This is a genomic window from Cytobacillus sp. Hm23, from assembly GCF_051842895.1.
Classification (GTDB): domain Bacteria; phylum Bacillota; class Bacilli; order Bacillales; family SM2101; genus Nanhaiella.
In genome coordinates this window covers 1-56,088 of record NZ_JBPXRQ010000035.1, presented here as the reverse complement: position 1 = coordinate 56,088, position 56,088 = coordinate 1, and the positions used below count along the sequence as shown (strand labels likewise).

Below are 56,088 nucleotides of genomic sequence, written 5' to 3'. Positions count from 1 at the left end.
TTGTCTTCATTAATTAGTCTTAACTTGGCATTAGAGTCACCGAAGGTGGCTTAATAGCTTGTTTTGTACTCTATTTAAGATAAGGGATGCTCCATCAAATTGTGTAACAATTAGTTGGAGAGGTTCACAAGGCTTTTAAGCTTATAAGAGACTCTATTGTTTTTACAAATAAGCGCCTCATTTTAATTGATAAGCAAGGAGTAACAGGGAAGAAAACAGAATTTCATTCAATTCCATACAAAAGTGTAAGTCATTTTAGTGTGGAAACAGCTGGCACATTCGATATCGATTCAGAATTGAAAATATGGATATCAGGTTCAAGCCAACCAATTTCAAAACAATTTAAAAAAGACAAAAACATTTATGATATTCAAAATTCTTTAGCCACATATGTTATGAAATAACTAACATAAAAGTAAATGAGGGGCTCAAATTTATAGAGCTTCTTTTTTACGACTAAAGAAGTAGGGGTTTTTAAGACTAATTTCTATCGATACAGCAGTTGTTCATTGCTATAATTAGTAATAACTTGTTATTGGATTACTATTTAGCTAATCATTTTGAGGGGATGAGGTGAATCAACATTGACAAATGAACAGCGAATTCAAGAATTACATACACTTAAAACAATTGCTGAAACGTTAAATCAAGCTAATGATTTGTATCTCATGTTGGCTGATGTTTTAAAAGAACTCCTTCAAGTAACGGGCCTTGATACTGGATGGATATTCTTTATAGATGAGAAAGAAAATTTTCAGCTCGTTGCAGATTATAATCTTCCACCTGGTTTGGTATGGAAGAAGAAGAAGCCAATGTGTGAAGGTGGGTGCTGGTGCTTAGATCGTTATAATGATGGACGGCTTCAAAGAGCCGCAAATATTATTAATTGTAAACGAATTGAAGATGCGATTGAATATGACTGGGGTGACACAGAAGGCATTACTCATCATGCTACTGTACCGTTACGAGCAGGTGAGGAAAAATTTGGGTTGCTTAATATCGCTTCCCCATACAAAACTCATTTTACAGATGAAGAACTAGCTTTACTAGAAGCTGTTGCTTATCAAATAGGCTCAGCAATTAAACGTATTAAGCTTGTTGAAAAAGAGCAGCAAGTTGCACTTATTGATGAACGGAACCGTCTAGCACGAGATTTACATGATTCAGTTAATCAACTTCTTTTTTCTTTACAATTAACTGCTCGAGGAACAAAGGAAATGACAGATGATCTGAAAGTGCAAGAAATGCTTACATATATGCAGGAAGTATCGCATGAAGCATTACAGGAAATGCGTGCTTTAATTTGGCAATTGCGGCCACAAGGATTAGAAAATGGTATTGGCAGCGCATTATGTGATTATGGTAAGGTACTAGGTTTAACGGTTTGTATTGATGTAAAAGGGATAATAGATTTACCGAATCATGTTGAAGAATGTTTATGGAGGATCGGCCAAGAAGCTTTAAATAATATAAAGAAACATGCAGGCACAAAAAACGCTACAATTGAATTAGAAATATCGAAAAAACAGGTAAAGCTAATGATTATTGATAAAGGTTGTGGTTTTCAATATAATCCGGGCGTAGAGATGCCTTCTCTAGGACTGGCAGGCATGAAGGAACGTATTGAGATGCAAAATGGGAGCTTAGGCATTCAAAGTAAGATTGGCAAAGGCACCAAGGTTGAAGTGACCGTACCCTTGTAGCTATCTAATGGCTCGCTATGTTGAGAATTTTATTTCGGTAGACTGGCGTATAATTCGATAAATGAATGTAGTATTAAAATCTATTAAAAAAATTTAATAAGGGGGAGAGGAAATGTCAATTAGAGTACTTATAGCTGACGATCACCATGTTGTACGGAGAGGGTTATTATTTTTTCTTAAAACACAAAGTGACATCGAAGTTGTTGCTGAGGCAACAAATGGTCAAGAAGCGGTTAATCTTACACAAGAACATCAACCAGATGTTGTCGTTATGGATTTAATTATGCCAATTATGGATGGGATTGAGGCGACTAAAGCAATTAAAGATAAATATCCGAAAATAGCGATATTAATGCTTACAAGCTTCTCTGATCAAGATCATGTAATTCCGGCTCTACGCGCAGGTGCAAATGGTTATCAATTGAAAGATGTTGAACCTGATGAGCTAGTAAATTCAATAAGGGCTGTATATCGTGGAGAGAGTCAGTTACATCCAAAAGTGACTTCTCATGTGATGTCCCATGTTCAAAGTGGTGGTCAAGAAGAAGAGAATTTGATTGACCAATTAACAAATCGTGAGAAGGAAGTTCTCTCGGAAATAGCTAATGGGAAAAGTAATAAAGAAATAGCAGCAAGCTTGTACATCACTGAAAAAACGGTCAAAACACATGTTTCAAACATTTTAGCAAAGCTTGAGTTAAGCGATCGGACACAGGCGGCGCTGTATGCAGTGAAGCGTGGTATTTGATACCACCTAATTGTATAGACAAGCTTCGTCTGGTCACAATTTTATAAGACTATAGTCGTAGAATGATTTGTATTTAGTCAGTCAATATGTGTAGAGAATGTTCATTAAAAACACTGATTTAATCTTTTGAAGTGCTAGTTATACTATATATAATACCAGGCTCTTTTCATAACTTTGTGGCTTTAGTTTCTACACTAGGCATCATTCTATAGCCGAAAAGATGCCATGATATATGTGCCTATTTTTAAGTACAAAAAACAACAATTTATGCGAAAAACAGCTTTATAAAAACAACAACACAAAAATGTCTAAAAATAACAAACGAAGGAGAATAATTTTATGAATATTGTAGTTATTAATGGAAGTCCAAGAAAATCGGGTAGAACAGGGGTTGCAGCAAGGTTTATATCAAAGGAATATAAAGCACAGTTAATTGATCTAAGCGATGGTACTTTGCCACTATATAACGGTGAAAGTGAGCAGGACACAATAGATGCAGTACAACAACTTAAAAACACTATAAAAAATGCAGATGGAATCGTGTTAAGCTCACCTGAATACCACAGTGCGATGAGTGGCGCCTTAAAAAATGCGCTAGACTTTTTAGGTGGAGAATACTTCCGTCATAAACCAGTTGCTTTATTAGCGGTTGCCGGAGGCGGAAAAGGTGGTATGAATGCATTAACTAATATGAGAACGACTGCCCGCGGGGTATACGCAAATGTGATTCCTAAACAGCTTGTATTAGACCCAATTTACTTTGATCTAGAAAATGATGCGCTTACCGATGAAGGTAGCCAATTAGTTGATGGGTTAATGACTGAACTACAGTTATATGTAAAAGCGTATGGGCAAGTGAATTCATTTTAATAAATTGTTAAAAAAGCATTAATCATGATGTGGGTATACCGAGAACTAACATCTGTTCTTTCCATACGATTAAACCGAAAGGAGGGACTGAATGAGCACACTTTTTCAAGATCAACGTTTATATAAAATCTTATCAGCTAACATATTTTCTTCTATTGGTACCGGAGTGACAATGATTGCCATTCCTTGGCTATTAGTAACAGAAAAAGGTGGAGCAGTCATATTAGGTTTTGCAACAATTTGTATGACCATTGCCCAATTTATACTAGCCCCATATATCGGATATATGATTGATAAGCTCTCAAGAAAAGAGATTTTAATTGTCGGTGAAGTGATTGGTTCAATCATAATCAGTTTATTTGCTATATATGGAATTGTGAGTGGCAATGATTATGACCTATGGATGTTAATTGTATTATTTGCTATGGGTGGGCTTTATTATTCATTGTTTTATCCTACAATGTTTGCCTTTAATCAAGAAATCTTTACTAAAGAGCAATATAAATCATTAAATGGAGTCATGGAAATTCAAGGTCAGTTGTCAACGGTAATTGCTGGCGGGGTTGCTACAATACTTATTAGTAGAGTGGATTTGTCGTTAATTTTATTACTTGATGCAATGACTTATGGTGGTGCAGCTCTAATGTTTTATTTAATACCATACAAAAGGGCTCAAAAGTCTGGTCAAAGTAATGACTCTCTATTGTATAAGCTTGCAGAAGGATATCATTATATGAAGAAATCTCCTATGTTGTTCTTGTTCTTTCTTGCATCATTTATGCCCTTCATCGGTGTTATGGTATCAAATTATTTGAATCCAATATATATAGCAAATGTCTTAGAAGCTGACGCGTCAGCATATGGAACATCGGGAATGATATATGGAGTTGGTGCAATTGTTGCTGGAATTTTCATACCTTTATTCGCAAAGAAAATAGGTAATGAACGATCTATCGTAACTACTGTATGTATATATTCGATAGCAATTACTATGTTAGCTATTTTTCCATACTTATGGGTGTTTTATATAGTGAAACTATTTACTGCCTTTGGGAATGCGGGTACTCGAGTAGCAAGGAACTCTTTACTTATGGAGTTAATTCCAAATGACAAAATTGGTCGTGTGGATAGTTTGTTCCGTGTAATAGGTTTAGGTATAAGAATTGTCCTGCTTATTGTTTTTACTAGCGTAATTTCAGATACATCAGCAATCATACCATTTGGGATACTATCTGTACTATTACTAGTCGCAGCTATGACTGTTATCCTCACGTATGTTATTGTTTTTGACAGTCGAAGCCGATTAAAAAAATCATCAGAATATATGTAATAAATACAAAGGGTAGAGCTCAAAATATGGCTCAACCCTTTTGTTATTATAATTAATTTTTCACCAATATTCTTCAATATCCTCTTGACTAGATGTAATCGCATGATCAACATATCTAAGAAGGGAGTACAGATTATTCTCAACAGCTGTATAATCTTTTGAAAAATTATAAGCATGTAGGAAGTGTTCAATTTTTTTTGATAAAAATTGATCCTTTGTTCGTACCATCAAAATTAACAAGTTATCCCACTGCGAGCGATGTGTATAGTATAACGCTCTATCGTAATCAACGATGTTCATTGAGATCACCCTCCTATTCGGAGTTATCATTAGTATGTTTTACTTAATGAAAAAATTTCGCTGTAAATGTTGGACGATAATATAAAAAGAAGGGTGAAACTCAATTCCCATCATTTATCTGACAAAAATTATATAAGTAGTGGCAAAAATAAATATGATAAAGTGTGGAAAAGAGGATATCACAGAAGATGGTGCGATAGTTTTCCTTTTTGGAAAAGTTAATTTCCTCCATACAGTTTTAATGAGGTTCGTTATTTTTTGAATACGTTCTATCTAACCGATTTCGATTCGTTATTTTAAGTAATTTTTATTTTTAAATGGTGAGCTTTCATCATTTCGTCATAACACTCATACATTGTTGGTAAGAAGAGACAGGGGGAGTGAATGGCAAATGAATGAAGGTGCACGTAAAGAATTGGAATATGCCATTGATGAAATTACAGAAATTGCAGAGGGGTTCGGCTTAGATTTTTATCCAATGCGGTATGAAATTTGTCCTGCAGATATTATATATACTTTTGGAGCATATGGGATGCCAACTCGTTTTTCACATTGGAGCTTCGGAAAGCAATTTTATAAAATGAAAATTCATTATGACTTAGGGTTAAGTAAAATATATGAATTAGTTATCAATTCAGATCCGTGTTATGCTTTTTTACTTGATACAAATTCACTCATTCAAAATAAATTGATCGTTGCCCACGTATTAGCGCATTGCGACTTTTTCAAAAATAATGTCCGTTTTAGTAATACAAAAAGAGATATGGTAGAGAGTATGGCTGCCACAGCTGATAGGGTTAAATATTACGAATTAATTCATGGAAGGAAAGAAATAGAAAAATTTCTTGATGCCGTTCTTTCTATACAAGAACATATCGATCCATCACTCATGCGTCCTAAGCTAGCATGGCATTATGATAACGATAATCTAGAGGACAATATCCAGAAGCAACGAACACCATATGATGATCTATGGACTTTGGATGAAAAGGACAAAAATAAGCCGCTTAATAACAAAAAGAAGAAAAAATTTCCTCCAAGCCCTGAAAAAGATATTATGCTTTTTATAGAAGAATACAGCCGAGAGCTAGAAGATTGGCAACGAGATATTTTAACGATGATGCGAGAGGAAATGCTATACTTTTGGCCACAATTAGAGACCAAAATCATGAACGAAGGCTGGGCATCATTTTGGCATCAGCGGATACTAAGGGAGTTAGATTTGTCGAGTGATGAATCAATTGAATTTGCAAAATTAAACGCGGGTGTTGTTCAGCCTTCGAGAACGAGCATCAATCCATATTATCTAGGGCTGAAAATATTTGAAGACATTGAGGAACGGTATAACAACCCTACAGAAGAAATGATTGAGCACGGTGCCCAACCACAGTCAGGACGTGAAAAAATGTTTGAAGTAAGAGAAATAGAATCAGATATATCTTTTTTACGGAATTATTTAACGAAGGATCTTGTTTTCCGCGAAGATATGTATTTGTTTCAGAAACAAGGTAAAGATTATAAAATCGTTGATAAAGATTGGGAAAATGTACGTGACCAACTTATTAATATGCGAGTAAACGGAGGATTTCCGTACATTACCGTTAATGATGGAGACTATATGAAAAATGGAGAGCTATACTTAAAGCATTGGTATGAAGGAATCGAACTTGATTTAAAATATTTAGAGAAAGTACTTCCTTTTATTTATCAGCTATGGGGTAGAGCAGTTCATATAGAGACAGTCATCGAAAATAAAAACATTTTATTTACTTATGAAGGAAAAAATGTCCACCGAAAGTATATGTAATAAGGTTAAGCATAATTAAGAGCATGATGGGTCGGATCATCTATACTTGAATCTATATTCCCTACTCAGGGGTCAAAGCGGAGGGTCGGACCCTTACGTATAAAGTATGTAACGGTTCACATAAGTGTCATAAATAGTAAGTTTTTCAATGGATAACATATAGTAAGATATAGCGTAAGGAGTTATTTTTTTTTACTTAGTTTGTGAATAATATCACAAACTTTCGAATAGTATTGTTCAACTATTGGGATTTTGAAATGGAGGCGATATGAAATGGGAAATTGTAACTGTAACCATAATCATGAAACGATGAAAGCAGCAGTAGTAAAAGAATTTAAGAAGGAGTTATCGGTAGAATGTGTTGAAAAACCGAAGGCTTCTAACGGACAAATATTAGTGAAAATAAAAGCTTGTGGTGTGTGCCATACTGATTTACACGCAGCTCATGGTGATTGGAAAGTAAAGCCTAAGCTACCATTGATCCCTGGTCATGAAGGAGTGGGAGAGGTTGTAGAGGTTGGCGAAGGTGTTACACACCTCAAAGTTGGAGATAGAGTAGGTGTACCTTGGTTATATTCAGCTTGTGGACAATGTGAATATTGCTTAACTGGAAGAGAAACCTTATGTCTTAACCAGCATAATGCAGGATATTCTATCGATGGTGGATATGCAGAATATTGTTTAGCAGCTGCTGATTATGTAGTTAAGGTACCAGAAAATTTAGGCTACGTAGAAGCTGCACCAATTTTTTGTGCCGGTGTGACAACATATAAGGCGTTAAAAGTTAGTGAAGCTAAGCCAGGTGATTGGGTTGCTATCTATGGTGTAGGTGGATTAGGACATGTAGCTGTACAATATGCTAAAGCAATGGGATTCAAAGTCGTGGCTGTAGATACATTTAGTGAAAAATTAAATCTTGCTAAAGAGCTTGGAGCAGATGATACTGTTAACCCACTTGATGAAGATTCTGCAGAATACATCCAAAGGGAGTTCGGTGGCGTTCAAGCATCGATTTGTACAGCAGTTTCAAAAAAAGCATTTGATGAAGCTTATCGTGCAGTAAAACGCGGTGGAAAATGTGTTGCAGTCGGACTACCTCCTGAAATGATCGAAATACCAATATTTGATACAGTTTTAAATGCTGTTAGTGTAGTGGGATCGATTGTTGGAACTAGAAAGGATTTACAAGAGGCTTTACAATTTGCTGCAGATGGAAAAGTGAAAACAACGGTGACGAAAGCTAAGTTAGAAGATATTAACGACATATTTGCTGATCTTGAAGCGGGCAAAATTAACGGACGAGTTGTTATGGAAATATAAAAAGGCTCTTTTCATAAACTTTGTTGCTATTGTTATCCAATTAGTACCAAAAAAAGTGGTTTAACACGGTTAGTCATTGTTGTACAAAAGAAAAGATGCCACGAACTATAGTTGTGTACGTGTTTTGTTCTTAGTACGAAAAGCAACAATTAATGTGAAAACAACCTATAAAAAAGAAGAAGAAAGCTCAAAAGCAACAATTGCTTTTGAGCTTTTCTATATTTATAAGGTTCCTTCAGCTGAATCAACGGTATGTTTTAATAACATTGATATAGTTACAGGTCCAACTCCTCCTGGGACTGGAGTGATTGCACTAGCATATTTTAAACAGCTATCATAATCTGCATCACCAACATTTCCTTTGTTGTAACCTGCATCAAGCACGACAGCACCTTCTTTAAGCCATTCTCCTTTAATAAAATTAGGTTTGCCAACTGCAGCAACGACAATATCTGCTTGTTTAATAATGTCTGCTAAATTTTGTGTTTTTGAATGACATGTCGTTACAGTTGCATTCCTGTTAAGCAGCATCATTGACACTGGTTTTCCTAAAATAGGGCTTCGTCCAATAACAACTGCATGTTTACCTTCAATTGGCAAGGAATAATAATCGATAATTTCTAAAATAGCTGCAGGTGTACACGAAGGATATTTTCCAAAGCCGAACGATGTTTGTCCAAAACCGAGACTAGTGACACCATCTACATCTTTTTCAATATCAATTGCTTCAAAGGCAGCCCGTTCATCTATATGGCTTGGCACTGGGTGCTGTAATAAGATGCCATGTGTAGAAGGATCATTATTAAGCTCCTGAATGATTTGTAATAGTTCTTCAGTTTGAGTTTCTTTTGGTAGATGAATGCGTTTTGAGAAAATGCCTAACCGGTCGCACGCATTCCCTTTCATTTTTACATAAGTGGCAGAAGAAGGATCATCTCCAACTAAAATTGTAGCTAAACAAGGATTAACGCCTCGCTCTTTTAATGCAGATACACGCATTGTTAAGCTGTCTTTTACAGAATTGGCAACCTTAGTTCCATCTAAAATCAATTTTTCTTCCAACTTTATCCCTCCTATATTATATACAAAGAGGCTGGAGAAAACGTAATAGTGCTTAATAGTCTAATATTTTCATGTATTCCTGTTTAATGAGAAGAGCCTAATTTGTTTTAATGTATGGTTCCTACATTCATATCAATAAAAACTCCTAGACTAAATTTGGCACATACGCTGATCCAGATGCCTCTGCCCAGACGACACGGCAATTTCTTTTACAGCTCCCTCGTGGTTCATTCCACAATTGTCGTCAGTAACTGTAAAAAATAACGGCTCTTTTTTCGTAAACTTTGTTGCTAATGTAATTAAATTCAACAGTATGTTGAGGATATCATGCAGCTTTCTACAAAATTACAAGAAGTATAGATGCCATGTACGCTCGTTCGTATACTGTATTTTCTTTGTTAGAGAAGCAACAGTCAATGCAAAATATGATAGACCATGTTTATTGTATAATAAATCACGAACAATATCTACAAAATAACCTAGTAATGTTCAGTTTTTTATGTATAACTAAAATAATTGTCACATTTCACGAACCCACTGTGATATTTTGTTAGTCAAGTCTTGAGAAGTGTCTGCATTTGTATGGGATTTGAGTGAAGAATTAAGTATGCTTTTAAGCGTTTCAGCGTCCAGTTCATAATCAACTTTGAAAGACCACTCAATAATTGGAATGGCGATAATAGAATACTCTTCTTTTTTATTTTCGTATAAGTATATTTTTTCTTGTTGATTATTGATTATAGCTTTCCGAATTTTCATCTTCATCATCCTTATTATCCATAATGTTTTAGTAAATAGTAGCCTGCTTTATATACTAATTTGTTGTTGCTTTCATTGTGCACAACAGAAGCAGCTTTTCCATACATTTATTTTTGATGAAATTATATGATTTGTAAAGTCTGTATTAATGAATTTCATAAAAAACGAAATAAATGAAGGCGTTTTCATTTATGTGAATAGGTGTGGCATTTTTGTGAAATAAATGTGAAGTTTTATTTTGAAATTGTCAAAAAGTATGTTGTAGTGATGTTAATTAATGTGAGATTTATCACATTTTTCAATTATTTAAAATGGTACTTTTATTATGATAGTAATGTTTTTAAGATCTTTGCTCAAGGAGGGGGGATCATTCTGAAAGGTATGAATCTGCTAAAGACATTAATAGGTGGTCTAGCTGCTTACGAATTACTTTCACTTATGAAAGGTGGAAACAAAACTGTTCTTCGTCCTCCTGGAGCAGCTGAAGAAGATGAATTTCTAGCACTATGTGTACGTTGTGGAAAGTGTAATCAAGCATGTCCGTATGACAGCATTAAGATGGGTACTGAGGCGCATGGTTTCGGATTAGGTACACCATTTATTGAAGCTAGAGAAAATCCTTGTAGATTATGTGAAGATTTCCCTTGTATTGAGGTTTGTCCTACAACTGCCTTATTTGGAATTAACAAAGTTGAAGACGTTCAAATGGGAACAGCAATCATTGATCCTGAACATTGTATCGCTTATGAGGGGATGCGTTGTGAAGTATGTTATCGCGAATGTCCGCTTATTGATGAAGCGATTAAATTAGATATTTACTTAAAACCCGGTGACGATATTCATGCAGTGTTCGCCCCAATCATTGATGTCGATAAATGTGTAGGATGTGGGATTTGTGAACAAAGATGTGTTGTTGACAATCCTGTTGCAATTCGTGTGAAGCCACGAGAAGTAAGAGGATTGTTTTAGCTTTTATAAAAAGAAACAGAATTTGTAATGGGGGAGGAGTTATTTAATGGAGTTAACACGCAGATCTTTATTAAAAGCAACTGCAGTTTCCGCAACATTAGCAGTTGCAGGCTGTAAAAAGGATGAAGCGACAACACCAGTAGAACCGCAAAATGATCCTGTCGTACAGGAAATGGCTAACGTTGAACCTGATGAATGGAAATCAACGGTATGTCGCTTCTGTGGGACTGGTTGTGGAGTACTCGTTGGTGTAAAAGATGGTAAAGTTGTTGCCACAAAAGGTGATCCTGACAACCGCTCTAGTCGTGGCTTAAATTGTATTAAAGGGTATTACGTAGGAAAGATTCTTTTTGGCAAAGATCGCTTAACGAAGCCATTAATTAGAGAAGACAAAAGTAAAAAAGGGACGATGGAAGGTTTTCGAGAGGCATCTTGGGAAGAAGCTTTAGATTTAGTTGCAAATAAATTAAAAGAGAATCACGCTAAAGACCCTAAATCTATTGCCTTTTGGGGATCAGGTCAACAGACGATCACTGAAGGGTATGCATCAGTGAAGTTATGGAAAATAGGATTGTTAAATAATAATATTGATCCAAATGCACGTCTTTGTATGGCAAGTGCAGTTGCTGGATTTATGAAGACATTCCAATCAGATGAACCAATGGGATCTTATCGTGATTTAGATGAAGCTGATGTTTTTGTCACATGGGGAGCAAATATGGCAGAGATGCACCCAGTTCTATATTCTCGTCTAACTGCAAGAAAATTAAGTGGTACGAATGTCAAACATTATGACTTAACAACGAGACCATCCCGTACATCTGAAACTGCGGAATCCGTACTTGTCTTTAGACCGCAAACGGATTTAGCTATTGCGAATGCTATCGCCAACTATCTCATAGTCAATGATGCGTATGACAAGAAGTTTGTTGAAGAACATTGTCAGTTCAAAGCAGGTACCGAAAACCTTGGTCACACATTCGATGACAATTATGAAGCTACAGAGGTTGGAAAGGTTGCAGGGAAAGACTGGAATATAACATTTGAAGAATATAAACAAATGGTGAGTGAATACACGCTTGAAAAGGCCGAAGAATTGTCTGGTGTTCCAGCTGAACAGATTGAAGAATTAGCAAAAGAGTTCGCTGATCCGAATAAAAAAATCATGTCACTTTGGACGATGGGAATGAACCAGCATACAAGAGGGACTTGGATTAACAATTTAGTATACAACCTTCATCTTATGACTGGTAAAATAAGTAAACCTGGTAACGGTCCATTTTCATTAACGGGCCAACCAAGTGCGTGTGGGACAGCTCGGGAGGTTGGTGTATTCGCGCATCGTCTACCAGCTGACTTAGAGGTGAAAAAACCGGAACATAGACAATTTAGTGAATTGATTTGGAATCTTCCAAAAGGATACTTAGATCCGATTGAAACACCAGGTTATCATACGGTCAAAATGTTCCGAGAATTGGGTAACGGAAATGTTAAGTTTATGTGGAGTATGTCAAACAACTGGGGACAAACGATGCCTAAGCTCAACCGCTTCAGAGGGAATGATCCTGACGGAAAAGGTGTCAAGGATGGATTTATCGTCGTATCTGAAGTTTATCCGACTCGTTCAACTGAGATGGCAGATGTTGTTTTTCCAGCATCCATGTGGGTGGAGAGAGAAGGACAATTTGGTAATGCTGAAAGGCGTAGTAATGTTTTTGAAAAATGTACCGAACCGCCAGGTGAGGCAAAATGGGATTTATGGGCAATTGTTCAAGTAGCAAAACGTGTGCTTGAAGGTAAAAAAATAGGTGATAAAGATGCCTTTGATGTTATATTCGGCAATATTTGGGATTATGACAAAAATGATTTACTTGAGGACCAGCATGAAGTAAACAAAATACTTTGGGAAGAGTACCGAATGTTCTCTAATCCACATACGCATGAAAATCCTGAAGTACAGGAGCTCGGCAAGCAATTAAAGACTAAAGCAAAACAGTTAGCACCATATGAAGAGTACTTTAAGCAACACGGTATTTGCTGGCCTGTTCGTGAAGTGAATGGCGAATGGCTCGAAACAAATTGGCGTTATTCGTATGGAAAACAAGAGGATGGTTTTGACCAATACAATATTGAGGAATTTGGTCAACCAGGAAGATATAAAGACATTGATTTTTATAAATCTACTGATCATAGACCTACGATTTTCTTCCGTCCATTTGAGGATGCATCTGAGATTCCAGATAAAGAGTATCCGTTTTGGTTATGCACTGGTCGCGTGTTGGAGCATTGGCACAGCGGTTCGATGACGAGACGTGTTCCAGAATTACACCGAGCAGTACCTGAAGCATTTTGTGAAATTCACCCTGAGGATGCAGAAGCATTGGGCATAAAAACAGGTGATATGGTCAAAGTTATTACACGTCGTGGTGAAGTGAAAGTGAAAGCTACAACAAAAGGGCGTGGAAATCCACCTAAAGGTCTTATCTACGTACCATTCTTTGCGGAAGAAACATTAATTAATTTAGCAACACTAGACACATATTGTCCGATTTCTAAACAACCCGACTATAAAAAATGTGCAGTTAAGATTGAAAAGGCTTAGGGGGTGAGCACATGAAAAAAAGAAATTTGTTATTATTTGTAATTTCTGTATTAGTCTTTAGTCTTATTGGTTGTTCAAATGATACTGCAGATCCGGTGCAGCAAACAGAACCAGAAGTAACTGAAGAACCTGTTGTTGAGACGGTCACATTACCACAATTATCATCTGATGACAGAGAAGATGCTGCTTCGATGGTATTACAAGGGGCACCACCAATGCAACCAGATGACCATATTGACAGATGGAACCCTGAGTTACGATATGAAAGCTGTACTGCATGTCATGGAAATGAAGCAACAGGTGCGCCTACACCGCCTGCCGACCATTATGTAGATGACAAAATAGGCAATCCAATCTATAGAGATAACTGTATTCAGTGCCATGCTACACAAAACGATACAAAACCTGCTTTTAACCAACCATAAATGAAAAATATTATATCAATACAACGAGGTAAAGGTGGTTGTAAGTTTCTAAAGAAAAACTTTGCTGTCTACGAAAAAACAACAATACAGACAAAATATATCATGAAAAATATGTCATAAGTAGTACAACAGGCCTCACAATTTCAATATGCTGTACAAGAGTAAAAATTAATCAGCATATAGATTTTATCTAATGTGAGGTCAGTTTTATTTATTTTTCATCAAGATGTATGTGTAAAGGGGGAGATTTTATGGTGATTTCTGGCATCCTTATTGAGACGATTATAGGAAAAGCAACGGAAGCTGCAACCGAACTTGAAAAAATTTCTGGAGTAGAGGTACATCATATTGAAGCTGAATCAAAGGTAATAATTACTCTAGAGGCAGATACGATTAATGATAGCTACGAAACATCGAAGTTATTTGAGGGAATTGAGGGTGTACTTACGGTATGTCTTGTGTATACAAATTTTGAGGGGCAACAAATCTCTGAGGCAGATGTTATACAATGACTGAGAAAATGACTAGGCGCAGTTTCTTTTCACTTAACATCAGTTCTACAATCGGCTTTATAGGGAATTTTATCGCACCACAAATAGAACAAGAGAGAGATTTTATTCGACCTCCAGGTGCAGAAAGTGAATTAGCCTTTTTAACTTCGTGTACTCGTTGTGGTATCTGTAAAGATGTATGTCCAGAAAATACGATTTCTCTTTTTTCAATGAAACACGGAGCAAAGCTTACCAACACTCCCTATCTTGATCCTAATGATATTGCATGTACTTTTTGTGAAAAGTGTATTGATCATTGCCCTACAAGCGCGTTAAGTAAAGATGGCTTGATGCAAAACCCTGCCATAGGCAAAGCTGAAATCAAACAACAAAATTGTTTGGCTTTTCGTGAAGTGATGTGTGATTACTGTGTGAGATCATGTCCTATTGAGGGGGCATTAAAGATAATAGATGGGAAACCTAAAGTTGATGATAAACTTTGTAATGGATGTGGGCTGTGTGTTTCTAGCTGTATTCAACAGTACAAAGGGATATTTGTGAATACTATATAAGCTTATTTTGGAGGGGTCACGTATGTTATCGAATATTGGTGTACCAGGTCTTATCCTCATTCTCATCCTTGCTCTTGTCATATTTGGACCTAACAAGCTTCCAGAATTGGGGAGAGCAGTTGGGTCAACATTAAAAGAATTTAAAAAAGCAACAAAAGAATTAGTTGATGATACAGGCAAAGAAGTGATAGAAGCAAAGCAGGTTATTAAGGAAAGCACAGAGTCAGTAAAGCAATAACTTTTTCAATGCTTAAGATAGCTCTGTTAATTTTCTAAAAAAATTGTTGTTTTCTAAGTTAACAATAATTTACTTACAACTAGAGTTCGGGTGTATTTTCTTCTTTAAAGTGGTGTCAACCGTATAAAAACTCAATAAAGTTAATGATAAGAGCAAAATATATAATGAGAACAAGGAACCTCATGTGAGGATGAAATGGATGAGATTGAAAAGAAAATCATATCATAAATGGACAGTTGTACGAAGGTTCGTGCAGTTTGGAATTTTATTGTTGTTTCTTTCTCCATTGTTTTTCGTAGACATTGAGGGTGAAAACTTCTTTTTCGGTTCATTATCATCCTCTAGTTTTTTTGGAATTATTTTATCAGATCCTTTTGCTACACTACAAGTAATGCTTGCTTCAAAAACCTTTCATTTAACTTTTATCGGTAGTGCGTTAATTATTTTGCTGTTTTATGTACTGATCCGTGGGAGAGTATTTTGTAGTTGGGTATGTCCAGTCAATACGATGTTAGATTTCATTGATAAAATCAGGGGAATTGTCCAGTTGCCTGATAAACACATGGATAGGCATTTAAAGGTATACTTTGCTGGACTTATACTACTATTATCATTCGTAATTAGTGTGCCAGTATTTGAGGTTTTCTCACCAATCGGATTTACGATGCGAAACATGTTATTCACTGGTGGAGTTGGTTTTTGGCTATTGCTTTTTATCATGTTATTTGACTTGCTCATTTCAAAAAGAGGCTGGTGTCGATATATTTGTCCTCTTGGAGGCTTCTATCAAGCCATTGGTAGAGTTGGAATGTTTCGAGTGAAATTTGACCATGATTTATGTACTGGCTGTGATCGTTGTAGACAAGTTTGCTTCGCTGATCCAGATATCTTAGAACCTGCAATTAATCGTGAAGAGCTATACGTGTCTGCAGGTGATTGTAGCCTTTGTGGCATGTGTGTTGATCACTGTCCAACAAACGCCTTAATAATAGCGATGCGAAAAAACGATAATCTCAAAAACGAGTATTGGAATGATGAACGGATGAAAGCATAAAAATACTATGTTGTTGAAAGGTATTTATCAACAACATAGTATTTTTCTTATCATTGCAAAAAATCTTTAGCAGTTCTTTCACTTCTTTTTCGGGATGGTAACCGTAATGTTAGTTCCTTCATTTATTTTACTTTGAATGTTGAGCGTGCCGTGATGAAGATCAATAATTTTTTGAGATATTGCAAGTCCAAGCCCTGTTCCTTCTTTGTTAGCATTTGTTTGATAAAACATTTTCGTAATGTTAGATATTTCTTCTTCCTCAATACCGTTGCCTTCGTCCATTACAGTAACGATTACATTATTATTCGTTTCAGTACATGTAATAGTAATGCTACTGTTTTGTGGAGAATATTTAATTGCATTATCCAGTAAATTAATGAGCACTTGCTTCATACGATTCGGGTCAATCTCACTTAATACTTGGATATCTGAGGTTTCGAAGATAATTGATATATGTTTGTTTAAGGCCTTTGCTTTCATTTGAGAAGTTACATCATTAATTAGGCTTGAAAGGTCTATAGTTGAAAGGTTTAATCTAATCGAATCTCTGTTATATGCAGAGAAATCTAACAAGTCTTCTACTAAGCCTATTAATCGATCTGTTTCCTTTTGAATTATTGATAGTCCAAGAGTTGTCTCTTCTTTATTTGCTAAGTCCCCAGAGATCATTGTTTCACTCCACCCTTTAATACTTGTAAGGGGTGTGCGAATTTCGTGGGATACTGAAGATATAAATTCGTTTTTCATTTTATCATTTTTCGTTAATTCTTCAGCCATATAATTAAAGGTCTTTGCTAGTGTACCAATTTCATCAATGTAAGATTCTTCTATTCTACTTTCAAAATTACCTTTCGCAATTTTTTTTGTTGCGCCCGTTAATTCATAGATTGGCTTAGCAATGGAGTTGGCTAAAGTATAACTAATAAGAAAGGTTGCAATCATAACGACAGCACCTATACTGATCGATATCCAATAGATATTTTGAACTGCCCTGTCTACATCTTCTAAGGAAGTAATATAGCGAATCACAGCGTAAGGTTCGCCTTCATCTATGAGGGGAGTAGAAACAGCGAGCAGTCTTTCATTTGCTACATCGTTATTCATATACCAAGAAATTGTTTTGCCCCTTAATGCCTCTTGTACATCTTTTGTTTTAATAAGCGATTCAATTCCAAAGCCACTCGATGTAGTTAAAACTCTTCCTTCTTCGTTAATGACTTGTAAATCTGCTCCTTCATGTATGAGGTTATCTCGAATAATGGACAAGTTCTGATCCAAATTCTGTTTTGTAATGTTCATTTGTCTATTAGCTAAGGAAGCTGAAATTTCTGCATGGTTAATTAATGATTTCTCTATCCCATCATAATAATAAAAATGAATGATACCGATAAAAATACCTTCAAATAGCGCTACTGTTAATAAAATAACGAGCGTATAATGTATAACAATGCGTCTCTTAATTCCAGTAATCATATTTCTTTATCGCTCCACTGGTATCCGTATCCCCAAACTGTGGATATAAGAGTAGGGTGAGAAGGGTCTTTTTCGATTTTTTGTCGCAATCTACGAATATTTACATCAACTATTTTTGTATCACCTGGATAATCAAGCCCCCATACTTCATCAAGTAAATCATTGCGATTAAAAGGCTGTTCTTTGTTCTCGATAAGTAGCTTTAATAAAGCAAATTCGGTCGGTGTTAAGTCTATAAGTTGATCTCCTTTTTTAACTTGCTTTTTCTGAGGGAAAAGTTCAATAAATAAATTATTATTAACATTGTTATGTTCCGAAATTTTCTTAGTTAACATGTTAACCCTTCTAATTAACGATTTAATTCGAGCTAATAGTTCTTTCGGACTGAATGGTTTATTGACATAATCATCAGCTCCAGTGATTAAACCTTGTACACGGTCAACTTCTTGAACTTTTGCTGTTAGCATAATAATACCAACACTTTCGTTTTGTGCTCTAATATGTTTACAAACCTCAAACCCGTCCATCCCAGGTAACATAATATCTAATAAAATAATAGAAATTTCTGGATGTTCACGAGCGATTGAAAGGCCTTCTTCACCGTTATCTGCTTCAAGAACATGATATCCTTCTCGTTTTAAATTAATTGTTATAAAGCTCCGAATACTTTCTTCATCTTCTATTACTAATATTGTATACATATGTCCACCCTCCAATCTCTTTCTGAAGTTAATAGTGAATTAGCTTAAAATGCTTCTGGAGTGTTTTATCAAAAAATGACGTATAAAAAACTCTCGTTTTTGTTCGAGCGAGCATGAATTCTTCTTTGGCTTGTTGTGCCTCAGATATAGGTGAAATAGTAATATCAAATAACTTTTCTCCATTACTTGCTTTAATAAAGGTGATGCGAGAGCTTATATCACCTTGTAATAATGTAAAATCACTATCCCATTCTGAAGGTATTTCAAAATAAAACCCATTTTCATAGTTATAATACCTTTCATTAACGAGGGATAGAGAGGTAAGGCCATCCCATTCAAAATATGTGGTGATATAAGGAATCATCCGATAATGTATGTCCTCGTAAAAAGCTGGAACTCGCTCCTCGGCTATTTCCAAAATGCCGTCATGATTAGTGTCCTCACTATTTATCATATTAAATTTGTAGAATCTATATTGATCATTAAATGCTTGTTGAAGTGTGTTATTTTCTACTGTGATGATCTCAGTACTGTAACTATTAGGACCAAGCGAATAATCAAGTAACACGCCTTTTTTTGAATCAGTCACAAAGCCATTAATAACATTGTAAAATCCTAGTGTGGAATTTAATCTTAATTCATCAAGCACTATAGGTTGGTTATTCTGAAAGTTATATAGGGACAATACTGGGACAACATAAGGATTGGTAGATTCTAGTTCATATTTTACTACTATAAAATCTAATTGGTTATCCTGGTCTAGATCATCAATAACATATGTGTATAGTGGTGTATTAAGGATTTCTTTTAGCATACCCTCGTTATATTGAAATATGGACATTTGTTTTTCACTGTAGCCATTTTCACTAGTAGTACTGATAATTACTTCAGGGTGTCCATTATTTGTTAAGTCAAAAAATGTTAATTCTTCAATATATTGACCGTTAAGCTCAATTTGATCAACTACTGCCCAATCGTTGTTATTCTGTTTAAGTATTAAGCCAATTAATGTTTCAGGTTGTTCTTTTTCTGTATAAAAAACTACACCTTCGTCATATTTATCGTCGTCAAGGTCGATTAAGGTGATTGTATTATTACTTTGCGTCTGCAATGGAGTAATTAATGTTGCATCGATAGGTAATAGCGTATCGATCGTGTTTTTTAAACTAGCTCTTTTCTTATCTAGTTGAGGTGGTTTCATTAGTTCGACGTTTGATTGAATAATATTACAGCCAGTTAGAAGAATAACACTAAATAAGAACGAAGCATAATAAATCTTTTTCATTAAGGAATCCTCCTTAAATAATTGTTAATATTCCTTCAAATAAACTTTGTTATTTTTAGTTAAGGACTGTTTTCGCATTATTTTGTTATTTTACTTCCTAAGAAATTGTCACGTACATAACGAGAGTTCGTGGCAGCTTTCCCGTAAAACGATGACAATCGAATAAAACCACTTCTTGCGGTTCTATTTCGTTAACAATCGAAAAGAGCCTAAGTTAATTAATGAAGAACATTTAAAGGAATTGAATTCATATCCCTATTTTGAGGTCAGTTCAATTACTTTTTTAGTACTCCATTACTTCGATAGTACATTAAAGTGTTGTAGAAGCGTTTCATCATCAAAGTTAGTATAATAAACTCTAGTATTTGTTCTTGCAATTTCTATTTTATTTGGTAACTCCTCTGCATCGGATATTGGAGAAATGAAAATATCGAACAAAGGTTCATTTTCATTGATAGTAATAAAAGTAATTTGACTATCGTCGTCTGATAGATGCAATGTATAATTTTGTTCCCAGTCTGTTGGGATGTCAAAGTAGAAGCCATTACTATAGCTATAAAACCTTTCATTAATAAATATTAAGCCTGTTTTTCCATCCCACTGATAGAACCTAGTAATATAAGGAATCGTTGCATATGAATTATTCTCATATCCGGCTGGTATTCTAAGTGTTCCTATTTCCATTATGCCATCATTATTTATATCCCCACTCTCGACGTGATAATCTTTCCACAAGGGATCAGGCTCTGTATAACTCCTTTGTAAATTGTTACGTAACGATTGGTTTTCAACAGTAATGATATTTGTAGAAGCAGAGCGGCTTCCAAGTCCAACATCAAGTAAAATTCCTTTTTGGGTAGGCGTAACAAGACCACTGACAACATTGTAGTATGATCCTTCAAAAGGAAGTGAAATACTGTCAAAAGAGACAAAGTGTTCATCTTCATAATGGTATAAAGTGAGTACTGATGAAATGTCTTCATCGTGATAGATCGTAACGAAGTCTACGATACCATCTTGATCTAAATCATCAATGACAATATTAGCTAGCTTGTCAGTATATATATTCATCATTTTTCCATTGTTTAATTTGAAAAGGTTATATTCCTTTTCTCTCGAGAAACGTGGGTATTCAACGGAAGAGCCTATAATCATCTCCGAAAATCCATCGTTAGTAATATCTGCAAAATCTAAATTCGTTAAATAAACACCATTAAATTTGATTTTATCTAAAACTTCCCAACCCTCATCCGTCTCCTTAAATATTAAGCTTATTAAGTGTTGTTTATCTTGTTCTGTTTGATAAATGACCACAGCTTCATCATTGCCATCTTTATCAAAATCTACGAGAGTGATCGTATTAAAATCTCCACTTTCTGTCGTACTAATCAATGTATCACCTTCACTTAATAATGAATCAACATAGCTTTTTAAACTTGCCTTTTTACTATCTAATTGAGGTGGCTTCATTAATTCGACATTTGGCTGAATAATATCACATCCAGTTAGCAAAATAGCACTAAATAAGAACGATAGAAAAAACTTTTTCATGAAGGAATCCTCCTGAATATATAAATAGTTTCCCAAAAGTTCTACGTATTATTTTCAAAGATTCCGCTTTTGCTTTGGTAATTGTTATTTATGCTAAATAATTATCACTACTTTTATAGAGAAAAACAATTAGGAAACAATTACAGAACTATTCCAACGGTATTATATCGGAAAACTGCGAACGAAGGGTAACAAAATAGTAACAAATTGTTGAATGTGATTATTGGAAGTCGTAGATATGAGTTTATGATGTTTATTAAGCTTCCTGGACTCAACATAGAAAGAATGAATGATATGATGTATATTATGTTGTTTGACAATTATTTTGTCTAAGGAGAGAGGAAGATGAATAAAGCATCACAAATGTATTGGGATGAATTTTGCAAGTCCCAAGGTCATGATGAGCAAAAATCAGTAAGTGCATGGCAATTTGGAGATAATCCAGACCATCTAGCTCAATTGGTGATAGATGGTATAAAAACAGCGACATGCTCTGGATTAATATTTTATGAAATTGAAAACGAGCCACTACCTGCTGTTGAAGATTATAGTATTGTATTAAATAGTAAGGCTCTTTTCGTAAACTTTGTTCCTTCTTTTACTTATATTTGAGTAGTTGATGTGTATGATATGTTTCTTATATTCTTTAGCGATGAAAAGATGCCACGAACGTTAGTTATAATCGTGCTCAGCTTTTGTTACGAACAACAACAATTCATGCGAAAACAGCACATAGTAAAGACGAACCTGTAGCAATTATTAAAACAATAGAAGTGAAAATTATGCCAATGAATGAGGTTTCGGAGGATTTTGCTGTTGCAGAAGGCGAAGGGGATAGAACTTACCAATATTGGAAAGATGCCCACGTGAAATTCTTCTCTAATGAATTAAATAATTTAGGGATTGAATTTTCAGAGGATATGATCGTTGTATGTGAGCACTTTAAATTAATCGATGTAAAAAACAATTGATTTAACGCTTGGAATTTACTCCAAGCGTTATTGAATATTTCAGATCTGTTATATGTTATTTAGTTTTTTTAAAAAGGCTCCGTAAACTTGGTTGCTTTTTTTACTACAGAATTTTGAGAACTTAATAATTTTACAAGTAAAAAAGATGTCCCTAACGTTAGATATTTACGTGTTTATATCAAAGAACGAAAAGCAACAGCCTAATCAAATATAGTTAATCCGAAGGATGAATTTTAGATAACTTTTGAACTTTTCCATAAGTTATCGTTCTCCATATCCATTCAAACGGTCCAAATTGAAATCGACGAAGCCAAATGTAGCTAAAAATGATTTGGATCGGAAAGATAATAATGGTTACGATAAGACCTTGCCATAAGGTGATTTTCCCATATAACCCAAAGCCAAAGAATAGAATGAAACAAATTATTGTTTGACAAAGGTAGTTGGTCAGTGCCATTTGACCTGCATAACGCAGCGGCTGTAATAACTCTTGCCATAATTCACTTTCTAGCAATAGTATAATTGTCACAATATAAAAAATAGAGAGTACCATTCCGCTAAAGCTTACAAAAAAGTAGTTCTGCGCACTAAACATAAAAGTTACTGATTCATGCTGGCTGTACAGATAAATGATCATAGCTAATGATGGAATACTAAGCAGCAAGGTGATGAGCTGAGTTCTTTTAAGCTGTTTTTTCAACGTTGATACTCTTCGGAATAAATCGATTTTACCAGCGAACAAGCCGAGTAAAAATGTCCCTAATATGTCTGGTAAGATTAGTGGAAGATTACCTAATAGCAATGGTACCTCGTTGGATATTCTCCAATTCATTAATTGAACATAAGACATTGTTTGAAAGGCATGCTTTTTTTCAATCCCCTCTGCCATTGTCTCTTGAACAATTTCTTCATTTAAATTTACATCTGTGAATGATTCAGATATTTGGGCAAATAACGCTGAAACACCTATAAGAAACTGAAATGAAAGAAGAAGGACGAAAGCCCAAATTAATATTGTTTTTGCTTTTCTACGATAAAATAGTAGTAGAAGAAAGCCTGCAATCGCGTATGAATGTAGTATATCTCCATGCCAGAAAAAGAGGATGTGAAGTACTCCAAATAGCAAAAGTGCTAATAATCTTTTTGAAAATAACCAATTAACGTTTGCACCCCTTGCTTCGGCACGAGTCATAAAAATATAAAATCCTAGCCCAAATAGAAAAGAAAAAATAGTATAAAATTTTGTTTGAACGAATAAATCAAATAATAGCCTTATCGTTTTATCGATTCCTGTATATGTCATAAACTCACTGCCAGAAAAAGAAGGCATATTTACTAAGAATATACCAAACAGTGCAAAACCCCTAATAATGTCTAATGATACGATTCTTTCTTTTCCTAAAGCAGATACGCTATTCATGTTAATTCCTCCTTATGTAGACATGATGTAATACAATTATATAGTATTAATTAGAAAATTGTTACAAATAATGAAACTAAAGCTAGTTATAAAACGTATTATAATAGACCTATAATAAATAGGAGGGGATATTATGGAAGTTGCTTTGCAAATTAAACAACTTACGAAAGACATAGGCAATAAGAGAATTATAGATGGTTTGACATTTGAGGTTTATCAAGGCGAAGTATTTGGTTTTCTTGGTCCCAACGGTGCAGGAAAAACAACGACTATACGAATGCTTGTCGGTTTGATGTCTATCACTTCAGGTGAGGTTCATATTAAAGGAATAAACCTAAAAAAGAACTTTGAAGAAGCACTTAGTCAAGTAGGTGGAATTGTTGAAAATCCTGAAATGTATAAGTATTTATCAGGTTATCAAAATTTAGTTCATTACTCACGGATGATTAAGGGTATAACAAAGGAACGAATTGACGAAGTTGTTCGTTTAGTTGGACTCGAAAACAGAATAAAAAATAAAGTGAAAACCTATTCTCTCGGCATGCGCCAACGTCTAGGGTTAGCACAAGCATTGTTACATAAACCATCGTTGCTAATACTAGATGAACCTACAAATGGGCTTGATCCTGCAGGAATTCGTGAAGTAAGAGATTATTTACGTAAATTAGCGAGAGAAGAAGGATTAGCGGTGATTGTCTCAAGTCATTTGCTATCAGAAATGGAGCTGATGTGTGATCGAATTGCGATCATACAGCATGGTAAGTTGATCGGAGTTCAGCAGGTGAATGAATTTGTGAACGAGGGGGAAAAACTGAGTGTGTCGTTTTCAGTTGACTCTATCGATCAAGCACAAGCAACGATTGACGCAGAATTCCCGACTATTAAATCTCATATTCAACACGATAGAGTAGAAGTTGAAATTGACAGAGAAAGTATACCTGAGCTCGTTGCAAGCCTTGTACATAAGCAAGTGAAAATATATGAAATTGAACAAAAATCAAAATCTCTTGAAGATAGATTTTTAGAAGTGACTGGAGGGAATGTCATTGACTAATATGCTCTCACTTATTAGAAATGAAAATATGAAAATATATCGTCGTATATCTACATGGATATTGCTGGGCATATTAATTACATTTGTAACCATTTTTGGAGTAGCCTTAAAAGTAAATACCCCTGAAGGAATTACTATGTGGACATTCATTGAAGAATCAAGTGGTTTAACAGCAATCATTACATTGTTTACTGTTATAATTGCAGGTGGAATTGTTGCTACAGAATTCACACAAGGTACGATTAAGCTACTTCTCATTCGTCCTGTTAGTAGAACAAAAATACTGCTATCTAAATATTTGTCGACGATGTTTTTTGCTTTAACGACACTCATGCTATTATTTGTTACCGCCTTTTTATTAGGTGGATTATTATTTGGATTTGAAAGCTTTACAGATCCATATATTGCTCCTGAAAGTACACTAGAAAAATCTATGTTCGGGCATGTATTAAGCTTATACGGTTTAAATTTTGTGGACGTTGTGATGATGTCAACATTTGCGTTTATGATATCTACTGTGTTTAGAAGTAGCTCATTATCAATAGGGCTTGCTATATTCTTAATGTTTGCTGGTACTACAGCTGTCATGCTTTTAATAGGTATTGGATATGAAGAATGGGCGAAGTATTTATTATTTGCCCATACAGACCTTTCCCAACATATTAACAACCGTCCATTAATAGAAGGGACGACAATGAGGTTTTCAATTAGCGTCCTAATAGTATATTTTGCTACCTTTGTTGGGCTATCTTGGGTCGTCTTTAACAAAAGAGATGTAGCTGCATAGTACTTGGCTGTCCAATATGTTTTTATATGTGAAGCATCCAAAGGAAAATTGACCTTTGGATGCTTCTTCGATGATAGAGAGAAGTAGTGCTTAAGTAATTAATTCCGTAAAAAAATAATATAGTTGTTACAAACATAATATTTGCATAAAAATGATAGTAACCGTATTCCACACAACGCCCAGCTTGTAGAACAACTTATTAAGGAAATTATGGAATTGAAGATAGCTATTAAGTAAAAGGGCAGGATCATTTAGAAACAAGGAGTGATTAAAATTAGAAATACTTCAAAATTATTAGGAATAGTAGGAGGTTTCTCCAGCATAATTTTATGGATTATATTTAACTATTATAATCCTTACTCAAACCTAAAAGATACTGAACCGATGGTAATTACATTTATAATGTTGTTCCTTCCTGCTTGTCTAGCAATTATAGCTTCTATCAAATTTAAAAAACATTTAATGGTAATCGCATTTTTGTGGTCATTACCAATCAGTTTATATACAATGGGTACCCCTGGAACCTTTTCTTTATTTGGAGTTACGAGTATTACTTATTTAATTAGTTTTCTTTTTATGATATTAGCTAAGAAAAGGGATGCACTAGGTCATTAATTTTATTCTAGTAGCTAGAGCTATTCAGTAAAAGCTGAAAAACCATCTACGCTTTTGTCCTCGTTTAAACTATAAATTTGATAGTATGTAGATACATAGGGAAAATTTATATGAAGTACTTATATGGGAATGTGATGAAAAAAGGATAATGAATTTTTAGGAGGAATATTGTGGATAGGCAACGTACATATTTTTATGGATTTATAGTTGGGTTTGTATTGATAATTTTACCTGTGCCACATTTTTTCTTTTGGGAAGATATTATGGATATAGTCGATGTGGTATTTCATTATAGTGGATTTATATTGTTAATGGTTTGTGTATTTCCTTTGGTAATTGAAGTTTTTCGGAATTTTTATCTTAAATATTTTCAATGAAATTAAGATATAAGCATTTATTAAAAGTAAGAAGGTTGGGTATTTATTTTTTATTAGGTAGGTATTGTTGAAGTTGAGAAAAATAATATAGTAACATTAATGTATTGTATAACTAATAAAAAACCGTCCTCAATTTTGAGTTCGGTTTTTTATTTCAAGTAAAGTTTTGTATAGTAAGTCTCTTTCAACTGCATGAATTGCCTATTTAACTTCTTCAATTAGGTGTGAAGGACACAGCAAGTGGATCTTTCCCAACCGGCACTGTTGCATTAACTTGGTGCGTTTTTACATCTATGACCGATACAGTTGTAGCACAACTGGTATATATGATTTTATGTCATTTGATTGCTTAGTTATTGTGGTTCATTGATTTTTAGAGGCTGTTCTATTATTGTTTATCCTTCCTAATTTTTTAACTTAATTCAATATGACTGGTTTTATCTGTTTAGTGTAATTAAAGAATAATAAGGGATTCGCACCAAAGAGATTAATGCTGCCGTCCTTCATAACAAATACATGATAATGAAGGCCTGGTCCTTCTATTCTGTATGCATAAAGTGATTCGATTAAATGTATATCATCTAAATTATTAATGTTGGTTATTAACGGGGTCCCCACAATATTATAGTCTTTCATCTCACCGGAATTATTGATTGTAACGTTTCCTGTAATTAAGTGAATATTCTCAAGTACTTTCTCATGTGTAAAGTTACTGTCTTCATCTAGACTTATTCCGTATAAATTTCCCTCGGCATCTAATGCACGTACTGAACCTGCTAGAACAGTTTTATTATGTCCGCTATCTGGAGCATAATCATAGCTTAAGTCAACGATATTGTGTAAATTCTCAATCGGTTTCATAATAATTGTGTCATCTAATATTTGATCTTCGTAATAAACCGTTCCGTCTGTTGTTAATATAAACGTTTTATTAAAGTTGTAAATATTTTTGATTTCAATATGTTGGTCTTGGTCAAAGGTAATTGTTTTATAGTGGTTATTGTTAAAGGTCGAATGATATAGTTTATCATCTTCACTTTGAATTGCTATGTCTGATCCGTATGCATATATGTTTTTAATTGGGAAATCAGTTTCCAAAGTTTCACAGCTTTCTTCAGTTAAATCATAGATTATTTTTCCACTAGAAGTTAAAAAAATAGTTTGTCTCATGTTGCTTATCATCGTTTGTACATCTTCAGAGATGTCTAATTGTTTTAGCTTCACATCTTCGGTTACAGTCCAAACCTGTCCGTCACGCAGTATATATATTGTCTTACTATTGGGAAGAATTTGGTCTATGTCTGACATTGTTCCGATTGCAGTAAGGTGTTGAAAGAGAGTAGGGGAAGTTCCAAGCTGTCCTGTCATATTATTTCCCCAAGAATAAACATTTCCATTACGACTCAATGCTAATACGTGGTCTGTACCTACTTGTATATCAATGATGTCAGTCAAGCCTTCAATTTGTATTGGAGTGTCCAGTTCAAAAGAATTAGAATTTACTAGAAGTCCATTTTGATCCCCCCACCCCCAAACAGTTCCATCGTTCTTTAATGCAAAATTGGCATGAGTATTATGAGCTATTTTTTTTACATCGTCTAATTTTTCAAATGGTGTTAACGTAGGTGGTTGCTCATGTTCTTTTTGGTAGATTAGCCATTCTCCTGATTGCAATTTAATAAATGTACTATTGATGTTAAATCCTTCAGCGACGCCAATTACAGTATCAGCAATATTTACTTGATTCGCAATTGGCTCCTCCGCATTACTAAAAAAACTATTATTATATTCTTCAGTCCATAAAGTACCATCCGTTTTTATTGCAAAAAGAGTATTGCCAAAATTAAAGAGTTTACTCACATTTGTTATATTTGATAAAGGAGTTGCTGAAAAAGTGTTTGTATTGTATTGAAAATTGACATGAATAATCGTACCGTCCGCTGTTAAAGCAAAAAGCGTGTCTTGTCTTACTTCATTAATTCCTACAATGTTTGTTAATGAAGATAACATAAATGGTTTACCACCTTCATTTAAATACCATACTTCCCCTGATTCGGTTAATATAAATTCACCTGATATTGAAGTGGCTTGTGGAATATCGTTTATAAGTTGAGGAAAGGCTGGGTTCCTATCTCTAGGGTACTCATCTCTAGAGCCCCAAGCATATACGTTGCCATTTTCATGTAATGCATAAGATGTTCCATAATGTGCTCCATAACCTGCTTCATCGATAATTGTTTTAGTTGATATTGCTTTTATATCTGCTAATAATTCTCCTTCAATGAATGGATGCGAAAGAAGTAAATTTGTGTTGCTGTTATCTTGCTTTAACAACATGTCAGCAGAGCAAGGTGTAGTTGTAAATTGAGCCTTTGGTTCTTCATCGGAAGTTTCTTCAACATCACTATTATCTTCCCTTACTTGATCTCCTTGAGTGGAGTCACTAGAAATTGATTCCTCTTGATTTTGATTAGTAGCTTGATCTTGTTGAATGGGACGATTACATGCTGTGCTCAAAAAGATGACTAATAATATAACATAGCGAAGTAGTTTTCTTTTTGTAAGCATCTTTTGCTCCTCCTTATGTAAATTTAAGCATTCGGACATATAAATACAGGCTCTGTTTACAAATTATAGTAAATACATTGTTAATTATATATTAAGCTATGATTTGATAAAATGATTATTTTGAGTTTTCAAATATTATTATCGCGCTACTAGCAAACACATAATCTAATGAGATATTGTCTTTTTAAGAGGCTCTTTCGTAAACTTTATTGCTCTCATTAAGCTGATTGAAAAACTTGCATTGTCATTGTTGTATTGAATGCTAAATATATACTATTTACAAGTAATAACAATTAACACAAAACGAGCTTTATAAAAAGGTATAGCTCCCCTAAAAACCTTGTTGCAACTATTAAGAACATCTAATGAAGCAATGTTGCTTCTAGCTAATGTTTTACGTGTATGTTTTAGTACAGTCAAAATAAAATACAAAGTTGCAAGATCATATCACTACAATGATATTTCGATGACTATGGAATAAAATGCACTATACAATGATGGTGTAAATAAAAGCTCTTTTCGAAAACTTTGTTGCTTTTTTCACTTACATATGAGTAGCTGATGTGTATGATATGATTTTTTTTCAGAGAAGAAAAGGCCATGAAATCAAGTTGTGTACGTGTTTACTTCGTAATAAGAAAAACAACAATCAATGCGAAAACAGCCTATATTAAAGAATTATAGGGAGATGTTATTATGGATGCAAAAGCTTTAATTCTTCTTGATCTAAAGGAATGTAGGCGTAGATTCCTCATAGTTGCTAGAGGATTTTCAGATGATTTATTATGTTGGAAGCCTGATGCCAGGGCATTAACAGTTGGGGAAACCATTAGGCATGTACTATTGCATGATTTCTCATGGCTTACAATCTTGCGTGAGCATAGATTACCTTCTGAAGAAGAAAGGAAACAAATATGGGGAAAACCATTCGTTACAATTGAAAGTGAAATAGCTGGCAGCAATATATATCATGATAGCTTGCTATCGTATGTTAATGGATTACCTTCTTCAACATATAGTTCAAAGATGATTAAATGGCCGCATAAAGATATTGAAAGGTCATTAGGAGACACACTAGAAAGAAAATCATATCATGATGCAGTACATACTGGACAGTTACTACAATATATGAGAATGCTGCAAATTGAACGACCTGATATATGGGACTAGATCAGTTAACAGTATCTGGTCTTCGCTATATGTGAGTATATTTTTTAAATCAGGTGGAGGGTTCCTCCACCTGATTTGCTTATTCATGATCTAATATCCTTTAATCGACAGACTTATCTATGTGATTTACAGTCTCAGATTTACTAATAGGAAAGGCAATGATAAATTTGGTACCGTACTGTTTTTTACTGTCAACGGTAATTTCACCACCGTGTAAATTTACGAGCTGTTTAACGATAGCTAAACCTAATCCAAACTCTCCGTAAGGATTATTTCTACGTGAAATATCAGCTTTGTAAAAACGATGCCAGATCATTTCAATTTCTTTAGAATCTATGCCCATCCCTGTGTCCTCGATTACAATGATTACCTCGTTATATCCCTTCTTTCCTCTTAGCCAGATCGTACCATCAGACGTGAACTGAATGCTGTTTTTCGTAATGTTTATTAATATTTGCATTAATCTGTCATAATCAGCATGGATATATATGCCCTCATCAACCTGTATGATTACCCGATTATTCTTTTCCTCTGCTTGAGTAATTAAATGCTCTTTAATAATTTCGAATATTTCTAACAGCTGTATGTCGACTTTATGTAATTGAATTTGAAGTGAACGAATATTTTCATAATCCAAGTTTTCATTTACAAGTCGAATAAGTCTCTTTGACTCTGTACTAATTAAGTTCAGGCCTTTATCTTTTTCTTGCTCTGGAATCATGTTATTTTTTAAACCTTCAATTATGCCACTTATTGTCGTTAATGGTGTTCGTAATTCGTGTGATACATCTGCAATAAATTGTCTGCGCCGCTTTTCTAGTCGATTAATTTCATCATTTGATTCTCTTAACTTTGAAGCCATTTGGTTAAAGTCTGCTGCTAATTCACCTAATTCATCAAGGGTTGTATCTGGTACATTCACATTATAGTTTCCATCTGCAATCATGGAAGTAGCTTCACGAATGTGTTGGATTCGTCTAACATGCAATTTTGATAATAACCAACTTAATAATAAAGAAATGGATAATGAGATAATAACTGTGTACAGTAAAGCTCTATTCAATGAACTAATCATATCCTGTGTATTACTAATAGGTGCAATTAATAAGATGCCGCCTTGCACCTTTTGGTCAATAACATAAGGAATAGCAACCAATGATGCTTCTTGATCAAAGCGTTGTATATCATGCTTTATAATTACCGTATCGCCGTTCGATATTTGGTGCAATTCTCTTTCGTCTAATTGTATTTGTTTAAAACGATCAACAAATGGGGATAGAATAGATCCTTTACTATCAAACATTATTAATCGAATGTTCCTTGCCCTTAATACTTCGTTATATTGCTTTAAGGGTTTCTCAGTCTCAATGCTACTTTGGTCTATAACACTTAAAATTTCATCACCAAATGACAGCAATTCATCAACTTTGTTTTGGAAGACTAAGTTTTCAACAAAGTGTGTAAATAACAAACTTAAAATTAACAATGCAATAATTAAAATACTAATGTGACTTCCAATAAGTTGATATATATACTTAATTCTCATTACTATTAACCAATTCATCAAATTTATAACCTACACCCCATACTGTGTGGAATAAAGGGCGTGAGTTGGTACCTAGTTTTTTGCGTAATCTTTTAATATGTACATCAACAGTTCTTTCGTCACCATAATATTGATAGCCCCAAACTTTTTCTAATAAATGCTCTCTTGAAAACACTTGTCTTGGGTGTTGAATAAAGAAGTACAAAAGATCAAATTCTTTTGGTGTTAAATTTGAAATTAATGTATTATCTAAAAATACTTCACGCGTATTTTTATTTATTTTTACAAAGTCAGTTTGAATCTCATCAGTTTCAATACTTTGCGGCTGTCCTTGATGGTATCTCCGGGTAACTGCTTTTATGCGTGCCATGAGTGTAAGTGGACTAAATGGTTTCGTTACATAGTCATCAGCTCCCATATCCAAACCGAGCACTTGATCTGACTCACTATCTTTAGCTGTTAACATAATGATAGGAACCGTACTTTGCTCTTCTCTTATTTTGCGGCAAATACTTACACCGTCCATATGAGGAAGCATCCAATCGATAATCAGCAAGTCCCAATTTTCTTTTTTGAACTGGTGATAGCCTTCTAGTCCATCATTTACAAATTTTCCAGACAATCCTTCTTTTGAAAAAAACATTTCTAGCATAGAGCAAACACTTTCATTATCCTCGATGACTAGAATCTTCATCTTACACCTCCACTAAAAAATTACTTTATTTAAAGTTAAATTGAATAATGACTATTTTCAACCTCTATGTAAAATATTTCGTTTTTCGTTAAAGGTTACGAAATAGTTCATTCATAGTTTGGACATATATAGGCGTTAAGATTTATACATCCACATAAAAAAGTCCAAAGATTGGAGGCTATCAATTATTAATAAAGGTTCATTTTGTTACTATTACAAACTAGAATAACTAGAAAAGATATGATTTATTTTCGTTTTACTATGAACTCTAGTTTTGTGCGTTGTAAAAGTAATACGAAAACATCCTTAGAAAAAAAGCACAAGACATATTAATTAGATATAAATAATTGCAAATGATTAGGAGGAGTAAGAATGAATTTCTTAAAACGTGCATTCTTGAGTGTAACTGCTCGCAAAGGAAAAAGTATGTTACTAGTATTTGTTTTTTCAGTGATTTGTGTTTTAGTACTGGCCGGTCTATCTATTCAAACCGCAGCTCAAAAGTCTAGCGAATTAGCGAGACAACAGTTAGGTGGACAGGTCACCTTACAAGTCGATAGAGAAAAGCTCATGGAAGAAGCAGGGCAACAACAAGGTGGAGGTAGACAACAAGGGCGTATCCAGTCTGTCCCAGTTCCGGTGGAATCTGCTACAGCATTATTGTCATCAGATAACATAAAAGGATATAACTATTATTCCTCAGCATCTGGGTTGGCTGAAGATTTCGATCCGATTGTAAGTGAAACGACTGATGAAGAGGAAACGAACGCAGGGCAAGGGAGCTTTAATAATTCTGGAAATATGCGTGGAGTCCAGGCAGATATAAGTGTTCAAGGGGTATTATTTACAGATTCGGTCGAGGCCTTTTTAAATGATGAAGCTTCGATTGTCGAAGGTCGCCATTTGACGGAAGAGGACATAGGGGAGGACGTTGCATTAATAGAACAAAATTTAGCTATTGCAAATGATTTAGCTATTGGTGACACGATAACGATTCAAAGAACAGATGAAACTAGCTCGGTAATGCTCGAGATTGTCGGAATCTATGAAACAACAGAACTAGTAGATGATCAAGCAGCAAGCTTCGATTTTTTGAACCCATATAATAGAGTATACACACCTTATACTACTGCTTCTAGCTTGAAGAGTGAAAACTATGAAGACGCTATAGATTACGCAGTATATTTTATGGACGACCCTGCAAATATTCAAAGCTTTATTGATGAAGCATCTCTTGAAAGTACTATTGATTTTGATGTTTTTAAGCTAGATGCTAACGATCAATTATACGAACAGATGATTGGTCCTATCGAAAATGTTGCATCATTTTCAACCAATGTCGTTTATTTAGTAACGATTGCTGGTGCAATTATTTTAGGGTTAATTGTCATGATGTCAATTCGTGAACGAAAGTATGAAATGGGTGTTTTATTAGCGATAGGTGAAAAGAAATGGAAGCTAATTGGACAATTCTTAGTAGAAATTTTAGTAGTAGCAGTTATAGCACTCGGTATATCTGCTGTAAGTGGAAATGTCGTTGCAGGACAAATAGGTGATCAGCTGTTATCACAAGAAATACAACAATCTGAAGAAACAGCGTCAAATCCTGCTTCTTTCGGACAGAGAATGACAAGGCAAGCACAACAACAAATAGATGTTGAGCCAGTTGATGAGTTGCAAATTGATGTGACAGCTGGAGATTTAAGTATGCTAGGGATGATTGGCTTGTTAATTGCTATCTTATCAACACTAATTCCATCTATGTCAATATTAAGCCTTCAGCCAAAAACAATTTTATCAAGGCAAGATTAACTGAGGAGGAAATAAAATGAGTGCCTTATTGGAATTCATAGACGTAAATTATTGGTATGAGCATGAAAATGAAAAGCAAACAATTTTAAATAATGTTAATGTAAGTTTTGAAAAGGGGAATTTTTATTCGATAGTTGGACCTTCTGGTTCAGGTAAAACAACCTTTTTAGCTATGGCGAGTGCACTAGATATGCCGAAAAGTGGAAAAATTTTATATGAAGGAAAAGATATAAAAAAAATTGGTTTATCTAACTTTAGAAACAAATACGTGTCGATCGTTTTTCAGTCATATAATCTACTACCTTATATGACAGCTATTCAAAATGTTATAACCGCAATGGAGATTACTGGATCAGATGAAGCAAATAAAAGAGATTTTGCATTGAGTATGCTTAAAAAGGTAGGTATTACTGAAAAACAAGCTGGACAAAAGGTCCTTACGCTTAGTGGAGGACAGCAACAGCGTGTTTCTATTGCACGTGCATTAAGTTGTAAATCAGATTTAATAGTCGCTGATGAGCCGACTGGAAATTTGGATGAAAAGACTGCTAAAGATATCGTTAAACTATTTCAAGATCTAGCACATAAAGAGGAAAAATGCGTCATCGTTGTTACACATGATAACAATATTGCAAATGTTTCAGATGTTACAGTGAGAATTTCCAAAGGTAACTTTAGAGTTATATATAACAATCAAGCTTCTTCAATTAAGTAAGTAGAAAATTGCTCCCCAATAAAGATTAGGGGAGCAACTTTTTATTTCTATGTAATTTCTCTTAAATTGAATAAGTTAGCCACTCTCCCTTAACTCCACCCATTTTTTTATAAAAGTTTTGAGCACGGATATTATCAGGTGCTGTTTCCCAAGACATAAAAGCAAAGTTATTAGTATCCTTGTACTCTACACACGTTTGAAAAAGCTTCTCTGCAACTCCAGTTCCGCGATAGTTATTTCTTACATATAGATCATTTAGAACTACAACCTTTTGTGCGCTTAATGTACTGTATGAAAAGTATAATGTCGCAAAGCCAATTAATTCTCCATGGTGCTCTGCTACAAATTGAATTCCTTCTTTTTGTTGAGTGAGCATATTTATTAGACTGTCGACCTTACTTGATGGTGGTTGGTCCTTTTGATAAAAATCACAAATATACTCAAGCATTAAAGCTTTAATTTGTTCGTTGTCTTCTACATGCGTTGGTCGGATAATAGTTTCATTCATCATATCCATCTCACTTTTCACTCCCTTTTCAAAATAGTAGTAGATGTATATATTATATTCTTTATCTAATTAATATAATAACTAGAATTTTAAAAAAATTATGCAATTTTTCTTAACCCATTTCTTAAATGTGTAATTCTTAAAGCCCATATTAGTTTGTTGATATGTGATCTTCTTCATTTGCTAAATAAGAAAGGATGTTTCGAATGAATGGTTACTTTTCGTAATAAAAGCTATAAAATTTTTCAAGACTATAACAATCAAATAATACATATCAGTTACTCAAAGTTTACTTAAAGATCAAAAGAAAAAAGCACTCCTTAGTATTTACTTATGTAATACTTTGTTAATCTTTTCGTTATGCTTTTATAAGGTTCTTTCTATACTCTATGAACTATGATGAATTACATTTTTAGAGAGGGGTATAAAAGTGCAAAAGAACAAATGGAAAATAACGATGATCCTATCGGTGAGCCTAGTTATCATTGTTGTCATGTATTTTTTATTTGGATCTAATCAGCAGGCAGCTACTGTGAAACAAAGTTATGATGAATCAATGTATGCGAAAGCGACGTTTGCAGGTGGGTGCTTTTGGTGTATGGAGCCACCGTTTGAAAAGCTTGATGGTGTAATAGATGCCGTATCAGGATATACTGGCGGTCAGCAAGAAAACCCAACATACAAAGAAGTCTCTGCTGGAACAACAGGTCACATTGAAGCAGTTGAGATTATATACGACCCTGAAAAAATAACCTATGACACTTTATTAGAGGTGTTTTGGAGACAGGTCAACCCAACAGATTCAGGTGGGCAGTTTGTTGATCGTGGAGAACAGTATCGAACAGCAATCTTTTATCAAAATGAAGAACAAAAGGAGCTAGCAGAACAGTCAAAAAGCAGCTTGAATGAATCTGGCCGATATAATGATCCGATTGTAACAGAGATTCTACCAGCTGCAACATTTTATAAAGCAGAGGAGTATCATCAAGATTACTACAAAAAGAATAGCTTAAAGTATAAATTTTATCGACATAACTCGGGAAGAGATCAATATTTAGATGAGACTTGGGGTGATGATAGAGAATTTGACATTCCTAAAGCATTTATCAAGCCTTCTCAAGAAGAGTTAAAGGAGAGCTTAACACCGATACAATATAAAGTAACTCAAGAGGATGGTACGGAAAAGGCATATGATAATGAATTCTGGGATCATAAAGAAGAAGGCATTTATGTTGATATTATTTCTGGAGAACCATTGTTTAGTTCATTAGACAAATATGATTCAGGAACTGGGTGGCCTAGCTTTACACAACCTCTTGAACCGAATAATATCGTTGAACATGAAGATCGCAGCCTGTTTATTACACGTACAGAAGTAAGGAGCAACAATGCAGATTCACATCTTGGCCATGTGTTTACTGATGGACCGAAACCGACAGGCTTAAGATATTGTATAAATTCAGCTGCCCTACGATTTATATCAGCAGATGATTTGCAAGAAGAAGGGTACGGTGATTATATGGATCTATTTAAGTAAAGATTTGGACATTAAAACAGTGAATTTGGACAGTAAAGTAGTGAGTTTGTTCAGTTAAACCAGCGATTTTGGATAGTAAACAAGTGAATTTGGACAGTAAACCAGCGAGTTTGGACAGTAAACCAGTGAGTTTGGACAGTAAACCAGTGAGTTTGGATAGTAAACCAGCAAGTTTGGACAGTAAAACGATGATTTGGACAGCAAATCAGTGAGTTTAGACAAAAAAATTGAATTTGGCTAGTAAATCTAGCTAGTGGATAAGAATATGGTTAGTATGAGCAACATAGTGAGTTAGACGATGATCTCAGGGGTTTCACCTCAATAGGAAAACCCCTACTGATTCTATGTTTCAGCTGTATATTCATCACCATGTGAATCTTTTGGTTCTTCTAAAGCAAACATACAATATAGAAAACTTAGTAATGCACCAACAGACAAAATAATAAAAAATTGTCTAGGAGTAACGAAAGTGAGTAATGTTAAGTAGACAACGGCTCCTACATTTCCATAAGCACCTGCCATACCGGAAATTTGGCCAGTCATTTTACGTTTTATAAAAGGGATAACGGCAAAAGTAGCTCCTTCTGCTCCTTGGATAAACATGGAGGTTAAAACAGTAATAGTAACAGCTAGAACAATAGGCCAACTTGAGTTAATAAATGCCATCCCAAGTAATCCTATGGATATTCCAAACATATAAGCGAGCATAATCAGTTTTCTACTTCTAACATGATCAGATATCCACCCACCTAACGGTCGTGCAAATAAATTAACAAATGCAAAAGATGAGGCTATTAATCCCGCTGTTGTCGGGGTTAAAGAGAATGTTGTTAAGAAAAAAGTTGGCAACATCGATACGATTGCCAATTCAGCACCGAAGTTTGCAAAATAAGTTGTGTTAAGTGCAGCGACATTTTTAAAGCGATAGCCTCCTGATTTTGTTTCTTTAGATTTTAACAAAGGTATATTTACTCTTAATATTTGAATGATTTGATAAGTGAGTACAATGAGCAGAATAACATAAATAACATATAAGGTATTTTGCGGAATGAAGTTTAAATTTTTTAATCGCCATGCGAGCAATCCCAAAACACCGACTAACGGAATTGTCCAAACAATTAATTGAATTAAATCACCCCACGAGCTTACTTGCATTGCTGCTATTTTTTCTGACCGAAGAAATTTTTTACCTTCAGGTGTGTCAGTTACAATAAAGAAATAAATGATGCCATAGATGAGGCAAATGACGCCTGTATAAGCAATTGCATATCTCCAGCCGTTGTCACCACCGATAATTTGTATAGCTATCCAAGGCAAAAGAACAGCAGCTGCAGCTGAGCCGAAATTGCCAAACCCAGCGTAAAAGCCTTCGGCAAAGCCAACTTTTTTTGGAGGGAACCATTCTGAAATGATTCGAATCCCAATGACAAAACTTGCACCAATGCCACTTAAAACTAGACGAGATACGAAAAGCTGCATCCATGAATTTCCGAATGCAAAAACAAAGGTAGGAAAAGCCATGATAATGAGTAATGCAGAAAAAACGATTCTAGGTCCATATTTGTCAAGTAACATCCCAACAACTATTCTTGCTGGGACAGTTAGAGCAACGTTAATAATAGCTAATGCCGCGAGGTGATCATCTGTCAACCATCCTACAGATTCAACCATCGTTGTGGCTAGAGGTGCCATATTAAACCACGTAAAAAAAGAAATGAAAAAAGCTATCCACGTAAAATGTAATACTCGAATTTGTTTGTTTTGAAATTTCATTAATTCACTAGGTTTCATGCGGAATTCTCCCCCAAATAATCACAAATAAAAAAGGTTATTAGCATTTGATCTCAGCATTTTTGCGAGAATAGTAATACCAGCAAATTATTAAGCTGATCGCGTAATATACAAGAAATATATATAAAGCAAAATTGGCAGAGCCCGTTGTGTCAATGGACCAACCAAATACTTTTGGGATTAAAAATGCACCGTAAGCTGCTATAGCTGCGATAAAACCTAACACTGGTGAGGACTCTTTTGCTGGGAAAATAAAAGGAACCATACGGAAAGTAGAGCCATTTGCTATTCCCGTAGTAAAGAATAGGATAAGAAACATGATTAAAAAACCGGTGAAATGATGAATTTGTAAGAAATATATTACACCTATCGTAGCAATGATCATAATAATAATGTCCCAAAATGTAATAAGTGCACCACTGCCTACTTTGTCTGATATCCACCCTCCAACAGGACGGACTGCTGCTCCGATTAATGGTCCTAAAAATGCTAATCCGACCGCATTCTGTTCGGCAAATTCATTTTGAATTAACAATGGAAAAGCTGCGGCATATCCAATAAATGATCCAAAACACATCGTATACAACCAAGTCATAATCCAAGTGTGCTTTCTTTTGAATATAATAGCTTGTTCCTTAAAAGATTGTTTTGTTCCCGGTAAGTTGTCCATGCCGACTACTGCAGCTAGTGTAATGATAATAATCGGAATTACCCATACAAACGCTGCATTTTGAATCCAAATGGTTTCACCATTATCTAATGTTTGCGATGTCCCAGTAAAAGCTCCAATAATGCTTGCTGTTATGACGATTGGAGTGAGAAATTGTACAACACTCACACCTAGGTTACCTATACCAGCATTTAATCCTAAAGCCGCCCCTCGCTCTTTTTTTGGATAAAATGGATTAATATTTGCCATGGATGAAGAAAAATTCCCTCCACCGATACCACATAATGCTGCTAAAGTTGCCATCATCGTAAAGGACGTTTCTGGATTGTTGACTGCAATACCAATTCCTACTGTTGGTAAAAGCAAAAGCGCTGTACTAATGACTGTCCAATTTTTTCCTCCAACAATCCCAGGCATAAAAGTAAAAAAAATACGAAACGTAGCTCCTGTTAATCCGGGAAGGGCTGCCAACGTAAATAATTCTGATTGGGTAAAGGAAAAGCCTACATCATTTAATCTGACTGCAACGACTGACCATATTTGCCAAACAACAAAGGCTAATAGTAGGGCAGGGATGGATATCCATAAATTCCTTCGAGCATGTCTTCGACCTTCGCGCTCCCAAAAATCCTCATTTTCTGGTTCCCAGTTTGTAATCCTAGCCATGCCAATCCTCCGTCCTAAATATTAATCTTTGTTATCATTCCTTTTGGTTAATATTTGTATACGTTTATATTCTAAGTAACGAAAAACATTCATTTTTCTGAAATGAGAATGATATAAATAGCATTTCAATCATAGTACATTTACTGTTTTTCGTACTAAGCAATAACAACATTCGCAACTAGAGTTTTTGTCACTTTTCTTCTGTAAAAATAAAGCGAGGTAAAATCCCGTCCGTTCCAAACAAATTCATAATAAAAGAGCAACCTTTAGAAATCTTAAAGATTGCTCTTTTGTTATTGCAGTTTTCCAATTGATTGTTGATTTTTGCATTAAATCTAGGTTTTGTTGTATATGTAATTGTGGTGGTCGGTAGACTTCATTTTATTTTCATTGTTAGTAATGAAAGCATCAACAATTACGGAAAGAGTCTAGTTAATTAAGACAAGAGTATCTCCTCATCATGGTTATGTATATCTAAAACAATTAATATAGCTTTAAAATGATCGATCACTTCTTCTGTTAACCCATCGTTTTTAAGCATGTCTTTTACGTTAGTTACTAATATTCGTAGCAAGTCATGATCTCGCTTTAACATAGTTAACGGTTCTTTTAAATTTGGATTCTTATCAAGAAGATCAACATAAAATCCTTCCTCTTCAGAATCTGCGTGAGCAATCGTTCTAGTTTCCCAATGTTCAACTAACACTTTTGCAACAGTTTGTGCGTATTGGTGTTGGTCGTCTTTATATAACTTCACTAGCATATCAAGTAACTCTTTCCCCTCAGTGACTGCTCCTTCATGAATTGATTGGTGGGCGTCTAATTTTCTTAATGATGGTCCCGACATCTTCATTCACCTCATTATTCGTGTTGTTAATGGTTATCAGTATAAACACCTTAATAACTTTTAAACATCTAATCATTTTAGAATATTTACTAAACGATTTGGGCAAAAGAATGCCATAGCGATGATTTCTAAATAAGGAAGGATGCGGAAAATGAGTAAAAAGAAGCTCCCACTTCTAAAGAAACTTACATATTTCGGGAAAACAACTGAGCTTACAGACCACAGCGAACTATCACCATATGATAGGGAAACGGAGAAGTACTATCGTAGAAGGTGGCAGCATGACAAAGTAGTCCGGTCCACACATGGTGTGAATTGTACTGGCTCTTGTAGCTGGAAAATACATGTGAAAGACGGGATTATCACGTGGGAAACTCAACAAACTGATTATCCTTCAACAGGCCCTGATATGCCTGAATATGAACCAAGAGGTTGTCCTAGAGGGGCTAGTTTTTCATGGTATATATATAGTCCTTTAAGAGTGAGGTACCCATATGTAAGAAGCAGTCTTATTAAATTATGGCGGCAGGCAATGAAGGAAAACACCAATGCTGTTGATGCTTGGGCGAGTATTATCGAAGATCCTGACAAGGAAAGGCAATATAAATCTACAAGAGGAAAGGGTGGGTTTGTTCGTACCTCATGGGACGAAGTAAATACACTTATCGCTGCACAGTTATTATATACGATTAATAAGTATGGACCAGATAGAATTTTTGGCTTTTCCCCGATTCCAGCTATGTCAATGGTTAGTCACGCAGGCGGTGCACGATTTTTATCATTAATAGGTGGTGCCATCCTTAGTTTTTATGATTGGTATGCTGACCTTCCTCCAGCATCACCACAAGTATGGGGTGAACAAACAGACGTACCGGAAAGCTCAGATTGGTACAATTCTAGTTATTTACTAATATGGGGCTCTAATGTGCCACAAACTAGAACACCTGACTCACATTTTATGGTAGAAGCGAGGTATAGAGGAACGAAAGTCGTCTCAATTAGTCCTGATTACGCTGAATACGTTAAATTTGCAGACAATTGGTTGGCTGTTAATCCAGGTATGGATGCTGCATTAGCAATGGCAATGACTCATGTCATACTAAAGGAATTCTACGTCGACAAAAATACGCCCTATTTCGATAACTACGCAAAAATGTATACTGATCTACCTTTCTTAATCAAGCTTGAAAAAAAAGGAGAATCCTATGTAGCTAATCGTTTCTTAAGGGCTAGTGATATTGGACAGAATATAGCCCATGCCAAATGGAAGCCAGTCGTTATAGATAGTGAAACTAATCAACTTCTTATACCTAATGGAACAATAGGACATCGTTGGGAGGATAATGGTAACTGGAATCTTAACTTACAACAGTCATCAGAAGATGGACAGTCTATTTCACCATTATTAACGCTTCTTAATAATGAAGATGAACTGCTTTCGATAACAATTCCTTATTTTGATGAAAATGAGAAAACAACGCTTGAAAGGACTATACCTGTAAGAATAGTTAGTGATGGAGATGGCCAAGTTCAATATGTGACAACTGTATTTGATCTATTACTAGCAAAAACAGGCGTAAGTCGTAATTTACCAGGAGATTATCCAACAAATTATGATGATCCAAAGCCATATACCCCAGCCTGGCAGGAAGATAAAACGGGGATTAACAAAGAGGTTGTTGCACAAATTGCACGGGAATTTGCGCAAAATGCAATTGATTCAAATGGTCGATCCATGATTATTATGGGTTCTGGAATTAACCATTGGTATCATTCAGATGTCATTTATCGAGCGGTGCTAAATCTTGTATTGCTAACTGGATCTCAAGGTGTGAATGGTGGCGGATGGGCTCATTATGTAGGGCAAGAAAAGGTGAGGCCATTAGAAGGCTGGCAAACCGTTGCAACTGCACGTGATTGGGGTGGACCACCACGCTTACAAAATGGTACATCATTTTTTTACTTTGCAACAGAGCAGTGGAGATATGAGGATCAATCAGTTGATGACCTTATCTCTCCAACGATTGATAAACCAAGATATGAACATTTAGCAGATTATAATGCGTTAGCGGCTAGATTAGGGTGGCTTCCTTCCTATCCACAATTTCAGGAAAACACTATACATCTTTATAAAAAAGCAAACGCAAAGACAAATGATGAAGCTGTGAAGTATGTTGTAGAAAATTTAAAGAACGGCAAACTTAAGTTTGCTATTGAAAATCCGAGTAATCCTGCTAACTTTCCAAGGTCATTAATTGTGTGGCGTGCTAATTTATTAGGCAGTTCTGCTAAAGGGCATGAGTATTTTTTGAAACACCTCTTAGGAACACATCATGGCTCTTTAAGTGTAGCAAATGATGAATTACATACTGCTGAAGTCGATAGTCAAGAAATTTCAGCTGAAGGGAAACTCGATTTGTTAGTAAATATAGATTTTCGCATGACTGGAACGGGGTTGTATTCGGATATTGTTCTGCCTGCAGCTACTTGGTATGAGAAATATGATATTAGTAGCACAGACATGCACCCATTTGTACACCCATTTAATCCAGCGATAGCACCCCCTTGGGAAAGTAAATCTGATTGGGATACATTCAAAAACCTGGCGAAAAAATTATCTGAATTAGCAGAAGAGATTTTTCCAGAGCCAACGAAAGATATTGTTGCAACACCTTTATTACATGATACGAAAGATGAAATTTCACAATTATTTGGGCAAATACCTGATTGGAAGCATGGTGATGTAGAACCAGAGCCTGGTGTAAATTTACCGCGTATACACGTAGTAGAACGGGAGTACACGAAGGTATATGAGAAATATATTGCATTAGGTGGTGTAATTAAGGACAGCATTGGTGCTAAGGGTATCGGTTGGGATGCAAAGGAAGAGTATGACAAGTTAAAAGCAATAAATGGTGTAGCAAGACAAACAAAGGATTACAAAGATTGTCCGAGTCTGTATACGGATCGAAATGTAGCTGAAACGATACTAACGTTGTCTAGTACAACGAACGGCTCTCTAGCAATGAAAGCATGGGATGTCATGGAGAAAAAAACTGGGCAGCAGTTAAAAGATTTGGCTATCGAACGAGCAGAAGAGCACATTTCCTTTGATGAAATAACTGCTCAGCCTCAAAAAGTTATTTCATCACCAGTATTTAGCGGTACAGAAACTGGAAATAGACGTTATTCACCTTTTACGACAAATGTAGAACGTCTCATACCATGGAGAACATTAACGGGTAGACAACATTTCTATTTAGATCATGAAACCATATTAGAATTTGGTGAAGAACTACCTACATTTAAAGCACCTCTTCGTAAATTAGCATTTTTAGATCAAGATCACCGACCGAATCACGGTAATGAAATAGAGTTGCGTTATTTAACACCACATTTTAAATGGTCATATCACAGTACTTATGGTGATACGTTACCTATGCTTACGTTATTTAGAGGTGGTCCACACGTCTGGCTTAATCATGAAGATGCCAATAATGCAGGGATTAACGATAACGACTGGTTAGAGATGTATAACAGAAATGGTGTCGTAGTTGCACGAGCAGTTACAAGTCACCGTTTGCCAAGAGGGGTAGCTTATATGTATCACGTTCAGGACAGAACGATAAATGTGCCAGGTTCACCAACTACGAAGTTGCGAGGAGGAACATTTAACAGTCCAACGAGAATCCATATTAAACCTACACAAATGATTGGTGGATATGCTCAGTTAAGCTATGGCTTTAATTATTACGGCCCAACAGGTAATCAGCGAGACGAAATGGTCATGATCCGCAGGCTAGAGAAGGGTGAGGTGAATTGGCTTGAAAGTTAAAGCGCAATTTGGAATGGTTATGAATTTAGATAAGTGTATTGGATGTCATACATGTAGTGTTACTTGTAATAATACATGGACAAATCGCCCTGGTGCTGAATATATGTGGTGGAACAATGTCGAAACAAAACCTGGCATTGGTTACCCGAAAGAGTGGGAAAATCAGGAAACTCATAAAGGGGGCTGGGAAGTAAAGAACGGAAAATTGGAGCTGAAGGCTGGTGGCCGAGCGAGTAAACTTCTCAACATTTTTTACAACAAGGATTTGACACAAATTGATGACTATTATGAACCTTGGACTTACGATTATGAAACATTGATTAATAGTCCAGAGCGTGAGCATCAGCCTGTGGCACGACCGAAATCACAGCTAACAGGTGAATATATGGATATACAGTGGGGGCCAAACTGGGAAGATGATTTAGCAGGTGTTCATATTACAGGTGAAAATGATCCTAATATACAAGGGATTGAGGACAAGATCAAGTTTGAATATGAACAATCGTTCATGATGTATTTACCACGTATATGTGAACATTGTCTTAACCCACCTTGTGTATCATCATGTCCTTCAGGATCAATTTATAAAAGAGATGAAGATGGCATAGTCTTAGTTGATCAAGACTCGTGTCGGAGCTGGCGATTTTGTATGACAGGTTGTCCATATAAGAAAGTATATTTTAATTGGAAAACGAAGAAGGCAGAAAAATGTACATTTTGCTTTCCGAGAATAGAAAGTGGTTTACCAACAATTTGCTCTGAAACGTGTGTTGGAAGGCTTCGATATATAGGGCTAGTCTTTTATGATGCAGAACGTGTGAAAGAAGCTGCTTCTGTAAGTGATGAGAAAAAGTTATATGAATCTCAGTTGGATCTTTTCTTAGACCCACATGATCCTGAAGTGATACGTAATGCAATAAATGAGGGAATTCCAGAAGATTGGATTGAAGCGGCTCAAAGATCACCAGTGTATAAGCTAGCTATTGAGCAAAAGATTGCACTTCCACTTCATCCTGAATATCGTACGTTACCGATGGTTTGGTACGTACCGCCACTTAGTCCGATGATGGATGCACTCGGTGGTCAAGTTGACTCAATTGATCCAAGAATTGTGTTTCCAACAATTAAACAATTTCGCATACCAATCGAATATTTGGCTAATTTATTAAGTGCTGGAGATACAGCGGTTATAGAGGCTGTATTAAAAAAATTAGTGGCGATGAGAAGCTATATGAGAAGTGTAAATATCCAAAAATCATTTGACTCAAATATTTTAGAGTCAGCTGGCTTAACCGAACAGTCAGCTCGCGACATGTATGAGCTCGCTGCTATTGCAAAATACTCAGATCGATACGTTATCCCCTCATCTCATAAAGAAAAAGTTGGAGATATGTATTTTGGTCAAGGGTCAACTGGTTATGACTTTATGGAAGGTTGTAATGATTGTAGTGTGAGCGAGAATAACGAGGATTTATATTTGTATGGAGAAAAGTATTGGAGTGATATACAGCATGCTCAAGATGGAAGACAGTAAGACTATATTTAAACTTGCATCGATTTTTTTACATTACCCTTCAAAAGAATGGGTGGGTGATGAAGAGATTATTAAAGCTATTCATAGCATTAGCGATAACAAAGTGCAACAAGCATATACTGATTTTATTGAATATACAACCAATCATTGTTTGACTGAGTTGTGTGAAACATATGTCAACACTTTTGATTTTAATGACAAAACAACACTGTATTTAACGTATGACGTGTTTGGTGATAACCGTGAAAGAGGTCAAGCATTCGTGAAACTTAGGTTTGAATTTGCGAAAGAGGACTTTTATATCAAAAATGATGAATTACCCGACTTTTTTCCATTAATTTTAGAATTCGCATCGGAAGCTTCTGAAGAAAGTGCTATGAAAATGTTTAGTATTCATAGGAAATCGATAGACCGTTTACAAAAGGAATTAACAAGTCTAACAAGTCCTTATGAGCATGTATTAAACGGTTGTATACTAGCTATTGATTCACTAATAGAACAAAAACAAGCAGGATAGCTTGAATATAAAGGGATTCTCAATAAGTCCATGGAGGGATGGAAATGTCATTTTGGGATCAATTTTGGTGGTTAATATACCCTTATATTGTCATAGCCATATTTGTGTTGGGCCATATTTATCGGTACAACACAGATCAGTTTGGGTGGTCAGCGAAATCTAGTGAGTTTTTGGAAAAGAAGAAATTAAAATGGGGTAGTTTACTTTTTCATTGGGGAATTATTATCGTTTTCTTTGGCCATGTTGCAGGGTTGCTCGTTCCAAAGGGATTTTATGATTATGTTGGAATTTCAGAGGAAATGTATCACTTCGGGGCAGTGTGGTTTGGCGGTGCAGCTGGTGTAGCTACCGTAGTTGGTGGGTTTTTATTATTTTTGAGAAGGGTCACTGTACGTAGAATTTTAGTTAACAGTTCAAAAAGCGATTTGGTCGTATTAGTTCTCTTAGGAGCGGTTGTTCTTACGGGCTTTACAAATACAGTTGGTTATACGGCAACAGGAGGAGAATTTGATTATCGAGAATATATAGGACCGTGGATAAGAGGGGTTTTAATGTTTCGACCAATTCCTGAGTTGATGATAGGAGCGCCGTTCGGCTTTAAAATACATATCATCAGTGCAGTAGCACTTTTTGCGATTTGGCCATTTACGAGGCTTGTACACGTATGGAGTGTTCCTCTTACATATTTAAATCGCAAATATATTGTATATCGCAGTATGACTAAGAAGGGATAAACGATGCAGTTGAAGCATTGTTTAAGGTATCGTCATGTGTATGCTCAGGCAAAGCATCAAGCTTCATAATTCCTTTTATCAAGCAGAAGCGCGTCACTTCATCGACACACTCGAAGATGAGTAGCGACTTCCTCAGTGCATGTCGGAGCTGACAGAGGTGTGTTTTAGCTTCTAGCTCCATGCATGCTATAAGCATGAGGTAATAAGTCAATTCTTCAAGTAGGTTAAATAACAAGCTACTAGTCAGCTAATCTTATATTTGTCTAAGTGAATACAATGATGGTAATTGTGAATAATAACAACGGGAATTTAAACTACTGTATACAATTAGGAGGTTAGCCAGCATGATAAACATGTTAGTTGTTAGTATGTTCGTAATGTCTATACTAGGTGGTGGGTTTTTATTAAATGAAGGGGCTTTTGCGAAAATGACTGATGAAGTCCTTATAGCAGAATCAAAAGGTACCAAGAAAACTGAAGAACAGCCGAGTAAAGATATGGAAAATTTAGAAGAGAAAATGAAGATGCAAATGGCAAAATTTAAAGCTCCAAATGGCGAGGGATTATATGATTTGTTTACGAACAAATTTGAAGATCTAGCATGGACATTTGAAAGCGATGATTCTAATGTAATGCTGTTTCAAGGAAAACATAATGACAAGCATTATAAAATATACTTTTTCTATAAAGAGGAAACTATCGACATGTATGTAGATGGTGAAAAGAAAACGAGAGAAGAATTTGATGAATGGTTAAAGAAGTTTATTAATACGTAAATATCTTAGTATAAAACAATCAATCAAAACTCCCTGACATCAACATCAGGGAGTTTTTCATCATTGCCTAAGTAAAAGATACTTACTTATTAGTAATTTGCTAATTTCGTTAATAATAATTGGAATAATAGCAATGACAATAACGATAAACCATTGCTCTAGTGATAGGTAAGTAAGGTTAATGAATGGATGGAAAAAAGGTATATTGACTAATAGAACTTGTATTCCGAACCCGACGATAAAAGCTCCTATTAAATATTTATTTGAGAAAAATTCTTTTTGAAAGATAGTTTTTTTCTCATGTTTTAAATTAAAAGAATGGAAAAGCTGAGCAAAGCTTAATGTTAGAAATGCCATCGTTTGTGCGCGAATAATTGATTCAGCTGATGATTGTGAATGCTCTGTTAGAAAACTTACTTCACCGTTTAATCCTATTGAAAAGGCAACTAATGTAGCAATACCTATAACCAATCCATTAAGTAATGTGTATCTAATTTCCTTATTTGTTATGATTCGTTGTTTCGGATCTCTAGGTTTGTGATTCATTACATCTGCATTACCTTTTTCAAAGCCAAGAGCAATTGCTGGGAGAGTGTCGGTAATTAAGTTTACCCATAGAATATGGATGGCAGTTAAAGGGGCTGGCCAACCCATTAGAATACCAAAAACGAGCGCCACAATTTCCCCTAAATTACACGACAGCAAATAAAGGATCGACTTTTTAATATTTAAATATATATTCCTACCTTCTTTAACTGCTGATACAATTGTTGAAAAGCGATCATCAGTTAAAATAATATCCGATGCTCCTTTTGCTACATCTGTACCTGTTATCCCCATCGCTACACCTACATCAGCTTTTTTGAGTGAAGGTGCATCGTTAACTCCATCTCCAGTCATTGCTACAATATTGCCATTAGATCTAAGTGCATCAACGATACGCACTTTATGTTCAGGCGAAACACGAGCAAACACTTTAGTGTCTAATATGCGCGATTTTAATTGCAACGCTGTTAACTTATCGAGCTCTTGACCTGTCATTGTTTCGTGTTCATGTTCAGCTATTCCTAATTGTTTTGATATAGCTAACGCAGTCTTATGGTTATCTCCAGTTATCATCACTAGCTTTACGCCTGCTTTTTTACAAAGCTCAATTGATTCTTTTACATCTAAACGAGGAGGATCAATCATACCTACGAGTCCAATAAATATCAATTGATCTTCTTGAATTTCATCATATTTCTTCTCATTCGTTATCATTTTATAAGCAAAGGCTAATACGCGTAGAGAAGCGTTCGCCATTTCTTTAGCTTGTTCAAGAATATTGTCTCGATTATCATTTGACATAGTACAAATCTGATCATCAATTAAGATGTTAGTTGATTTCAGAAGGATGTTCTCAAGGGCCCCTTTTGTCAACATAAGAACATCTTCGTTAACACGATGCACTGTTGTCATCAATTTTCGTTCAGAGTCAAATGGTATTTCGTATAATCGTTTAAAACGATGATCAAAATCAACTGAATACTGAACATTTTTTCCTGCTACAAGGAGTGCTACTTCAGTAGGGTCACCTGTTTGTTCTTTCTCTGATAATGATGCATCGTTACATAATAGCATGACTTTTATTAACATATTTGAGGACTTTGATTGAACATTCAAGTCCGGCCAGTCTAAGTACTTCCCATTAATAAAAGTTTTAGTAACCGTCATTTTATTTTGAGTTAGTGTGCCTGTTTTATCTGAACATATGACACTAACAGATCCTAATGTTTCTACTGCAGGAAGCTTTCTTACAATCGCATTCTTTTTGATTAGTCTTTGAACGCCAAGAGCTAGAACAATCGTAACAATTGCAGGTAAGCCTTCTGGTATAGCTGCCACGGCTAAACTCACAGCTATTAGAAAGATCTCTGTTACATTTCTTTCTTGAAAAAAACCTATAAGGAAAACGAGCATAGAAATGATAATTGCTGCAAAACCTAGTAGTTTTCCAAGCTCATCTAACTTTTTCTGCAAGGGGGTTAACGACTTTTTTTGCTCTCTTAATAGGTTAGCAATTTTGCCTATCTCTGTATCCATGCCAGTACCTATTACGATACCTAACCCCCTTCCGTAAGTAGAAAGAGTAGACATAAATCCCATATTTTGCTGAATTGAAAGAGGAATATTATTAGTCCTTAAACACTCTGAGTCTTTTTCAACTGGAAGGGACTCTCCTGTTAGAGCAGACTCTTCAACCTTTAAGTTTACAGTTTCGAAAAACCTAATATCTGCAGGAATGTAACGTCCTGTATCAATGACGACAATGTCTCCTATTACAATGTTTTTGGAAGGGATTTCTTGAATGATGCCATCACGTTTCACAATAGCTTTAGGTGTTGACATTTTTTTTAATTCTTCCAATGCTTTTTCTGCCTTAGATTCTTGAATAATTCCAATTACTGCATTGATACCGATGACAATAAAAATGACGATTGCATCGCTAATCTCCCCGACGATAAATGAAACGATAGCTGCAGCTAGTAGAATATAGATTAAAGCACTATTAATTTGTCCCCATAACAACTGCAACAAAGTTGATTCTTGTTGCTCTTTAAATTCATTTGCCCCATTACACTCTAGTCGTTGTTTAGCTTCCATACTAGATAGCCCTGAATCGAGATTTGTGTCTAACTTAGTAGCGATGTCATTCACTTCTTTTGCATACCACACGCAAACCATCCTCTCGAATAGAAAATACATAAGTACATATTCTCCGATAGCATAAACTATTCATGCTAAAAATAACAAAATTCAATAAAATGTAAAAATTAAAAACTATAATGTCTATTAAAAATAATGATTTTGACCATTTTATTTTATATAGAACAGATGCCGTTGCTATATTTCAATATAGACATACCTTGGTAGTGTAAGTAAATCAGCTATAGAAGGAGGGAAAGAAATGGAATATACAGATAAAGATTTCGACAAGATGCTTGCGATTTTAGCTCAGCTACAAGCACAATTCCAAGCGCAATTACAACTACAAGCAGAGCTTCAAGCACAACTTCAAGCGCAGCTCCAAGCACAAGCTCAGGCACAAGCACAAGCACAAGTTGATAAAGACAAAGTTTGGGTAAAAAATGGAACTTCATCTATTGAATTACCTGACTGGTGGTGCGACAAAGCAGATGCTTAATTGATAGTTCTTTATTTAAGAAATAAAGGAGGGGAGAAGGCATGGCAAGTAGAGATGATGTGTTTGATAAGATTATTGAGTTACAGGCACAACTCCAAGCTCAATTAGAAGCACAAGCACAGTTTCAAGCGCAATTACAAGCACAGCTTCAAGCTCAGGCGCAATTACAAGCTCAGGCACAAGCACAGCTAGATAAAGATGAAATTGAGGTTAAAAACGGAGCTTCTAGTATCGAGTTTTGCAAAAAAGGTAAAAAAGATGACAAGGATTAAGCTGAAAATGTATGCATCAGTTTGATAATTGTGATTATATTACTTTGGTCATTTATACTAGTTTAAATGCTAAAGTCTAATCAAACTGAATTGTAATAGTTGAAAGACCTCATTTCTATTAGAAAGTTTATTAATCAGGTGGAGGTTTGTCACCACCTGATTCATTAACAGTTAAGACTTCCTGCATAAAAAACTCGTATACAGTGAGATTTGTGATACTTTTCTTCTTAAAGCAATTTCCACTAATTTATATCTCCAACTAGCTGTGGCAATGTAGTTAAAATACCAATGAAGTTACGATAGAAGCGGTAGTTAACATATCTAATTGTTATTGCTATCAAGTGTGTGAACAAATACCAATAAGGAAATTCTATTGAAAATGTAAAAATATGAATATTTTCACGACAAAATAGGAGGCTGTCTATACAAGAAGCTAAACCTTTTCGTATACATATAAACAAAGGGGGGATTTAAGGGTGATAAACCAAAGAGAAGTTGAGCAGCTTATTGATAAAACTGTAGCAAAATATATGAGTGAATTTTCGAAGCAAATTGAAAGTCTTTTAACAGCAGACCTTAGAAATGAAAATGGAAACTCAAAAATTATAAAGAGTGGAAATTCATTTGTATATGTTGATAATTCAGCTGTTGCATATGCAATTGTATTATTATTTCAGCATTTTTCATCTAACGGAACGACTAATCATAAAGATATCCAAGGTTTAGTAGACCGTTTAGAAGGCATGATTACACAAAATCGTGAAGAGCTTGAAAATTTAGTACAGTCTTTTAAAGAAGAGTAGGTTAACATCTAGAAGCAGGAATAGAGGTGAAATAATGATGAAAAAGAGAGTTTACATGAATAAAAGAAATCTTTCCTCATTAAAGTTTAATAATGATGGGAAAATACAAGTAGCCGAACAAGGTCAACCTATGGATAGTAAAGAAGTTGATCTATGTGTAAGCAAGACTGAAAATCAATTAATTATACCAACTAGCGCTAATAATACTCTTACACCCTATACTGCTGAAAGTCATGAAACACACTTACCGATAGCAAAATCTTATGAGCAACCAACTCATGCTTTTCCAAGACGAATTAGCATAAGATCGGAAAATGGAAATTCTATTATTAAATATTAATTTTGTATTGACGATTTTTTTAGTAAGTCTCTTTTCAAAAACTTTGTTGCTTTTTTTACTTAAATATGAGTAACTGATGTGTATTATAGATGATTTTACTAGCCTTTAAGGTGAATAGATCCCGAGGTTCTTAGCTCTTAATTCGAAATCAACTTTTAGTAAGAATATATGAGGAGTCATTTAAGCATGTTATTTAATACTCCTTTACATATGTTGAATTGCGTCTAACTTGTTAATTTTTCGTAAAAAGAAAAATTATTATCAAGTTTTTTGTTTTTTTTGTTATAATACATATGCATTTAATTTGTATTATTAGAAGGGAAGGTACGTTAGATGAAAAAATCTAAGAAAAAACTAGCACTTAGTACCGCTTTAGCTCTTAGTATGACATTGCCACAAATGGCGCCAGCTGTAACTCATGCAGCTGAAAATGAGGATATCGTTAAGCTAAGAGTAATGGAAACAACAGACATACACGTAAATCTAGTAAACTACGATTATTATAAAGATGCAGAAGTTCAAGACTTTGGGCTTGCAAAAACAGCAACATTGATTAAGCAAGCACGTGAGGAAGCGAAAAACAGTTTATTATTCGATAATGGGGATCTCATTCAAGGAAATCCTTTAGGTGATTATGTCGCAAAAGTCGATGTACTTGAAGATGGTGAAACACATCCTGTATATAAAGCGATGAACTTATTAGATTATGATGCTGGTAATATTGGAAATCATGAATTTAATTACGGTTTAGACTTTTTAGGGACAAGCTTAAAAGGTTCAAATTTTCCGTATGTAAATGCGAACGTATACATTGACGATCAAGATGGTGATGCAACAAATGATGAGAATTATTTTACACCATACCTTATTTTAGACCGTGAAGTTGTCGATGAAGATGGCGAAACACATACACTAAAAGTAGGTGTCATTGGATTTACACCTCCTCAAATTATGAACTGGGATAAGAAAAACCTTGAAGGTAAAGTCATCGCAAAAGATATCATAGAAACTGCAGAAAAGTTTGTCCCTGAAATGAAAGAAAAGGGTGCTGATATCATTGTTGCCATCCCTCACTCAGGCATAGGGAAAGCAACCGATGAAGGAATGCAAGAAAACGCAACATTTGAATTAAGTAAAGTAGAAGGTATTGATGCAATTCTATTTGGACATTCTCATTCCGTCTTCCCGAGTGAAACATATGCAGACATAGAGGGTGTTGATGTTGAAACTGGTAAAATTAACGGTGTAGCGTCTGTTATGCCGGGGTACTGGGGAAATCATTTGGGATTGATTGATTTCACACTTGAAAAGAAAGATGATAGTTGGACTGTTGTAGATTCACAATCTTCTGTACAAGCTATCTATGATAAAGAATCAAATACGCCATTAGTTGATGCAGATCAATCAATTGTTGACGCAGTGCATGAGGAACACGAAGGAACTATTGAATGGGTTAACAGTCCAGTAGGAACGACAACAGCACCAATTAATAGCTATTTTGCGCTCGTTCAAGATGATCCTTCAATCCAAATTGTAACGAATGCACAAAAATGGTATGTCGAAAACTATGTTCAAGGTACAGAATATGAGGGTTTACCAATTCTTTCAGCAGGTGCACCTTTCAAAGCTGGTGGACGTGGAGGAGCGACTTATTACACTGATGTTCCTGCAGGAGAAATTGCGATCAAAAATGTAGCAGATATGTATTTATATCCTAATACGCTGCAAGCTCTTCTTATTAATGGGGCGGATGTGAAAGAATGGCTTGAAATGTCAGCTGGACAATTTAATCAAATTGATGCATCTTCTACTGAAGAGCAAGAGTTAATTAATGTAGCATTCCCGACTTATAACTTTGACGTAATTGATGGTGTTTCTTATCAAGTCGATGTAACACAACCTGCAAAGTATGATGATAAAGGAAATGTCGTTAATCCAGATGCAAGCCGTATCGTAAATTTACAATTTGAAGGCAAAGAAGTTTCAAGTGAACAGAAGTTTATTGTCGTAACAAATAACTATCGAGCTACTGGTGGTGGTAATTTCCCTGGTATTAGTGCTGACAAAGTTATCATTGAATCACCGGATGAAAACCGCCAAGCGATAATCAATTACATTTTAGATAAACAAACGATTAACCCTTCAGCTGATATGAATTGGTCATTTGCACCAATTAATTCTGAGCTGAATGTAACATTTGAGACTTCTCCTGAAGCTACAAAATATTTAGAGGGAGAAAAAATCGCTTATATTGAAACACTTGAAAGTGGTTTTGCGAAATTCTCAATCGATTTAGTTGGAGATCAGCAAGGTAACGACGACAACGAGAATAACGAGAACAACGAAAATAACACTGATGACAACGAGAATAACAACAACGATAACGAAAGTGAAACTGAAAGCAAACAGTTTACTGATGTACCTGAAAATCATTGGGCGAAACAGTATATTGATGAATTGACAGCTATGGAAATCATCAAGGGAAAATCAGCAACAATATTTGACCCGAATGCAAATGTCACTCGTGCTCAATTTGCATCATTAATTGTACGCTCTCTTGGTTTAACTGCTACAAATGAATCACCATTTACAGATGTCTCAGCTGAACAAGCAGCAGAAATTACTGCAGCGTTTGAAGCAGGCATTGTAACAGGGAAAACATCAACAATATTTGACCCAAGTGCATCAATTACTCGTGAACAAGCAGCAGCTATGTTAATACGTGCTTATAATGTGAAGATGGATACAACACACACGCCGTCTACAGAATTATCATACAGTGATGCAAGTAGCATTGGGGATTGGGCAAAAGACTATGTTACCTCAGCAAATGAGCTAGGCATGATGACCGGTTACCTAGATGGTTCTTTTGGTCCAAGCAATACTGCTACACGTGCACAAGCAGCGAAAGTTATTTATATGTTATTACAACAATAACAAATGAAAGAAAAAAGGATGACCTTTTCTGATATGCTCCCCTTAAGGTAGACAGATTAAAAAATAAAATCTGATTACCTTAAGGGGGCTTTTTTATGTCCAATAAATTTTTCTCTATTGAATTTAAACATGAAGTGGTGAGGGCATA

At 35.1% G+C, this 56,088-nt stretch carries 48 protein-coding genes, 3 pseudogenes and 1 riboswitch; of the genes and pseudogenes, 33 read left to right on the top strand and 18 right to left on the bottom strand.

Annotated features, from left to right (window positions below):
- Window positions 1-122: 122 nt before the first annotated feature.
- The 5 genes and pseudogenes from ACSVDA_RS18665 to ACSVDA_RS18645 all read left to right on the top strand — a co-directional run.
- A pseudogene (locus tag ACSVDA_RS18665) lies at window positions 123-404 on the top strand (PH domain-containing protein); the annotation flags it as partial.
- 180 nt (window positions 405-584) lie between these two features.
- Window positions 585-1,703 (top strand): GAF domain-containing sensor histidine kinase, encoded by a 1,119-nt coding sequence (locus ACSVDA_RS18660; RefSeq protein ID WP_485885093.1) that lies wholly within the window; start codon window positions 585-587, stop codon window positions 1,701-1,703.
- A 112-nt stretch (window positions 1,704-1,815) separates the two neighbouring features.
- Entirely contained in the window at window positions 1,816-2,451 is a 636-nt protein-coding gene (locus ACSVDA_RS18655; protein ID WP_320210421.1) for a response regulator transcription factor, read from the top strand.
- Window positions 2,452-2,790: 339 nt separating this feature from the next.
- Window positions 2,791-3,321, top strand: coding sequence for an NADPH-dependent FMN reductase (locus ACSVDA_RS18650; protein ID WP_485885091.1), 531 nt, complete (start codon window positions 2,791-2,793; stop codon window positions 3,319-3,321).
- 91 nt (window positions 3,322-3,412) lie between these two features.
- Window positions 3,413-4,651 carry an MFS transporter gene (locus ACSVDA_RS18645; protein ID WP_485885089.1) on the top strand — a complete coding sequence of 413 codons (1,239 nt, stop codon included), beginning with the start codon at window positions 3,413-3,415 and terminating at the stop codon, window positions 4,649-4,651.
- A 60-nt stretch (window positions 4,652-4,711) separates the two neighbouring features.
- Here the strand turns inward: ACSVDA_RS18645 and ACSVDA_RS18640 are convergent, their stop codons facing one another.
- Complete coding sequence (locus ACSVDA_RS18640) at window positions 4,712-4,951, bottom strand: YhdB family protein (RefSeq protein WP_320210424.1); 240 nt, start codon at window positions 4,949-4,951, stop codon at window positions 4,712-4,714.
- Between the two features lie 391 nt (window positions 4,952-5,342).
- Here ACSVDA_RS18640 and ACSVDA_RS18635 point away from each other — a divergent pair, with 391 nt between their 5' ends.
- Together ACSVDA_RS18635 and adhP are read left to right on the top strand one after the other, a co-directional pair.
- Entirely contained in the window at window positions 5,343-6,758 is a 1,416-nt protein-coding gene (locus tag ACSVDA_RS18635) for a SpoVR family protein (RefSeq protein WP_485885086.1), read from the top strand.
- Between the two features lie 309 nt (window positions 6,759-7,067).
- Window positions 7,068-8,078, top strand: coding sequence for an alcohol dehydrogenase AdhP (adhP, locus tag ACSVDA_RS18630; RefSeq protein ID WP_485885097.1), 1,011 nt, complete (start codon window positions 7,068-7,070; stop codon window positions 8,076-8,078).
- A gap of 222 nt (window positions 8,079-8,300) precedes the next feature.
- Here adhP and ACSVDA_RS18625 read toward each other — a convergent pair whose 3' ends face one another.
- A complete protein-coding gene (locus ACSVDA_RS18625; RefSeq protein ID WP_485885084.1) occupies window positions 8,301-9,140 on the bottom strand; it encodes a bifunctional 5,10-methylenetetrahydrofolate dehydrogenase/5,10-methenyltetrahydrofolate cyclohydrolase in 840 nt (279 codons plus the stop codon).
- 178 nt (window positions 9,141-9,318) lie between these two features.
- Window positions 9,319-9,402, bottom strand: a riboswitch (ZMP/ZTP riboswitch).
- Window positions 9,403-9,659: 257 nt separating this feature from the next.
- On the bottom strand, window positions 9,660-9,899 hold the full coding sequence (locus ACSVDA_RS18620) for a YueH family protein (RefSeq protein ID WP_485885082.1): 240 nt from the start codon (window positions 9,897-9,899) through the stop codon (window positions 9,660-9,662).
- 381 nt (window positions 9,900-10,280) lie between these two features.
- Here ACSVDA_RS18620 and ACSVDA_RS18615 point away from each other — a divergent pair, with 381 nt between their 5' ends.
- The 7 genes from ACSVDA_RS18615 (at window position 10,281) to ACSVDA_RS18585 (ending at window position 16,250) form a co-directional block, all read left to right on the top strand.
- Window positions 10,281-10,868, top strand: a complete 588-nt coding sequence (locus ACSVDA_RS18615; protein WP_485885080.1) for a 4Fe-4S dicluster domain-containing protein — start codon at window positions 10,281-10,283, stop codon at window positions 10,866-10,868.
- Window positions 10,869-10,914: 46 nt separating this feature from the next.
- Window positions 10,915-13,470 (top strand): nitrate reductase catalytic subunit NapA, encoded by a 2,556-nt coding sequence (gene napA, locus ACSVDA_RS18610; protein WP_485885078.1) that lies wholly within the window; start codon window positions 10,915-10,917, stop codon window positions 13,468-13,470.
- An 11-nt stretch (window positions 13,471-13,481) separates the two neighbouring features.
- On the top strand, window positions 13,482-13,895 hold the full coding sequence (locus ACSVDA_RS18605) for a nitrate reductase cytochrome c-type subunit (protein WP_410625520.1): 414 nt from the start codon (window positions 13,482-13,484) through the stop codon (window positions 13,893-13,895).
- A gap of 251 nt (window positions 13,896-14,146) precedes the next feature.
- Window positions 14,147-14,407, top strand: coding sequence for a chaperone NapD (locus ACSVDA_RS18600; RefSeq protein WP_485885076.1), 261 nt, complete (start codon window positions 14,147-14,149; stop codon window positions 14,405-14,407).
- Window positions 14,404-14,958: a 4Fe-4S dicluster domain-containing protein gene (locus tag ACSVDA_RS18595; protein ID WP_485885074.1), complete on the top strand. Its 555-nt coding sequence runs from the start codon at window positions 14,404-14,406 to the stop codon at window positions 14,956-14,958. Before ACSVDA_RS18600 ends, ACSVDA_RS18595 begins: the two co-directional genes overlap by 4 nt.
- Before the next feature lie 22 nt (window positions 14,959-14,980).
- Entirely contained in the window at window positions 14,981-15,196 is a 216-nt protein-coding gene (gene tatA / locus ACSVDA_RS18590) for a twin-arginine translocase TatA/TatE family subunit (protein ID WP_485885072.1), read from the top strand.
- Window positions 15,197-15,395: 199 nt separating this feature from the next.
- The gene (locus ACSVDA_RS18585) at window positions 15,396-16,250 is read left to right on the top strand and encodes a NapH/MauN family ferredoxin-type protein (RefSeq protein ID WP_485885070.1); all 855 of its coding nucleotides are present in this window, start codon (window positions 15,396-15,398) and stop codon (window positions 16,248-16,250) included.
- 78 nt (window positions 16,251-16,328) lie between these two features.
- On the opposite strand, the gene ACSVDA_RS18580 is transcribed toward ACSVDA_RS18585, so the two are convergent.
- The 4 genes from ACSVDA_RS18580 to ACSVDA_RS18565 all read right to left on the bottom strand — a co-directional run bounded on the left by ACSVDA_RS18580 (window position 16,329) and on the right by ACSVDA_RS18565 (window position 21,260).
- Window positions 16,329-17,723, bottom strand: a complete 1,395-nt coding sequence (locus ACSVDA_RS18580) for a sensor histidine kinase (protein WP_485885068.1) — start codon at window positions 17,721-17,723, stop codon at window positions 16,329-16,331.
- A complete protein-coding gene (locus tag ACSVDA_RS18575; protein ID WP_485885066.1) occupies window positions 17,720-18,424 on the bottom strand; it encodes a response regulator transcription factor in 705 nt (234 codons plus the stop codon). Before ACSVDA_RS18575 ends, ACSVDA_RS18580 begins: the two co-directional genes overlap by 4 nt.
- 28 nt (window positions 18,425-18,452) lie before the next feature.
- Entirely contained in the window at window positions 18,453-19,709 is a 1,257-nt protein-coding gene (locus ACSVDA_RS18570) for a hypothetical protein (RefSeq protein WP_485885064.1), read from the bottom strand.
- A 294-nt stretch (window positions 19,710-20,003) separates the two neighbouring features.
- Window positions 20,004-21,260, bottom strand: a complete 1,257-nt coding sequence (locus ACSVDA_RS18565; protein WP_485885062.1) for a hypothetical protein — start codon at window positions 21,258-21,260, stop codon at window positions 20,004-20,006.
- Window positions 21,261-21,605: 345 nt separating this feature from the next.
- On the opposite strand from ACSVDA_RS18565, the pseudogene ACSVDA_RS18560 reads away from it, so the two are divergent.
- Window positions 21,606-21,824, top strand: a pseudogene (locus ACSVDA_RS18560) (ASCH domain-containing protein); the annotation flags it as partial.
- A 170-nt stretch (window positions 21,825-21,994) separates the two neighbouring features.
- A pseudogene (locus tag ACSVDA_RS18555) lies at window positions 21,995-22,231 on the top strand (ASCH domain-containing protein); the annotation flags it as partial.
- 214 nt (window positions 22,232-22,445) lie between these two features.
- Here the strand turns inward: ACSVDA_RS18555 and ACSVDA_RS18550 are convergent.
- A complete protein-coding gene (locus ACSVDA_RS18550; protein ID WP_485885060.1) occupies window positions 22,446-23,651 on the bottom strand; it encodes a DUF418 domain-containing protein in 1,206 nt (401 codons plus the stop codon).
- Window positions 23,652-23,784: 133 nt separating this feature from the next.
- On the opposite strand from ACSVDA_RS18550, the gene ACSVDA_RS18545 reads away from it, so the two are divergent.
- The 3 genes from ACSVDA_RS18545 (at window position 23,785) to ACSVDA_RS18535 (ending at window position 26,107) form a co-directional block, all read left to right on the top strand.
- Complete coding sequence (locus tag ACSVDA_RS18545) at window positions 23,785-24,705, top strand: ABC transporter ATP-binding protein (protein WP_485885058.1); 921 nt, start codon at window positions 23,785-23,787, stop codon at window positions 24,703-24,705.
- The gene (locus ACSVDA_RS18540) at window positions 24,692-25,492 is read left to right on the top strand and encodes an ABC transporter permease (RefSeq protein WP_485885056.1); all 801 of its coding nucleotides are present in this window, start codon (window positions 24,692-24,694) and stop codon (window positions 25,490-25,492) included. The genes ACSVDA_RS18545 and ACSVDA_RS18540 overlap by 14 nt, the downstream gene beginning before the upstream one ends.
- 264 nt (window positions 25,493-25,756) lie before the next feature.
- Complete coding sequence (locus tag ACSVDA_RS18535) at window positions 25,757-26,107, top strand: hypothetical protein (protein WP_485885054.1); 351 nt, start codon at window positions 25,757-25,759, stop codon at window positions 26,105-26,107.
- 591 nt (window positions 26,108-26,698) lie between these two features.
- On the opposite strand, the gene ACSVDA_RS18530 is transcribed toward ACSVDA_RS18535, so the two are convergent.
- Window positions 26,699-26,779: a hypothetical protein gene (locus tag ACSVDA_RS18530; RefSeq protein ID WP_485885095.1), complete on the bottom strand. Its 81-nt coding sequence runs from the start codon at window positions 26,777-26,779 to the stop codon at window positions 26,699-26,701.
- A gap of 122 nt (window positions 26,780-26,901) precedes the next feature.
- The gene (locus tag ACSVDA_RS18525; protein WP_485885052.1) at window positions 26,902-29,052 is read right to left on the bottom strand and encodes an RCC1 domain-containing protein; all 2,151 of its coding nucleotides are present in this window, start codon (window positions 29,050-29,052) and stop codon (window positions 26,902-26,904) included.
- Window positions 29,053-29,748: 696 nt separating this feature from the next.
- Between ACSVDA_RS18525 and ACSVDA_RS18520 the strand changes: the two genes are divergently transcribed.
- Complete coding sequence (locus ACSVDA_RS18520; protein ID WP_485885050.1) at window positions 29,749-30,222, top strand: DinB family protein; 474 nt, start codon at window positions 29,749-29,751, stop codon at window positions 30,220-30,222.
- A 100-nt stretch (window positions 30,223-30,322) separates the two neighbouring features.
- On the opposite strand, the gene ACSVDA_RS18515 is transcribed toward ACSVDA_RS18520, so the two are convergent.
- Together ACSVDA_RS18515 and ACSVDA_RS18510 are read right to left on the bottom strand one after the other, a co-directional pair.
- Window positions 30,323-31,768: a sensor histidine kinase gene (locus tag ACSVDA_RS18515; RefSeq protein ID WP_485885048.1), complete on the bottom strand. Its 1,446-nt coding sequence runs from the start codon at window positions 31,766-31,768 to the stop codon at window positions 30,323-30,325.
- Window positions 31,758-32,462, bottom strand: coding sequence for a winged helix-turn-helix domain-containing protein (locus tag ACSVDA_RS18510; protein WP_485885047.1), 705 nt, complete (start codon window positions 32,460-32,462; stop codon window positions 31,758-31,760). Before ACSVDA_RS18510 ends, ACSVDA_RS18515 begins: the two co-directional genes overlap by 11 nt.
- A 372-nt stretch (window positions 32,463-32,834) precedes the next feature.
- On the opposite strand from ACSVDA_RS18510, the gene ACSVDA_RS18505 reads away from it, so the two are divergent.
- Together ACSVDA_RS18505 and ACSVDA_RS18500 are read left to right on the top strand one after the other, a co-directional pair.
- Window positions 32,835-34,274, top strand: coding sequence for an ABC transporter permease (locus tag ACSVDA_RS18505; RefSeq protein WP_485885045.1), 1,440 nt, complete (start codon window positions 32,835-32,837; stop codon window positions 34,272-34,274).
- Window positions 34,275-34,290: 16 nt separating this feature from the next.
- Window positions 34,291-34,989, top strand: a complete 699-nt coding sequence (locus ACSVDA_RS18500) for an ABC transporter ATP-binding protein (protein ID WP_485885043.1) — start codon at window positions 34,291-34,293, stop codon at window positions 34,987-34,989.
- Window positions 34,990-35,050: 61 nt separating this feature from the next.
- On the opposite strand, the gene ACSVDA_RS18495 is transcribed toward ACSVDA_RS18500, so the two are convergent.
- Window positions 35,051-35,506, bottom strand: coding sequence for a GNAT family N-acetyltransferase (locus ACSVDA_RS18495; RefSeq protein ID WP_485885041.1), 456 nt, complete (start codon window positions 35,504-35,506; stop codon window positions 35,051-35,053).
- Between the two features lie 421 nt (window positions 35,507-35,927).
- On the opposite strand from ACSVDA_RS18495, the gene msrA reads away from it, so the two are divergent.
- Window positions 35,928-37,034, top strand: coding sequence for a peptide-methionine (S)-S-oxide reductase MsrA (gene msrA, locus ACSVDA_RS18490; RefSeq protein ID WP_485885039.1), 1,107 nt, complete (start codon window positions 35,928-35,930; stop codon window positions 37,032-37,034).
- A gap of 342 nt (window positions 37,035-37,376) precedes the next feature.
- On the opposite strand, the gene ACSVDA_RS18485 is transcribed toward msrA, so the two are convergent.
- The 3 genes from ACSVDA_RS18485 to ACSVDA_RS18475 form a co-directional block, all read right to left on the bottom strand.
- Window positions 37,377-38,825 (bottom strand): MFS transporter, encoded by a 1,449-nt coding sequence (locus ACSVDA_RS18485; RefSeq protein ID WP_485885037.1) that lies wholly within the window; start codon window positions 38,823-38,825, stop codon window positions 37,377-37,379.
- Window positions 38,826-38,865: 40 nt separating this feature from the next.
- Window positions 38,866-40,161 carry an MFS transporter gene (locus ACSVDA_RS18480; RefSeq protein WP_320210452.1) on the bottom strand — a complete coding sequence of 432 codons (1,296 nt, stop codon included), beginning with the start codon at window positions 40,159-40,161 and terminating at the stop codon, window positions 38,866-38,868.
- Between the two features lie 436 nt (window positions 40,162-40,597).
- Entirely contained in the window at window positions 40,598-41,008 is a 411-nt protein-coding gene (locus ACSVDA_RS18475; protein ID WP_485885035.1) for a hemerythrin domain-containing protein, read from the bottom strand.
- Window positions 41,009-41,159: 151 nt separating this feature from the next.
- Here ACSVDA_RS18475 and ACSVDA_RS18470 point away from each other — a divergent pair, with 151 nt between their 5' ends.
- The 4 genes from ACSVDA_RS18470 to narI are packed head-to-tail and all read left to right on the top strand — an operon-like array spanning window position 41,160 to window position 47,628.
- Entirely contained in the window at window positions 41,160-44,843 is a 3,684-nt protein-coding gene (locus ACSVDA_RS18470; RefSeq protein WP_485885033.1) for a nitrate reductase subunit alpha, read from the top strand.
- Window positions 44,833-46,377: a nitrate reductase subunit beta gene (narH, locus tag ACSVDA_RS18465; protein WP_485885032.1), complete on the top strand. Its 1,545-nt coding sequence runs from the start codon at window positions 44,833-44,835 to the stop codon at window positions 46,375-46,377. The genes ACSVDA_RS18470 and narH overlap by 11 nt, the downstream gene beginning before the upstream one ends.
- Window positions 46,364-46,894, top strand: a complete 531-nt coding sequence (gene narJ / locus ACSVDA_RS18460; protein WP_485885030.1) for a nitrate reductase molybdenum cofactor assembly chaperone — start codon at window positions 46,364-46,366, stop codon at window positions 46,892-46,894. Before narH ends, narJ begins: the two co-directional genes overlap by 14 nt.
- Window positions 46,895-46,938: 44 nt before the next feature.
- Window positions 46,939-47,628, top strand: a complete 690-nt coding sequence (gene narI / locus ACSVDA_RS18455) for a respiratory nitrate reductase subunit gamma (RefSeq protein WP_485885029.1) — start codon at window positions 46,939-46,941, stop codon at window positions 47,626-47,628.
- Here the strand turns inward: narI and ACSVDA_RS18450 are convergent.
- Window positions 47,615-47,824 carry a hypothetical protein gene (locus tag ACSVDA_RS18450; RefSeq protein WP_485885027.1) on the bottom strand — a complete coding sequence of 70 codons (210 nt, stop codon included), beginning with the start codon at window positions 47,822-47,824 and terminating at the stop codon, window positions 47,615-47,617. The two genes, narI and ACSVDA_RS18450, sit on opposite strands and share 14 nt — an antisense overlap.
- 148 nt (window positions 47,825-47,972) lie before the next feature.
- Here ACSVDA_RS18450 and ACSVDA_RS18445 point away from each other — a divergent pair, with 148 nt between their 5' ends.
- Window positions 47,973-48,404 carry a hypothetical protein gene (locus tag ACSVDA_RS18445; protein WP_485885025.1) on the top strand — a complete coding sequence of 144 codons (432 nt, stop codon included), beginning with the start codon at window positions 47,973-47,975 and terminating at the stop codon, window positions 48,402-48,404.
- Window positions 48,405-48,464: 60 nt separating this feature from the next.
- Here ACSVDA_RS18445 and ACSVDA_RS18440 read toward each other — a convergent pair whose 3' ends face one another.
- Window positions 48,465-51,119 carry a calcium-translocating P-type ATPase, PMCA-type gene (locus ACSVDA_RS18440; protein WP_485885023.1) on the bottom strand — a complete coding sequence of 885 codons (2,655 nt, stop codon included), beginning with the start codon at window positions 51,117-51,119 and terminating at the stop codon, window positions 48,465-48,467.
- A 232-nt stretch (window positions 51,120-51,351) separates the two neighbouring features.
- On the opposite strand from ACSVDA_RS18440, the gene ACSVDA_RS18435 reads away from it, so the two are divergent.
- From ACSVDA_RS18435 to ACSVDA_RS18415, 5 genes are all read left to right on the top strand, one after another.
- Window positions 51,352-51,588, top strand: a complete 237-nt coding sequence (locus tag ACSVDA_RS18435; RefSeq protein WP_485885021.1) for a hypothetical protein — start codon at window positions 51,352-51,354, stop codon at window positions 51,586-51,588.
- Window positions 51,589-51,629: 41 nt separating this feature from the next.
- On the top strand, window positions 51,630-51,860 hold the full coding sequence (locus tag ACSVDA_RS18430) for a hypothetical protein (RefSeq protein WP_485885019.1): 231 nt from the start codon (window positions 51,630-51,632) through the stop codon (window positions 51,858-51,860).
- A gap of 476 nt (window positions 51,861-52,336) precedes the next feature.
- The gene (locus ACSVDA_RS18425; protein WP_485885017.1) at window positions 52,337-52,663 is read left to right on the top strand and encodes a hypothetical protein; all 327 of its coding nucleotides are present in this window, start codon (window positions 52,337-52,339) and stop codon (window positions 52,661-52,663) included.
- Between the two features lie 37 nt (window positions 52,664-52,700).
- Window positions 52,701-53,003 carry a hypothetical protein gene (locus ACSVDA_RS18420; protein WP_485885015.1) on the top strand — a complete coding sequence of 101 codons (303 nt, stop codon included), beginning with the start codon at window positions 52,701-52,703 and terminating at the stop codon, window positions 53,001-53,003.
- 333 nt (window positions 53,004-53,336) lie between these two features.
- Window positions 53,337-55,940, top strand: a complete 2,604-nt coding sequence (locus ACSVDA_RS18415; protein WP_485885013.1) for a bifunctional 2',3'-cyclic-nucleotide 2'-phosphodiesterase/3'-nucleotidase — start codon at window positions 53,337-53,339, stop codon at window positions 55,938-55,940.
- Window positions 55,941-56,088: the final 148 nt, after the last annotated feature.

Excerpts from the sequence above, each read along its gene's own strand:
- ACSVDA_RS18445 (WP_485885025.1), top strand. The coding sequence starts at position 47,973 with ATGATAAACATGTTAGTTGTTAGTATGTTCGTAATGTCTATACTAGGT.
- ACSVDA_RS18575 (WP_485885066.1), bottom strand. The coding sequence starts at position 18,424 with ATGTATACAATATTAGTAATAGAAGATGAAGAAAGTATTCGGAGCTTT.
- ACSVDA_RS18475 (WP_485885035.1), bottom strand. The coding sequence starts at position 41,008 with ATGTCGGGACCATCATTAAGAAAATTAGACGCCCACCAATCAATTCAT.
- ACSVDA_RS18470 (WP_485885033.1), top strand. The coding sequence starts at position 41,160 with ATGAGTAAAAAGAAGCTCCCACTTCTAAAGAAACTTACATATTTCGGG.
- ACSVDA_RS18620 (WP_485885082.1), bottom strand. The coding sequence starts at position 9,899 with ATGAAAATTCGGAAAGCTATAATCAATAATCAACAAGAAAAAATATAC.
- narI (WP_485885029.1), top strand. The coding sequence starts at position 46,939 with ATGTCATTTTGGGATCAATTTTGGTGGTTAATATACCCTTATATTGTC.
- ACSVDA_RS18615 (WP_485885080.1), top strand. The coding sequence starts at position 10,281 with ATGAATCTGCTAAAGACATTAATAGGTGGTCTAGCTGCTTACGAATTA.
- ACSVDA_RS18580 (WP_485885068.1), bottom strand. The coding sequence starts at position 17,723 with ATGATTACTGGAATTAAGAGACGCATTGTTATACATTATACGCTCGTT.
- ACSVDA_RS18550 (WP_485885060.1), bottom strand. The coding sequence starts at position 23,651 with ATGAATAGCGTATCTGCTTTAGGAAAAGAAAGAATCGTATCATTAGAC.
- ACSVDA_RS18585 (WP_485885070.1), top strand. The coding sequence starts at position 15,396 with ATGAGATTGAAAAGAAAATCATATCATAAATGGACAGTTGTACGAAGG.
- ACSVDA_RS18495 (WP_485885041.1), bottom strand. The coding sequence starts at position 35,506 with ATGGATATGATGAATGAAACTATTATCCGACCAACGCATGTAGAAGAC.
- napA (WP_485885078.1), top strand. The coding sequence starts at position 10,915 with ATGGAGTTAACACGCAGATCTTTATTAAAAGCAACTGCAGTTTCCGCA.
- ACSVDA_RS18450 (WP_485885027.1), bottom strand. The coding sequence starts at position 47,824 with ATGCTTATAGCATGCATGGAGCTAGAAGCTAAAACACACCTCTGTCAG.
- ACSVDA_RS18600 (WP_485885076.1), top strand. The coding sequence starts at position 14,147 with ATGGTGATTTCTGGCATCCTTATTGAGACGATTATAGGAAAAGCAACG.
- ACSVDA_RS18520 (WP_485885050.1), top strand. The coding sequence starts at position 29,749 with ATGGATGCAAAAGCTTTAATTCTTCTTGATCTAAAGGAATGTAGGCGT.
- ACSVDA_RS18480 (WP_320210452.1), bottom strand. The coding sequence starts at position 40,161 with ATGGCTAGGATTACAAACTGGGAACCAGAAAATGAGGATTTTTGGGAG.
- tatA (WP_485885072.1), top strand. The coding sequence starts at position 14,981 with ATGTTATCGAATATTGGTGTACCAGGTCTTATCCTCATTCTCATCCTT.
- ACSVDA_RS18415 (WP_485885013.1), top strand. The coding sequence starts at position 53,337 with ATGAAAAAATCTAAGAAAAAACTAGCACTTAGTACCGCTTTAGCTCTT.
- ACSVDA_RS18635 (WP_485885086.1), top strand. The coding sequence starts at position 5,343 with ATGAATGAAGGTGCACGTAAAGAATTGGAATATGCCATTGATGAAATT.
- ACSVDA_RS18655 (WP_320210421.1), top strand. The coding sequence starts at position 1,816 with ATGTCAATTAGAGTACTTATAGCTGACGATCACCATGTTGTACGGAGA.
- ACSVDA_RS18485 (WP_485885037.1), bottom strand. The coding sequence starts at position 38,825 with ATGAAACCTAGTGAATTAATGAAATTTCAAAACAAACAAATTCGAGTA.
- ACSVDA_RS18595 (WP_485885074.1), top strand. The coding sequence starts at position 14,404 with ATGACTGAGAAAATGACTAGGCGCAGTTTCTTTTCACTTAACATCAGT.
- ACSVDA_RS18540 (WP_485885056.1), top strand. The coding sequence starts at position 24,692 with ATGTCATTGACTAATATGCTCTCACTTATTAGAAATGAAAATATGAAA.
- ACSVDA_RS18420 (WP_485885015.1), top strand. The coding sequence starts at position 52,701 with ATGAAAAAGAGAGTTTACATGAATAAAAGAAATCTTTCCTCATTAAAG.
- ACSVDA_RS18515 (WP_485885048.1), bottom strand. The coding sequence starts at position 31,768 with ATGAGAATTAAGTATATATATCAACTTATTGGAAGTCACATTAGTATT.
- ACSVDA_RS18640 (WP_320210424.1), bottom strand. The coding sequence starts at position 4,951 with ATGAACATCGTTGATTACGATAGAGCGTTATACTATACACATCGCTCG.
- narJ (WP_485885030.1), top strand. The coding sequence starts at position 46,364 with ATGGAAGACAGTAAGACTATATTTAAACTTGCATCGATTTTTTTACAT.
- ACSVDA_RS18650 (WP_485885091.1), top strand. The coding sequence starts at position 2,791 with ATGAATATTGTAGTTATTAATGGAAGTCCAAGAAAATCGGGTAGAACA.
- ACSVDA_RS18430 (WP_485885019.1), top strand. The coding sequence starts at position 51,630 with ATGGCAAGTAGAGATGATGTGTTTGATAAGATTATTGAGTTACAGGCA.
- ACSVDA_RS18505 (WP_485885045.1), top strand. The coding sequence starts at position 32,835 with ATGAATTTCTTAAAACGTGCATTCTTGAGTGTAACTGCTCGCAAAGGA.
- ACSVDA_RS18435 (WP_485885021.1), top strand. The coding sequence starts at position 51,352 with ATGGAATATACAGATAAAGATTTCGACAAGATGCTTGCGATTTTAGCT.
- adhP (WP_485885097.1), top strand. The coding sequence starts at position 7,068 with ATGAAAGCAGCAGTAGTAAAAGAATTTAAGAAGGAGTTATCGGTAGAA.
- ACSVDA_RS18645 (WP_485885089.1), top strand. The coding sequence starts at position 3,413 with ATGAGCACACTTTTTCAAGATCAACGTTTATATAAAATCTTATCAGCT.
- ACSVDA_RS18500 (WP_485885043.1), top strand. The coding sequence starts at position 34,291 with ATGAGTGCCTTATTGGAATTCATAGACGTAAATTATTGGTATGAGCAT.
- ACSVDA_RS18525 (WP_485885052.1), bottom strand. The coding sequence starts at position 29,052 with ATGCTTACAAAAAGAAAACTACTTCGCTATGTTATATTATTAGTCATC.
- ACSVDA_RS18545 (WP_485885058.1), top strand. The coding sequence starts at position 23,785 with ATGGAAGTTGCTTTGCAAATTAAACAACTTACGAAAGACATAGGCAAT.
- ACSVDA_RS18565 (WP_485885062.1), bottom strand. The coding sequence starts at position 21,260 with ATGAAAAAGTTTTTTCTATCGTTCTTATTTAGTGCTATTTTGCTAACT.
- ACSVDA_RS18605 (WP_410625520.1), top strand. The coding sequence starts at position 13,482 with ATGAAAAAAAGAAATTTGTTATTATTTGTAATTTCTGTATTAGTCTTT.
- ACSVDA_RS18570 (WP_485885064.1), bottom strand. The coding sequence starts at position 19,709 with ATGAAAAAGATTTATTATGCTTCGTTCTTATTTAGTGTTATTCTTCTA.
- ACSVDA_RS18510 (WP_485885047.1), bottom strand. The coding sequence starts at position 32,462 with ATGAAGATTCTAGTCATCGAGGATAATGAAAGTGTTTGCTCTATGCTA.